We start from the raw sequence: 55,862 nt of genomic DNA on the forward strand, positions 1-55,862 counted from the left end.
TTTTTGCTCGTCAACATGTCCTTGGTGAGTTTCTGTAACCCCAGCGCTTTTTATTGCAGTTTCTACTTCAGATTCTGGTGCTTCAATTTTTTCAACTTCTGCCATTTTATTTAAAATAAGTTCTAAGGAAATTCCATCAACGACCTGTTTTTCATATTCCTCTCGAAGACTTTGTTCAGTTTTCCCGATACTTGCTAAATATTGTTCAAGTTTAAGTCCAAGCTTTTCTGTTCTTTCAAGTAATTGTGAGAGCCTAGCATTTACTTCTTCATCAATAATAATCTTAGGAACTTTCACTTTTATTGAATCAATTAAAGTTTTTATTACAACATCTTCTTTTTCTTGTTTGCTTAATTCTTTCTTTAAAGATGCAGCTCGAATCGCTCCTGCAACCATGTCGTTATAATCTGGCAAATCAACTATCGGTAATTCTGCAACTTTTGCCTGAATTTCCCAGATATCTCCTTGTTTCATAATTTCAAACTTTGGATAAATTATTGGTTTGATTTTGTTTTCATCAATTGCTTTTGTGTAAGCGGCAGGTAATATTTGCCCCAAAGTTTTTTCAAGAAGCATTCCAGGGTCAATTCTCTCTTTAGCTTTATCAACTGGAGCTTTGCCTTTTCTAAATCCTTTTACAGTTATGTCTTTTGATAATTCCTCGACTGCTTTTTCCTGTGCTTTATCAATATCAGCTTTAGGAATAGAAAAGTTTATTTGAATAGTCCCGTCATCAGTCCTTGCAATATTTGTGCTTGTCATGCGTGAATTATATCATAAAATATATATAATACTTAAGTTATGCCAATCAAAGACCAACTAGTGTACTGCTCCTACGGAAAACCAGATTCAGAAGCTATTGTTTTACAGGAAAGAGAATTAACTGCCGGAGAAAAGTTAGAAAATATTGTTTATATGGTTCTAGATTCAGGATATCAACCGCAGACCTTATTTGGAGATATAGAAGTCATAGATCCTGACACAATTAATTTACATTTAAACGAACAAAGATGGTTCAGAGAATCATACGACAAGCTTTCAAAAAATCAAATTAATGACATAGATCCGCTTTATGAAGTAATTGCAGGAGAACAGATCGCAAAAATAAAAATTCAAGAAAAAAGAAGTTTCTGGCAAAGAAATTTATTAAAATTAAAAAGAAAAGATATAAATTTTAATGACGGCGAAGTGTATAGAAGAGTTCACTGGACTCCTTCAAAAGAAAGATAATTTATCCCTTGTGTTGTGTCTTAAATCTTGCAGGGTCAAATCCTCCAACTTGTTTTGCGTTTTTATTATCTTCTTTTTTTGGCCCAGTAAAGAGAGAACCCCCTAAAGGTTTCCCGAATTTGGACGCGAATTTTGGTGCTTTTTGATTAGTCATAACATTTATTATACAATATTCATGCCAGATGTTCGAAAAGAGTCAGGTTTAGAAAGGAGCAAGGAAAAATGTCAACAAAATTATTTATTGGAAATTTGGATTACACAGTAACAAGTGATGATTTAAAATCAGCTTTTGCAGCTTACGGAAACGTTACAGATGCAGTTGTTATCACAGATCGTGAAACAAGAAGAAGCAGAGGTTTTGGATTTGTTGAGTTTGCGACTGCTGAAGAAGCTCAAAAAGCTATGGAGGCTATGAATCAACAGCCATTAAAAGGCCGCAATATCAACGTTAACGAAGCCAAACCACAAGAAAACAGAAATTAATTTTTCAAATTTTTTGTGAAGTACTCAAGGTCTTTCTGTATAACGGTATTCCAAAGCGGAGTCATCATATGATCAGCACCAGGATATTTGTTATAAACAACAGGAAGACCTTGTTTTTTGAGATTATCAGCTAGATTATCGCTCCAATCTACTGGTACGCTATCATCAGCTGTTCCTTGGTCAAGTTGTATTGGAGCTTTTATTTTGTCTAAATAATTATTTAAAGAATATAAATCAGTATTATATACATCTTCAAAAGTGGAAAGCTCCTTCCTTAAAGATTTTCCCTGATCATCAGCTTCGTCGCTATAATAAAGAATATCAAAAGGAAAACTGGAAGAAACAGGAGCCCACAAAACAGTTGGATAATTTACTCCTGTGATTTCAAGAGTAGTTAGAGCAATCTGACCGCCATTGCTATGTGCCCAAATGAAAATATTTTTCCCATCCCAGTTTGGAATTTGACCAACTGATTTTAGAACTGCCATAACAGTTGTATAAGTTTGAAATCGCGATTCAAAGACATTGCTTGATTCTTTATCAGAATCTCCATATCCTAAAAAGTCTGGTGCGACAGTTATAAATCCGTTCTTGGCAAAAAAATATGATCCGTTTATTGTCCCGTTGCCTGTAAAATATTGTTCTGTAGGAACATATCCTCGAATCATAATTACAAGCGGATATTTTCCCTCACCTTTTGGAATATTAATAAGCCCTGAAGTTTTTTTCGTTTGCACTACAGTCCCGAGCGAAGTCGAGGGGTTAAAGTTCATAATAAATTCACTGGAAGTAAATTCTGGAAAATCTTTAAGTTGACTTGTCACCCTGAGCGTAGTCGAAGGATCTGTTTTTGTATTCCAATAATTACTTAAATTATCTATCGTATATTTATCAAGCGATCTATCTACAACCTGGCTGACAATTTGTGTTGGTTTTTGGGTTTTGATAAGAATTAGTTGACCAACCATAAATCCAATTCCAAAACTAAGTAAAAACCCGGAAATAATTAAAAGTTTAACTTTCATAATTAAATTTTAGCACTTATGTTAAAATACTTTTCCCATGGAAATTGATTTAGCAGGAGCCAAAAATAAGTTGTTAATTGCATCTTGGGAAATAGAAAATGCTTCAGACAAAATGACTGCTAAAAACTTAGAAGATTTTATCTTTATTGGAAATTATTTACAAGAAAACAAATGGCATCCATCAAGACAAGAATTAATTAAAGAATTTGATGTTAGTTCAGGCAATGTTGTTGAAAGATTAAATAGTTTACAGAGTATAAAATTAATAGAAATCGATGAAAAGAATCAACGAATTAAATTAACTCCGTTTGGAGAACATGCGTTTTCTTTATTTACACAAACTTCCTCTTGACTTCGGTATTTCTTCGGAATATAAATAAGCATAGCTTGTCATTCTAATAATTATGAATCAAAAACTTGATGCTCCAGTTTCAGTGGTTTCTTATTTTGATAAAAACACTTTAAATTTTCTTCCCAAAACAGTTATTTGGAACAATAGATTTTATAAGATAAACCAAATTGGTCTTCATCATGAATATAAAAAAGGAGATATCCTCTATCACATTTTTTCAGTCACTACAGATAATTTATTTTTGCGCCTTAAATTTAACACTAAAAGTTTGAACTGGTTTTTAGAAGAAATCTCAAATGGATTTTAATTCCTCGCCATCTAGTGTCATGCATATAGATATCAATTCCTGCTTTGCAACAATTGAACAACAAGCAAATCCATTTTTGAGAGGCAAGTCAGTTGCTGTCGCAGCTTATGCAACTAAAAACGGCTGCATTCTTGCAGCTTCCTATCCTGCCAAAGCATTTGGAGTAAAGACTGGGATGAGAGTCAAAGACGGTCTGGCCTTATGCCCTAATATGATTATTCTTCCCCCAGATCCTCCCAAATATCGTTTCATCCATAAAAAAATGCACGCACTTCTTAATAAATATTCTTTATCAGTACATCCCAAATCAATCGACGAATTTGTTGTTGACTTTAAAAGTAAAAACTCACAAAGCTCAAATAGAAACTTATTAAATGTAGGTTTGGAAATCAAAGAAAGAATTAAAAAAGAAATCGGCAGTGCAATCACTGTCTCCATAGGAATTTCCACCAATGGATTTTTAGCCAAAACTGCAGCAAGTTACAAAAAACCAGATGGTTTATTTGAAATAAATAAAGGCAATTTTTATCAAGTTTATGAAAGTTTAAAGTTGACAAATCTCTGCGGCATTAAAAATGCCAACGCAGCCAGGTTATCATCTGCTGGAATTTATGACGTTCTAGGTTTTTATAATGCAGATTTGCAGAAATTAAAAATCGCCTTCCGTTCTATTAATAGCTACTATTGGCTTATGCGCCTTCACGGTTTTGAAATTGATGATTATCTTTTTGAAAGAAAATCATTTGGCAGTCAGTATGCACTAACTTATCCGTACGAAACTTTCGAAGAACTTCGTCCAATTTTAACAAAGCTCACGGAAAAAACTGCAAGACGTTTGCGAAATAAAAATTATTTTGCGGGAGGAATTCATTTAAGTATTCTTTTTCGCGATCATACATACTGGCATCACGGCATGAAGCTTGCCTATCCTGTTTTTTCTTCAAACGATTTTACAAAATTAGTTTATAAATTATTCTTTATGTGCCCGGTAAAAAAACCTGTAAGACTTTTATCTGTTACTGTTTTTAATCTACAAAAAAACAAAAATCTTCAGCTTGATCTAACAACTGACGTAATTAAAAAACAGAATTTAACTAAAGCACTGGATAAAATAAATAATTTGTTTGGAGATTACACAATAACGCCGGCAAGAATTATAAATAATGAAGGATATGTTTTAGATCGGATTGCCTTTGGCGTAATAAGCTAAGCTTGTAATTTCGTCATAGACCCGTAACATTATCGCCTACTTTTATAAGATTATTCATTGCAAAACCTGCGTTTACTTCCAAAACAAAATCTATATTTTCAGAAGGTTGATAAATCAAAAGTTGGTTGTCAGGAGTATTTGCGGCTGGAGCTGGAACATTTGGCGTAATTTCCACAACTTTATTATTAGTTATCCAGATAAAGTCCAGCGGAATAAGCATTCCTTTCATCCAGAATCTTGCATTAAGCGGCGTAATATTTTTTGTCCCAAAATCAAAGATCATTCCCTGGTCTGATGGTAAACTATTAATTCCGCTTAGCCCTTTTTCCCGAAGAGCTTCAGTATTTGCAATTTCAACCATAATATTTGTTTTGTTAATAGTTATTGGTTTTAAATTTGTAAGCCCTGTGGCAACAGGTGTGGAGCTTGCCAGTGGATTAGTATGTAAGAAATTACCAAGTAAATTAAATCGAAGCACAAGAAGAATAACAATTACTGCTCCAAGCATTAAAAATATTTCGCGTGCTTCCTTCATTTAAAATTTAATTGCTATCAATATTGCAAGTGTAACTGCAAAAACTATTGCAGGAATCAAAAGCAAAATTACCTTAAAACTCCCAGTTATTTTGGTTGGATAACTATGAATCATTTCCGACATAATCAATTATACATCACTCAATCTTTTTATATTGAAGGCCAGTTTCATTATCCCAGGTAAAATGTTTTCTTACTAACTCTGAAACTTCAAAATAATCTTCAGGATCATCCTTTAAAATCTTCTCAACTTTTTGGTTGATATATTCGTTGATTTGATTCACATCGTTAGGAGAAAAATTCCTCTGAAGTAACAATTTTTCTCGTCTTTCCCTCTCTTTTTCTTTTGTCTGAGTTGCTGAAAAAATATTTGGACTTAGAGATTCAACAAACCCCACTTTATTATCAAAGAAGATTTTTATTCCAAGTATTACTCCCCTTGTTCCAATAAACATGTTTACACTTTGCTGAAAATCGAACAAATTTTTAGGGTAATTTAATCTAGAATTGGCTTCTATAAAATTTGGTTCTGTCATATATCTACTTTCACAGGTGAATGTGCCGAAGACAGGACTTGAACCTGCACGCTCTTACCGAGCATACGGCCCTAAACCGTACGTGTCTGCCATTTCACCACTTCGGCTTGCAAACGTTTAAATTATACCATTCTGATGTTACAAGCTTTGCTTATATCATTTTAGCCACAAAAAAGGCCCTTCACGAGGAAGGGCCAAGAAATCCTAACGCTTTCTCGATATTATCGAGATTGCCTCAGAACGTGAGTGTAATATAACACAAAGTTATAGGCTTGTCAAGTTATCCACAATAGATCAGATATTCAAATCTACATGCCTGTTCTATAAGATAGAACAATATTAAAATACTCAACCCTTTTTTTTGGCTAACACAAAAATCGAAGGTCCAAAATAAAAATAAGAAAAAGGAATTTGTAATAATTTCTCTATTTCAAGCAAAAAAGTCCTTGGCAAATGTGTTTTTGCCCAGCTACTTCGAATATTTGAAACAGATCGTATTTCAATAATTTCAAAATTATTTTCCTTTAATTTTTCTTTGATCACATTGGGGTGGTAATTCAAAAAAGCAATCGTTTTGTTTCTTTTTGATTTCTTGCTTCTAACATCAATTGTTGTTGTATCACCCCAAAATGTAAAATCCTTTTTGATTACATGCTCTACAACATTTTTAAAATGAATTTTATTTGCAAATTCTAATATTAGATATCCATCACTGGAAATTAAATTTGAAATCTCTGCAAAAGTTTTATCAGGATTGCCCATGTGGTGCATAACACGAATCATTAATACTAAATCAAAACTGTTTTTCCTGACCCGTTTTCCCAAATTATCCAAAGTGGATTGCAAATACTTTACATTTTTAAAATTTTTATTATTTTTTTTAGCCAGCGCCAGTAACTTTGAAGATGGTTCTGTTAAAAAACTTGTTTTAGTTCTGTAAACATAAAACGGCAAAAGTCTTCCAAATCCTCCGCCGATTTCAATTGCGCGGTTAATGTGTTTAATTTTTTTTAAAAATTCGCTAATCGCAATTATTTCAGCTTGATGTTCATATTCTCGCCCTTGCCAATATGCAGAATAATCGTAGGAATCATAAAAAGCTGACATATTATGCTATTTTAACACAAGCTTTGTTTATTGCATTTCGCCCATAAATTCATTGACGCCGTGCGCCCACGAACCGTTTGAAGAAGGTGTATATTTTGTCATAATTTCATCTGGAGTTGTAAGTCCGTCGTCAATATAATTTTCTTTTAATCCTTTGCTTACAGTTTCTATTCCGTCTTGATATGAATCAAATCCTAAACTACTAACGCTTGTAATTCCCCAGCCCCAGCAATTAAAACTCCCAGGCGGAATTACATGGCATAAATTTGATTCTTGTTGTGCAATTGCAGGAATAAATCTAAAATCTATTCCATATTTATCAGCCATTTGTACAATTTCGTTGGCATATGGCAAAAGCGGCGATCCATATTCAGCTAAATATTCTTTCACTATTTCAGGTCTGGCATCCCCTGCCGTTATATGGCCAGTAACGCTTGGAATGCTTGAAGGAAGCGATGCATAAACAGAAACTCCAACGTCGCTTGTTAAACGGGCCTGCACATCAAGCGTATTTGCAGTAATCTTTTTTATTGTTTTAGGAGTTGGAATTGAGGAAGTTGAAATAGATATCAAAGAAACAAGACAGGCAACTAATACTAGTGGCGTCAAAACCAAAAAAGAAACAACTAATAAAACTCTTCCCATGGAAAGTCTTAAGGTAGTTTTGCAATTTTAGAGCTTAAAGTCAAGTTTGCTGTATAATATATCGGCTTGGGTTCGTAAGCAAAGCTTGCGGCACCCTTCGGGTTCGTAGCTCAGTCGGTAGAGCAGCTCCCTCTTAAGGAGACGGTCGAGGGTTCGATCCCCTCCGAACCCACCAAAAATAGGAAATAATGCCCATTTTCAAATTTTTGCCAGTTTTTCTGCGACTGACAGCTTCAAGTAATTTAAAATATCGCTCAAATTTGGTAATCCTGGAATCAAATTAACCTGCGTTGTGTAATCAGCAATTACATTCCCATTATCCAAAAAGTTAATTCCAATATTAAAATTCCCGCTTACATTTGCAAATTGTCCATTAATCAAAAACACTCCAATTTGCCCCGGTTCGAGTGTGTTGGGATAGACAGAAATAATATTTAATTTATTTGCTCTGCTGTCAATTGCTTCTAAATTATTTTCTTCCCAGATAGATTGTCCAGTGTTTTTAATAAAAAACACTCCTCTGTATTTTGTCCCGGCAACTGCAATTTTAGGAAGGATTCCTGTTATAATGTCGGCACTTTCAATTTGAATTGGTTTCCCCGCATTTTTTTTGAGGTTTAAAACGTTATTATAAAAATCATAAAATTGTCCAGCAGAATTTACCCAGGAAAAATTATCAAATGGAGAGCCAACATATTTATATATAAAAGGAGTAATTGCAACAATTCTTGGATCATTCCATACATTATTAAAAGCAGTTTCGTATTTTGTCCCGAGGTTTGTTGTCAAATTATTTGGATCGTGTGTCCATCCGGTTTCCGTGATAAAAACGGGAAGAGTTTTGGTAATTCCCAGGAATTTTAATTCGTTTAATTCCCAGTCAAAAGTTGCTACAGTTCCCTTTCCTGTTGCAGTTGCATCTCCCGAAAAATTTGGATTTGGATAAGAATGCGAAGCAAGACCGTCAATATTATCAAAAATATCAGGATCTTTATTTATCATTTGCATCAAAAATAAATCCTCAGACATACTTGTTTTTGTGTTTGTTGCAGAAGCATCCATTCCCGCAGCCATAATAAAAAAATCTGGATTACTTTCCTTTAATTTGCTTGCAAATTCTTTTAGATAATCAGCATACCCTGCCGGGTCAATTTGCCCACCCCACTCTTCTGCATGATTTGGCTCGTTACCAACAATTACATAACGGTTTTTAACTACCCAATTTAATGAATTAAGAAAAGTTACCCATCCACCAATCTCATCAACGCTAGGGCGTTCCCATGTGTTATTTCCAATACCAACTGGTTGTGTTGCAATTCTAACAATTGGAATAAGATGAAGCCTCCTCATTTGATCAAAAACATTTTGCCATCTTTGCGGATCACGCTCTCCTTTTTGAATTACAAAAGTTACGTATCCCCAATCTCCCCCGTTTGAATTAACGAGTTTTGCTACATCTTGCAAATCGCTTGTATCAGCTACATGGATGCCAAAATGGTTATTGGCAACCGCAGTTGGATTATAGATTGCAAAAGCTCTTGCAGGAACTATTAAACCATATACAATTAAGCTCAAGAGTAAGATTAATACTTTTTTCATTATCTAATTATTATATATGACAAAGAAGATAACTAACTATGAACTTTGGCCAGATATAGTCAGAGTTGTTGCTATTCTTGCGGTTGTTGCAATACATACTTTTAATTCTGTCTATCAGCGCCCTGATTTCTTTGGCGGAATTTCTTGGTGGTTTTCAATTCTAGTTGATTCATTTTCGCGAATCTGTATTCCTCTTTTTATAATGCTAAGTGGCTATTTCATGCTCAAACGTGATGAAAGGTTTAGCCGTTTATTAAAAAGGATTTTTAATCGTCTTTTTGTTCCGCTTGTTTTCTGGACAATTCTTGTTTATGCCCTAAGTACTCCAAACGCTATAAAAGATATTTTACAGCCATCTTTTTATTTAAGATTCTTCTCAGGAAATGTTTATTATTTTTATTTTCTAGTTATTTTAATTGGATTATATTTTATCGTCCCTCTTTTTAGAAATTTTATAAAAACAAATGAAACAAAAACCTTAACTCTTATGTCTGTAAGTTTTCTTACTGTTGGTGTTGTAGAAACAGCAGAAGAATATTTCATAAGAAACTGTGCTGTCGAAAATTCTTTTACAAAGTGGGTTCCATACGCAGGTTTATTTTTATTTGGATATCTGATTGGTACAAATAAAATTAAGTTTAAAAATTTTAAAGCAGCTAATATTGTTTACGTTATTGGTTTATTATTAACCTTGGTTTTAAATTTTTTTTATTTTAAAGCAAACGCTGCAAATCCTTCATCAAACGAATTTTATCAAGGATGTCTATCTCAATATTCAGATTATTATCTGAGTTTTAATGTTGTATTAATGTCAATCCCTGCTTTTTATCTACTTTCTAAATTTAATTATTCATTCATAAAAAACAATTTCGTTAAAAAAATTATTTATCAAATTGCAAGATGCTCGTTTGGAATTTATTTAACTCACCTTTTTATAGTGACAATTTGGGATTATGAGCTTGGATTGACAGTTGATAATATTCATATTCCTTTATGGAGTTATGTGATTGTAAAATGGCTTGTAGTCTTTATTGTTTCTTTTGCCTTTACTTATTTTATAGACAAAATCCCGTACGTTAAAAAATTAATTGGAAGTGAATAAGTTAGTGCCGAAGAGAGGATTTGAACCTCCACTCCCTTACGGGAACACGGCTCTGAACCGTGCGCGTCTGCCATTTCGCCACTTCGGCTTATGTGAGCTTAAGTATATCAAATTTGATATAATATCAATGTCTATTGTAAGCTCCCATAGCTCAATGGATAGAGCAACTCCCTTCTAAGGAGAAGATGACAGTCCGATTCCGTCTGGGAGCACAGGAAAATATATGCGGGAGTGCTGAAATTGGTATACAGGCACGCCTAAGGAGCGTGTGGAGCAATCCATGCAGGTTCAAGTCCTGTCTCCCGCACAAAGGGCGGTTAGCTCAGTTGGTAGAGCGCTCGGTTTACATCCTCGAAGTGTTGTGCTAGTATAGAGATGTAAAGGGGGCTCTTGAAGCTAAAAGCGGCCAAAATAAGCTCGTTTAGCTCAGTTGGTAGAGCATTCGCTTTACATGCGAAGGGTCCAAGGTTCGAGTCCTTGAACGAGCACACTTCGGAGATTAGCTGCTTCAAATATTAATATTAAAAAACACATGAGTATTAGGATTAACGTCTTGTACTCATATGCTAAAAAAAGAATTAGAAGAAAATATAAACAAATATTTTAAGTATAAAGATAGAAGTTGGAAACCAAAAACCCATAAAAATAATCAAGATTGGGCAAAAAACTTGCTAGATTTTATTGAAGATAAACCCTTTAATCGCGATACGGCAGAAGATTATTTCTTGAATTTAAGACAAAAAGGCAAAGCGGAATCATCGCGTCGTCAGGCCGAAACATTTGTCAAAAAGATTGTCAGATGGATGTTCAATGAAGGGATTTTAGAAAAAGACTGGGCAGCAGGAATGGCAAGAACTCCCGTAAATAGAAAACTTCGCATACTTCCCTCTCAAGCTGAGATGCTTAAATTAATAGATAAGGTTACAGAACCAGGACTTTACGACAATCGCCAGCACAGGTTTTCTAAGAAAGAACATCGTGCTTGTCTCAAATTCATTCTCGTTGCCTGCGGTGGCAGAAATTACGAAACACGAAATATCCTATTAAGCGATGTTTCCTTGAGCGGTAGACAAGTGCAAATTCGACAAGGTAAAACAGGCCCGAGAATGGTAAGTATTCCTGAAGTCCCCTGGTTAATTAAAGATCTAGAAGAAAGACTGCAAGGAAAAAATCCAGAAGAACTAGAAATATTAAATGATAAAGGTCATTACAAAGAAGATTATTCTCAACGACTGTTTGTAGTTGGTGAAAAGAGACTAGAAGCTATTATGCGTCAGGCGGGAAAGCTTTGGGGTCACCCATTGCAAGTCCACGATTTACGTAGAATTTTTGCAAGGGATTTAAAAAATAATGGAGCTGAAGATTCAGATATTAAAGATGCAATGGGCCACGCCAATCTTGAAACGACTCTGAAATATTTGGAGTTCAATACTGCAACTCAACAAAGAACCTTAAGACGATATAGCAGTGAGTCTAGAAAATATAGAGACAGGGGTCTAAAAATAAAAGAGATTTACGAGCGAATTAGCGATATTGGAAAAATAATCGCTAGCGAAGATGATGGTAAAAAATTAATAAAATTAACAATTGAAGTGTAAATGCACAACCAACTCAAGCCTATTTTTCTTCTCTTGTTAAATTCCACACAAAAAAAGAAACAAAAGAAACAATAAAACAAATGATACCAAAGGTATCTTCTCTGATCCATGGAGTAAGATGTGTCAATTGCCAACTTAGTGTTTGAGGGTGTACCCATGCATTAATAGCTATATAAATCCAGCCAGTAAAACCAAAGACGAATAAGGTAAAAGAAATTGCTTTTACAATCTTTGTTATTTTATTCATAAGTATCAATTTCTTATTTCAACTAGAAAAACTAAAGTTGTTAAAGATTAACTTAAATCTCCGGAAAGGTCTTTTGAAGACACCCTCTCTATTTACATGTTTGGAGCTGGTAATATACTCTTTATATTGTTTGTCTACAATTGCTATAGCATTTTTCGCTCGAGAGCGATATGTAGGAATTACCTTTATAAGTTTTTCCCTATATATAACGCGTTCTTCGACAAGTTTATCTACCATAGATGATAATTTTGCTAAATTAACATCTTCTATTTTTATCACCCATTTACTTAATCCTAAATCTTTCATAATTCCTCTTGTTTTATGCTCGTATTCAATAGCAATAGCTGGAACATAAGATGTAAGTGAAAAAATAACTGAATGGAATCTCGTTCCGATGACCAAGTCTAACTGCCCATATATGGTTTTTATATCGTAGTGGTTAAGCTTGTCGTTAATTACGTATACATCCTTTTTATTTCTGATATACGAAAAAATTCGATTATGGACAATTCGATCATCGTCTCCGTTATATTCAGCAGTTACTTGTGGAATAAGAATAACAGCCGCTCTATATTTAGTAAAAATATACTCAATAGTTCTGGCAAGAGCCAGTTCATATTTCTCTTGCAGTTCGGATTTAAAATATTTTTTAGCTGTTACACCAATGATAAATTGATATCTTTTTTGATTTAGTACTTTATCTAAATTATAAAAATTTCCTTTACCTTCAAAGGCAAATCCAGAATCTACCGAACGGTATAGTTTTTTAACTCTACCCCTCAATATATTATGAGAAATATTTTCACGAACAATGACTGCTTGAGAGAATGAATTCAATACTTTTGATACAAGATAACTTTCAAATCTATTAGAAAAAGGTCCAACTGACTGAGTATATAAGACATTAGGTTTTCTTAAAACATTTCCTATGATCAAAGGATGTAAAATTAAACAGATATACAGTAAGCTGCCGATCCCTTTATTTTGGCCACGTAAATATCCACCTCCCACTGGAATAATCAAATCTGCCTTTGAGTAATATAAACACAGACGCTGGATTCCTTTAGGTATTGGTATAGAAAATTTGGTGTATCTATAAACCACTGCCCATAAAAACGTGACCATCATAACATATACTGAATACAAAAAAGTTAAATGACGACTTTTAAAACGATTCATCGCGTAAAACATAAACGAACTATAAACATTAATACCATCAAACCTTTCATTTTGTTTCACAACATCAGAGGCAACTATGGAAATTGCAGGATTTCCAAATTTTCGCTTAAGATCATTTATTAATACACTTAGTAACGCAGCATCCCCATTATTATTTTTCGAATAGAAGTGTGTTATTAAGATATTTTTAGGAGAAGCAGCTGGTTGACGAACAATATTTATTCGTAACACCATAAATATAATACCGATAAAAATAGAAATTAACGTTCCCAAGAACCACGCAAAACCCACACCAATAAGCCCGTACACACTTATCAAGAAGTAACTTAACGATAAAATGGAAACAACATATGTAGCAGACATAAATAATAAGGCCTTTAGATTTTTAGTATGTTTAAAGATAAAACCAAGGAAAGAATAGATTGCCACAATAAAACCGGCTAAACACATAATTCGTAAAAGAGTACTAGCTTCTCTAGAATAATTTCCTCCAAAAAGTAATAATAATGCAGGACAAAACAAAACAACAAGAGCTATAACTGGAGTCATGATTCCAGTTATTATTTTTATTCCTCGTGTTGCAATTGACAGAAATAACTCTTCGCTACCGGAAGATTCCGCAAGAAGTACTTGATTTGTTGTATAAGCAATCGTATATAACAGATTTGCAATCGAAAAGGAGACATAATAGTATGCTGCTGAGGTTGCACCAAGAGTATTAACAACGATTAACGGCAACAGAGAAGCAGGTAATAAATTCAACAACTGTGATATATAAGCTACTAATCCGAATCGATAATTTTTCTTTAAGGATTGAATATCAAATTGTAGCGAAGGTTTGTAGTGCAATACACGTATAATCAAAAATACACTTAAAACAACGTTGAAAATTTGACTAAGACCAACAATTGAAAAGATAGTAATAGTTCCTGATGTGTTAAAAAACATCGCAAGTATCAGCTTAAATATCCCTGATAGTAATTCAATTAATAAGATTAACGAAGTATGATGGTGTGAAATGAGTATCGAATTAGTTAAGATATTCCATGACATAAAAATAGTAAAGAGTACGAATAACAAAGGATACCAGTTCCCCTGAAATATGATTTGGAGAGTAGGAGATAGAATCGGCAAAAAAATTAAAAAAATACTTGAAACAATAAATGAAACAATGCCTGTCACAATAACACCATTATTAATTTGTATATTTTTATCTTCAGTTTTTGATAAAAAACGTAAAAAAATTGTATCGAAACCTGCGAGTCCTATTAAAGATAAAATTGTTGCAACCGAAAGCAGCGTTGTTGCAAAACCTACAGATTGTGTAGAATAAGATCTAGCAATAATAGTCCAAAATATAAATCCGAATCCAGCCGTTACTCCTGATGCAACCATTAGACTCAAAGAATTAAACAAAAGTTTGTTTTTTACGATAGACAGACAAAAGGAGCTAACCCTTTGGATATATTTGATGTTAATTATTTTTTTCATAATCCTAAATAAATACGACTTTTACCATTGTTATAAATAAGATTGCGATTTAATGTTATTGAAGTATCTATATATTCAGTAAAATCACCAATCTGAAAGGTTCTAAATATACCCTTAGTTGTATTTGTATAGCCCAAATAAATATATGCTAGTGACATTTGTTGTCTTGTCTCGTTATCAGAATAGAGTAACCCAGTTTTGCGGGGATAATTTATAATTGATAAGTCAGAAATAACATCATGGAAAACTGGTAAACTTTTATCCATATTCTCTGCAAGCCAGTTAGTGCTTAACAGATCACTTTCGTGGGTATAAAAATAATCATAATAGACTCCAGCGTTGTTAAGTGCTAACAAAGGTTTATAGCCACCTGTTAGTTGTGGAACAAAGCCTGAAGAATGTAAAAATAAAACGACAAACAAAACCGCAACTACTATTTGCTTATATCGTCTAAACAGACCAAAAAGAAATTCTGTTGCAAAAATAATAGGCAAAGCAGTCAACACTAATGTTTGTTGGATCAGCCTTATAACGCTATAATCACTAGCCAACCGTGGAAATAATGTAAAAGTTACTAATAAGATAAGACCTGCAAAAATGATTGAAATATAATAACTACCCTCTTTATTTGCTGTTCTTCTCTGTTTAAAGAAATAAATAACAGTTCCAAGTATTATCAAAACTTGATATATCTTTGCTATAGCAGTATGTATACCGTAATTGAAAGATTTTACGTCAATTATTGAAGAAAGCTTTTGTCCTAAATATGTTAATGGCATATCAGATGGAGATGTATATTGGGCTGAAATACTTCGTGTTTTTACAAACTCTTCAAATTGACTCTTTAAATCGGTTACTGATCGTTCAATTAATCCATAACTAAGGAATCTGTCTTCTACAGACCTTTTGTATCTAAAATCATCTATGGTCTGAATAACCGCCGTTTCTAAATTTGATGCCGAAGCTGTGATTTGGGAGTTCCAAAGAAAAGTCAATATAATAGCGCCTACGATAATCCAAAGTCTTAATATTGGTATTTCAAAGGAGTTATTTTTTATAGTCTGTGTTCTTTTTAGCAAATTAAAAATAAACCAAGCACCAAGTAGAATACAAAGCGTAACATAGTTACTGGAATAATGAGAAAACATGATGCCAAGCAAGATGGCTACACTAAGTAACATCTTTGTACCCTTTTTAATCTTAGAGAAAGTAAGCATTACAAGAAGCCCAAAGAATATGAAACCTATCTCTTGCCTATTGAGAAATGGCATGTCATCGAGAAATGTCGGAAAAGTGATGAAAATAAACGCAGCAATTAGTCCATAAATTGAGTTCGTAAATTTTCTTACAAACAAATAAACCGGCATCAATCCGAATGCAAAAATAATCTGAAAGAAGAATTTATAAACATACACAGAAGGTATTGTGGTAATTTTAGCAATTATTGTAGGAAGTATAGTGATACTCAGGCATGCATTATATGGATCGCCCATCGCAACCCTCACATGCCAAAGGTTATCTTGGTAAGTATGTTGAAATACTGAAAATTCATGTTGAATATCATGTCCTGTTATATACCAGCCACGCAATGAAGTACTAAACAAAATCGCCAAAGCCATTGTAAAAATTGCATACGGATACAAAGATTGCAAGTTCTTACGTGCGACAAGGATTATAAAGACGATTGGTATTAATGCAAAAAGAATCATTGTAAGAGTGTTTGAACCACCATTATTTAAAGTCGTAGCTCCGCCTGCTGCCAAGAAAGGCAAAAACGTTAATAAGCCAGCGATTACCAATTGTTCCTTAGATGCTTTTATTTGTAGTTTTGGTATCTTGATTTTTTTCTTACGATTGACCCACAACAGCGATATTACAAATAAATTCAGCATAAGAAAAATATTAAGACTCGTAAGCGGTTGCGAAAGACCAAATATATTTAATGTATTAAGACACAATCCTCCGAGCATTATAGAAAGTAGACTTATGCCCATAGAGAAACTACCAATTTCCCATTTGGACTTTAGTTCATGCTTTAATAGATTCAAAAATAAATATCCAGGAGCAAACAGAAAAAAGGAAAGCGTAATAATTGATCCAACTATTCCTCCAATTAAATAAGAAATATTAGCTACAACCAATAAAGGCAATATAATTTGCCAAATCATCAGTTCTTTTGATCTCTTTAGCCACAGCTTTTTAATTTTAAATAGTGTTTTCATATAATTTTTCAAACTGGTTGGATATAACATTCCACGAATACTTATGAGCCGTTTGATAAGCAGACATACTCATGTTTGTATATAATCTTCTACTATTGCTTAAACTTTTAATTGCATTCTTAAGTGCAAGCGGATCTCCTAATGGAACGAGTTTCCCATTTTGTCCATCTATAATCACATCGTGGTTTCCAGATACATCTGTTACCACAGAAGGCAGACCCATTGCCATCGCTTCTAGTAGTGCAAGCGGCATCCCTTCACGCTCGGAAGGCAATATAAAAATGTCGGAAGATTTGTAATATCTAATTAAATTTGTCCCGTCCTTACGTCCGACAAAAGATATCCTCTTTAGTTTCAACTCTTTTGCCAATTTTTTAAGATCATGCTTTAACGCTCCATCCCCGACAATGATAGTCTCAAAATGATCAGAGATCCCATCAAGCCCGTATAAAAACTGAGGCAAATTTTTCTGTACGTCAAGCCTACCTACAAAAAGCAATCGAGGTTTTTTATGTTGTTTCCTAGGTTTATCAAAATAGAACTTATCTTCTACTCCATTAGGGATTACTTTAATTTTTGATTTATCGACACCATATTCTTTGAATACAGAGTTTTTTTGTTCTTGAGTAAACACAACTATATAACTTGCTCCCGTCAATACACGTTTTAATATATAAGGCTTATAAAGTTTCAAAAGCCACCCTGCGCGTGTCGTAGCCTCTATATTTAGATGTAAATGAACAATATATTTAAAGCCCTTTATTTTAGAAGCTAACCACACTATTTCTGGCATATAAGCAGAAATTATATGTAGGTGAACTATGTCATTTGGCTTAATTGCAAGTATCTTGGTTAGTAATCCTGGCATTATCTTAGTACTTGCAAATTTAAAACTCCTCAGTCGAGTAACCTGCACTACATCTTTTTCGAGTCTTTGTTTTCTATCTGGTTGCGAAGTTATCACAGATACATTCAAACCCTTATCTTTTTGAACTCGTGCTAGAAGCTGTACAACTTTTTCCAGCCCACCTAGATTAGGGGGATAAGATGGAGTAACATGCACGATTTTACCTACTTCGACACTTTTACTATTTTTCATATCTCTAACAATCTTTATGATCCTTTTGGCCTCTGTATCCCAGTTATATGTCTTTAAAACATGTGAGCTTATGTTTTTAAAATCCTTTATATCGCGCGAATCTTGTAGAGCTAGTCGTAGAGTATTTTCAAGAGATTTTCCGCCTTTTCTGTCAGAGAATAAAAAGATGTTAGGAAACCGTAGTGCCTTTACCTCATATAAATCAGTAGAAACAACTCTCTTCCCTAATGCAGAATATTCGAGAACTTTAATAGGATGTGCAGCATCTCTCCACTTGTTTTTATCAGAAATATTCAATCCGATACTGTGCGTATTTATTCTTCTGAATAGTTGTTCGCGATTACCAACAAAACCTAGGTAGTGGATATAACTTTCAGCTTTATTCTCTTTAATAAACTCCAACATATCATTAACCTGATTACCTTTTCCCACAAGAGTAAGACTGAGTTCAGGAAATTCTTGGTGTAGTTTTACGGTTGTTTTCAGTGTCTCTATCGCACGACTCCATGGGCCGAAGCCTGTTACGTAAATCATTGAAAAATTATTTTTGGAATATGTTGATTTATCTTTTAATACTTTTCTAATGATTTTATTATCAACACCATTTGGCGATTTATAGACATTCTTATTAAATCTTTTTGCATATTTACGAAGTGCTTCCGAAACAGCAGTAACAGCCAAAGCATTTTTGCTCTGTCTCTCCATAACACCACTAACGTTAAGAAGTTTGAAGGCAAATTTATAAACAAGCGATCCGTAAACATCAGCAGGGGCAGCATAGTCATCAGCCAAATCATATATAAAAGGAAGATCACAAGGGACTTCTGTTTCATTTGTGTAACCTTCAGTAAATATAAAATCCGCCTCTAATTTCTTGTAAAGATTTGTTATTTGATATTTAAAAAGAAAACCGTTTATTAAAGGCCAAAAATAAGGAAGCCGGATTGCTTTATGAACAGTAAACTCTTCATATCTAGACTTATTCGGTATTAAAGATGTAAAGCAATGTCTTAACAATCCTTTGGCATTCATTCCGTAGGGCAAAGCCCACATCATATAGTGGACCTCGTGCCCGTGCTCAACAAAGCTTTTCGCAATGCAATAATGCCTACCAGACATTGTAGGCATGTTGGGAATAACAATTATCTTCATGCCAAGACCTCCTCGTATTCAAATCTTTTTGCTGTCATATAAATTTTTTCCAGCTTATTTATAATGTTTTCCCACTGGTAAACACGTGCAAAAGATTCATATTTAACCTTCTCTTCCTTATTGGCCGATCTTCTAAATATGATACTTATTTTTTCAGCAAGAACGTTTGGATCAAGATCACACGTAATACCGTTTTGATTATTCATAATAAGAGATTTCGAAGCATTATCTTTATGATTTATTGTTATTACTGGTATCCCACAGGCATTTGCTTCGATAACTACTATCCCAAATCCTTCTCGCGTAGATGGAAGCACAAATACTCTTGATGATTTAATAAGTGAATACACCTTAGAGTGATTTTCGATAAAACCTGAAAACAGTACGTTCTGTTTAAGCTTAAGATCGCTAACTAATTTTTCTAATCTTTTTTTCTCTGGCCCATCACCAATTATTAGACATTTTATCCGAGGAAATTGCCTCTTTAAATTAAATACTGATTTAATTAAAACATCTACGTTTTTATGGCTAAGAAGTCTACCTGCAAAAACAACGTCAAATTTTTTAGAAGACATTCTGATTGCCTTTATATACTCAAAATCTATTCCAACGGGTATCGTATAAATCTTCTTATTCGATTTAAGTCTACCCTTTAGTTTTGTGGTTGTAAGATTTGAAACTGAAATTATTTCATCTGGAAGCAAAACACTAAATCTTTCAATAAATGCAGAAACCAAACCTTTAATACCCATGTACTTCATCCAATAGTTACTACCCCATACCTCGTGCCATGTAGCATACATCTTCTTACTCTTAAGAACGCATATGAATTTCACAGAGAATAATGGGAAAAACGGCATGTGGTCCACGTCCACAATATCCCAGTCTTCGTTTATTAGTTTTAAGCATGCCAAACCAAACATCACGCCCTGTTTAATAGATCTTCGATTACCAGAATAAAGAGAATAATAAGGTGAAATTGCATGCAGAGTGACTCCTTTTTCAGTTCTTACATTTTTTCCTCTCCACCACTTCATTGTATATATATGAACATCGTGACCCTTTTGTGAGAGTCGAGTCGAAATGTCAAAGAGTCTTTTTTCTTTTCCACCTTTGTTGTAAGGATAAATTGAGTCTGATACAAATGCGATTTTCTTCATATTGCTTGTTCAATATCTATTTCAATCTTTTGCTTTTCAGGTTGAGTTGGCTTCCAGGTAAAATTTCTAAGAAACATTTTTGAGATTCTAAAACCGTCCGCGAATGAACTGATCTTAGATTCCCCTTCACGGACATCGTAAGTAATAGGAACAGAATAAACAGAGTGGCCCATCTTAACCATTTTTGTAATCATCTCCATCTCGATAGCGAAACCGTCAGAATTTAAATGTATTTTTAAATCATCAAGCGCTTCCTTTCGCCAGGCAAAGAAACCGCTTAAAACATCTGTAACATTAGCACGATAAAAATGCCTAACCATAAAAGCATATCCCCAATTGACGATTCTATTGCTAAACTTAAAGGCACCTTTGTTTATTTTTCCTAATAGCCTTGAGCCGACCACAACATCGCAAAATCCACTGTCAAGCGGCTCAACGAGCCGGGGAATTTCATAACCCTTATATGTATCGTCCCCATCGAGCATGATGATGTAGTCTGTGTCAAGGTTTATATAAGAAAAACCAAGCTTCATCGCGTTACCTTTTCCTTTTTTGGGTTCAAATAAAACAGTCGCACCCAGCTTCTTTGCCACGCTAGATGTTTTATCCGTAGAATTGTTATCAATCACAACAACCTCAGTCTTGAAACCTAATCTGCGAAGTTTCTCGACAGGGATACCTCTAATTACCTTTTGAACACCTTTTTCTTCGTTGTAGCATGGTATCAATACGGTAATTTTTTTCATTGAGCACCTTTCATTTGGAAATAAATATATTGATTTTCTCCGGTTAATCGAACGTATACCTTGGCATTTCTGATTAAAGTTGCTAATTGATAGGAGACAGAAATTGTCGTGCTAGAATTTTGTTTTACATACGCTTCACCCTGCATAATCTGCGTATCTCTACCATTTTCTTCTATATAGACTGTATATGGATAAATATGATCTGAATATTTTAAATTTTGTACACCGAATGAAAAATTTATGGGTTGGCCTTGTAAAACTCTTAAAGGTAATTCGCTCGTAAAATACAGTCCTGTTGATTGAAGGTTCTCTTTCTGTTCTTGAGGAATGCTGGTTTTTGTGTTTGTGGGTGTTGTCCAAAACGATATTTTCTGGTCTTTATTAACAAGATTTACTATTACGTCTGCCTTCTGTCCAATAAAACTATAGCCAGGTACGAAAGATTCGCTAATAGTTTTATAGTCTCCTTGTTTTAAGATAAATTCTCCTTTATCAATCATTTGCTGTTGCTTAGCATCAGAGCTTTGTACATAAACTTCGTATGGGTATGTCATTTCCCTATCCTCCAAATTGTGGACAGTAAACTCAAAACTGTTAATGGAAAGTGATGTATGATTTTCGAAATAAAGTTCTGTAAACCTCTCTGGCTGATGAGTTGTAGCCATTACTAGGGCATTCTTTATTGCAGGAACGGAATTAATAACCCTTACAAACCCAACAAGAAGAATTATGAGGGCGATAAATGTATTTTCGATAATTAATGCTTTCCTATAATTTATATTCATAATTTTTTAATAGAATGACTAAACTGTTTTGTTAGCGTTTACAAACTTTTCCAAATCTACTCTTTTTATTCGGTAGTTTCGACCAAGTTTGATAGCAGTTATTTTTCTCTGTCTAATGTATTTGTAAATGGTTAGAAGATTAAGCTGTAACTCACGTGCAACGTCAGAGGGTGTCAAAAATGGCTTAATAATACTCATAGTAATTTATTATGAGGCAGAGTTTAGTATATTTATTTATATCTGTCAATATTCTGATCAATTCTTCTGTTTTTAATAGAATCTCGTTATATAGTAGTTACTTTAGGTTTAATTTTGTGGAGGCGATATAATACATTAATGAGTCAGACTACAGAACAAGTCAATTTCAATCGTAATCGTTTGGGTCGCGGGGGTTTCAAAGATCACCCGGAGCACAGAAATCCAGGCGGAAGACCCAAAAATTTAGAGTCATTCAAGTATTGGCTTGATTATTTTAAGACTCTAACAGTATCTGAATTTTTAAGCTGGCAAAAAAATACACCAACAAATAAAAGAACTGTTGCTGGTGATTTAGCATTTGCGATGATCCTTAAGGCCAGACACGATTTAGCAAGTTTCAGGGCTGTTGCAGACATTACAGAAGGTAAACCACGACAGCTAATCGAAAATGCAAAGGAAGCGATCTCAAAAGTACAAGTTGAAATAGTGGAAAATAGCAAAAATAAGGTACAGGCGTAGACTAAGTACAAATTAAAATTAAAATGGGTATAAACAAAACAAGTTTGTTGCCAGATATTTTGTTAGGTAATCTTCTATCAATATATCTAAAAATATCTGCTTTTGAAAAAGATGAATATCTTGCACAAGTAACTGGCAAGTCGTTATCAGGAAAATACTTTGAAGATATGGAAAAAAGTAATGTATTTAGTAATATGTTTTCACTTACTAAAAATACGGATTCTTATACGATTTCTGTCAACTCATTGCAATATAAAGATCTTGAAAAGTTTATTAAAAATTATCAACTGTTATATTCGCACAAAGAGCTATCGGGACAAGCGATATATTCTAAACCAGAAGTATATGCAAATAAGATAATAGACCAAATAAATAATCCAAACTTCATCACAGAAAATGGCAAAAACAATATAACAATTTTCAAAAACGAAACTCCCAACTATTGTCACAGTTTAATGTATTTGTGCTTCCAAAAGAAGATAAGAATAAGAAAAATCATCTTTTGGAATAACACCATTGAAGTCTGTTTGGATAACCGAACTGAACCAGCAAAAAATCTAACAAATAGAAAATTAACAAAGAAAATAGCAAAGCAACTCGTCAGAGAAATTATAAAAAAGCACAAAAAAGCTAAACTAATGAAATCTTTTTTAGAAGAATTAACAGATTTACAACCACATTTAAGGAAAAGTGTTCAAAACAGAATAGACAGCACTCTGAACAAGAAAAAACCAATTAATATTAAGAGCCTTAAACTAAAAACTAACAAACTTTTAGCCACAGCGGGTTTATATATCAAAACAATAAAAGGCAAAACTACAGAATCAACACAATTTCAATTGCAAAAACTTACCCTGGACGAATAAATAAACAAACTTGATACTATAAAAGTAACCCCTTTTTGTAAATACAATAAAAAGAGTAAATTTAAGCCTAAAAAAGTAGTTATACCGATTTTAAAAAGTTATTTTAAATACACGATGATATTCATATTAAAAGATATGAATAAAGATCCAGATGAGTATTTTTTCACAAGTGATTTGAGTCTTTGTAGCACATTATCTCTTTTTGCCCCAATTGAATTTATTGATAGAACTAATCCCCAAAAAATCGAATTTGCTTTCAAAAAAAATGAAGAATTGGACAAACTAATCAATCAATATTGGAGAAAAGAGCTTCGTATAGAACCAATCGCGCATTTTAATCAATTGAAAATGCTCAAATCAAGACTATATGAGGAGGGTACAAAATGAGCGCATTTGAACACTACAAAAAAGAGTTTATTAAACATGATAATTTATCTCAAGAATATCTCTCTAAAGCATATTTCTCCAAAAATACGTTTACTAGGGCAGCTTTATTAATCTGGACTGACAGAGAAACTGTTGAATCAATTAAAGCTTTAATAATGGCAAATGAAGCATCCGGCACAACTGAGAATAACAAATACTGGCAAGGAAAAATAAACAAGATATTTTCTAAATACCCAACACAAAAGGAGGTACTTTTTTATGAATCTTGAAGAAAATAATATTCCAACTAAATCAGACCCTATGACGGAAAACGATAACACGCTGTCAAATTTAGTTGGAAAAACATCGAATTATTCCGAATGGAAAGATGTGATCAAAATTAACTTCCCAGAACTAGTTTTGCCTGCAGAAGTATGTCTTAGTATGTTTGGTCAGCTTTTAATAGAAGACATTGTCAATCCATGTGCAATTGTTTTAGTCGATGTCCCAAGTGCTGGGAAAACAATTATTCTAAATATGTTCACAGGAACTGATTACACCTATGCGACAGATAATTTTACCCCATCCTCGTTCGTGTCTCAGGCAGCAAATGTCAAAAAAGAAAAACTCGCCGAAGTTGATTTACTTCCAAGAATTAAAGATAAAGTATTAATAATTCGTGATATGGCTCCCCTGTTCGGGCAAAGAGACGACGATCTACTTCGAAATATGGGTGTTTTAACGCGTGTAATGGACGGTGAAGGTTTACAAATTGACGCAGGAGTACATGGAAGTAGAGGTTATTCTGGTAGCTACAATTTCATGCTTCTAGCTGCCTCAACTCCTATTTCTCCAAGGATTTTCAAATTAATGGGTAACTTAGGGTCTAGGCTATTTTTCTTGAATGTTCTAAGTACAACGAAAACCGAAGTAGAGCTTGCTGAACAACTAATCAAGTCTTCGTGGAAAGAAAAACAAAAGATGTGTACTAGTGCTAGCCAAAGCTATATTGAAACACTTTTTAAAACATTCCCTAATGGAATAACTTGGAACAAACAAAATGATTCTATGGAAATAATTAAAATAATTTCTCGAGCTGCATCGATTTTGGCAAAGCTCAGAGGTAGTATTAATGTGTGGAAAGATAGTTCACTGGACGGGACAGACTATTCATACCAAGAACCTGTAATTGAGAAACCAGACAGAATAAATCAAATACTGTATAACCTAGCTCGTGGCCATGCTTTAGTTTGTGATAGAACCCAAATAAGCAGCGAAGATGTCAAAATCGTATTAAATGTGGCATTTGATTCAGCTCCCAGTTCACGAACAAAAATATTCAGATTTCTTATATTAAACAATGGGGCAGCAACGACTACAGAGATTGTTACACGCTTAAATTGTTCTTCTACCACAGCAGATAAAGAAATGGAAAAATTAAAAATTCTTGGAATCGTTGATATGACTACTGATTGCGATGATTTTCCTGGAAGACCGTCAAAAATGATTAGATTCAAAAAAGAATTTGAATGGTTTTACTCAAATGAATGCCTAAATCTAATCGAAATTAAAAACACAAACGACAAGCAAGTTGCGATAGAAAAGCAAGAAACTTTGGCAAGTCCCGAAGAAAAAATATTTAATGAGTTTTTATGAACACAGAAGGAGGTGATAACAATGAATCAAAAACAGGTTAAACAAACAAAAATAAAAACAGAGCAAAGGTACGAGATGATCGATTTACTAATAATGGATTGTATCGAAGAATGGGTATTTGCTAGATGTTACTATGACCTAAAAGAATTAATGTGCATGGGTTTTAAGGGGTATGATAACTATACAGATAAAGAGCTTGAGGAAGAAATCGAAGATAAATTCGATCCTGAAAGGATTCAGGAGTTAAGAGAAGCCCTAAAAGCTGAAGACAAACGAGACGAAGAAATACAGGAATCAATAGATGAGTTTTGGATGCAAGATAGTAAAAAGTAAAAAAACAAAAAAATAGATTATATCTTTTATAATTTAATTCTAATTTCTTCAAAATTTATCACATCGCTACCCTTCTCTCTAATGCGTTGGGCAAGCGGACCATCTGCTGTAATAACTAAACATCTCTTTTTCTCAGCAAGCATAGAAATTGACACGTCAGTAAAACCTAACGTAGGTAATAAATTATGTATAACCATGTCATTTTTCTCTTTATAAATTTCCTTTGTGTCTCTTATTTTCTCTATAAACAGTTGAATAAAGATTAAGAATTGTTCTTTACTAAGTTTTTTTGATAAGTCAAGAAAATTTGAAATTTCAGCAAGAATTTGTGGGGTGACCACAAGTTTTGGAAATAGTTTCACAAGCCATGCCAAAAGAAAATAGTCGTCCTTTGTAAACTTTCTTATTCGTTTAACTTGCTCAATATAATTAGGGTCGTAATAACCTACAAGCAATAACAAAAGAACATTAGTGTCTAATAAAACACCCACATTTCTATATCTACTAATTAAATATTTAGAATATTCAGATAAATCTGTAAGGGAGAAGTTCTTCAATTTGGCCTAATCTTCATTGAGATTACAATACCCGTCATAGCGTTGATTTCAAACGTTTTATAATCCAAACGAGCACCCCCATAAAGAGCAAAAGGATCAGAGGGGTTTGCGATAGAGAGGGTAATTTTCCAGACGCTTTCATCTTCTGAGAGCTCTGTTTCAGAAACTCGTAGGATACTAGTATTGTCGTTAGTAACTCCTCTATAGTGCTTTACTGCTAATTCGGCTGCTTCTTGTGCAGTAATTTTCTTTTGCTCAGTCTTTTTAGTATCACTAGAATCTGACATGGTGCATTATGATATATTGTGAGTTAGTTTTTGTCAAACTAACAAAACCACTCTCATTTACTTTAGATTGCCATAGATCTCAATGTCAAGATTGAATATCACTTACCAAAGAAGGAAATAATTGCATCTATTATTCTAGTAATATTTTGTTTAAACAATCGTTTTATACCAATATATGGTTGTGCTAAACTAAACCCAGTTGATGGGATTAAACCTAAAATTTGTGCGATGAAGCATTTCGCTTACATCCTCAAGGTCATAGGTTCGAGCCCTGTACCGCCCACTAATGCAGAATAATTATCAACCCAATTTAATGTATTATTTGAATTTAATTGCCCGAAAAATTCAAAATGCGTTATTTACTACTCCAGAACTAGGATTTGTCTTTTTAATTGTAGTTGGAATAATTATTTTATTTATCTTCGCAAAACTTTTCATTCATCTCCCTTAATGGTAAAATTGCTTCATGCCGAGATAAGCATAGCTTGTCTCGTCAAATCAGAATTTGCCGAGATAGCCAAGGTGGTCACGGCGGGCGCCTGAAGAGCGTCAGATGTAGGTCCGACTCCTACTCTCGGCACAATTTTACTTATTGCGAGTATTACGGGTATAAGCCATTTGGTTAGAAATGTCTTGTGACCCGCTCGAAGACTCGCGGGTATAGCATAATGGTAGTGCATCTGGTTGCCAATCAGAGTACGCGGGTTCGATTCCCGCTACCCGCTCCAAATGAAAAATTTCCAATCAAAATATTTTTTCATTTCACTGTTTTTCAGTATTTTATTTTTTTTATCTATTTTTACTTATAATTTTGAAGAAAACATTCATAATTTCAACTTTTCCCTTTATGGATTATTAAGTAGTATTTTTGTTGCATCCCCTATTGCAGGTTTTATTTTCCTTCTCATCGGCATTAAAAATAATCTAAAAAAGAATCTAAAGAGGAAAGAAATTATTATTGTTGTATTAACTTTTGTTTTATTAATTATTCCAATATTAGCACTTCTGCTTTTAATTTTATTAGCTGCAATGGGTTTTGGGCCACCTTCTTAAATAAATCTTATTTTCATTCCATCAACCACTTTTATAGTCAGACTTACTTCCTGTCCTTCAAATTTTGCAGCTTTTCCATAAATCTTTGCAGCAGTCTTTCCTTCTAAAAATTTATCCCCAATACTTTCCCCAAGCTCCTGTAAAGTTATTCCATTTTTTACTATTTTTATTTCGTCAAATTCTTCATTTGCTTTGTTAAATAAAAAAACATTTATAAAGTTTAATTTTTCCCAGACTTTTTGTCTCATTTCTTCAATTCCGGTATTTTTATCAGCAGAAATTCTAAGTATTCTTGTATCTATTTTTTCATTTTCTTTTTTATCCAAAGTATCACTTTTATTAACTACATAAATTGCTGGAATATAAACTCTATTTTTAGAAAATGCATCAATCAAGCGTTCCATTGTTAATTTTTCGTTAACTGTTATTTCTCCATTTTTGATTCCAAATTCCGTCGCAACTTCTTTAACAGTTTCTTTATCCAAATCCTGTTTTAGATTTGTATGTACATAAAGCCCGCCATTAGTTTTCTTTTCAATTTTTATTTGTGGTTTGATTTTGTTTATCCTTATTCCCGCTTGCTCTAATTCTTTCACAAGTTTTTTGAAAAAATCTAATCTATCTGGGTCAGTCATGAAAACAATTAAATCGCAGTTTCTCGCTACTGCCAAAACTTCTTTCCCTCTTCCTTTTCCTTCCTGTGCTCCTTCAATTAATCCTGGGACATCAAGAATTTGTATTTTTGCATTTTTATAATCCATCATTCCAGGGATGACAGTTAAAGTTGTAAAGGCATAAGCTGCAACTTTGCTTTCAGCATTTGTGAGTAAATTAAGAAGCGTGGATTTTCCAGCAGACGGCGGCCCAACAAGTACAACAGTTGCATCTCCTTGTTTTTTTACAGCATATCCTCCCCCGCCTCCGCCTTTTGCTCCGCTTGGAGATTCCAATTTTTCCTCCAAAATCGCAAGCTTTGCCCGAAGCCGGCCAATATGATGATCAGTTCCTTTGTGATGTGGCAAATCGCGAAGTTCTTTTTCAACTCGCTTGATCTGCATTTTGACTACATCTTCTTTAGCCATTCCCATACGTGAATTATACAGAATTTGATATAATTATGCCTAAGCACCTGTAGCTCAACGGATAGAGTACTTGTCTTCGGAACAAGTGATGAGGGTTCGATTCCCCCCAGGTGCACATGGTAGAGATAAAAATTGAACCAATTACTCAAAAGGCGCTACCTGATTATCTACTGTGGTTTAATGATGAAGAAGTTAGAAAATATCTTTACTCAACAACTCCAAGAACCGAAGCAGAAATTAGTCTGTGGCTTGATAGTTTACAAAATAATTCATTTTATTATTGTTCAATCTTCCACAAAGGAAGGAATATTGGTCATGTTGGTTTAAGAGATTTTGATAACGACCACCACTCTGTCGAAATTAGTTATGTGATAGGGGCTAAAGAATTATGGAATAAAGGAATTGCTACAGAAGCTGTTCATCAAATTATAAAAACAGCTAAAGACAAATTTAAAGTTACACAAATCACAGCTTCAGGGGTAACGAACCCTGCAAGCTGGCGTGTACTTGAGAAATGTGGATTTCAAAGATTTGAAAATAACTTTCTTCTAGATTAAAATATCAACAATGGAATTTGGAAAAGAAATAGACGAATTTGGTTTATTAACAGATAAATTTACAAAAAAAAGAGAGCGTGTTCTTTTAGAAATAGAACATCTATCTTATTTGATTGAAAATACAACTGTAAGGCATGCAAAACAACAAAGACGTGAACAAAAACTTAAAAGACTTTTATCTTGTACTGCTTATAAAGATTCAGTTCTTGTCCGTGTTTCTAGAGCCCTTACTCGCTGATTCCCCTTCTTGACATACCTCATCCTTTAGTAATATTTTAATTATGTAAGTGAAATATATCTTCGTCAGTGGTGGCGTGGTGTCAGGCCTTGGAAAAGGCATTGTCGCAGCCTCTTTAAGTTTTCTTCTGAAATCTCGCGGCTTCAAAGTAACACCTGTAAAAATAGATATGTATTTAAATGTGGACGCTGGGACAATTCGCCCACAAGAGCACGGCGAAGTTTTTGTAACCCATGATGGAATAGAAACAGATGAAGATTTGGGCCATTACGAAAGATTTCTTCATGAAAATTTAAATCGCAGCAATTACATCACAACTGGTCAAATTTACAAAGAAGTCATAGAACGCGAGCGTGCCTTTGGTTATGACGGTGAGGATGTCGAGGCAATCCCTCATGTAACCGATGAAATAATAAGGCGTATTAAATTAGCTGGCGAAAATCATAAAGCAGACATTACGTTAATTGAATTAGGCGGGACAGTCGGCGAATACCAAAACGGAATTTTCTATGAAGCTTCGCGTATTTTGAAATTAAAAAATCCACATGATGTTATCCATGTTCATGTTACCTACATTCCTTATTTAGCAAATATCGGTGAGCTAAAAAGTAAGCCAGCGCAAACGTCAGTCCACATTTTAAACGGTATGGGAATTCAGCCAGATATAATAATTGCAAGAAGCGAAAACAAAATTGACCAGCGCCGCCTCGACCGCCTGGCATTGTTTTGTAACATTGAGCCCACTCAGATTTTTTCTTCGCCAAATCTGAATACAATTTACCAAGTCCCTCTTCTTTTTCATCAACAAAATCACCATTTAGCATCGACTTGCATTACTTTACTGGGGCTTAAAAACAAAAAACATAAAGATTTAAAGAATTGGCAGACAATGACAAAAAGAGCACTTAAAGTCTGGCCCAAAAAAGTAAAAATTGCGGTTGTGGGTAAATATTTTGCTACAGGTGATTATAAATTAGTAGATTCATATGTTTCAGTAGTTGAATCAATTCGCCACGCTTCATGGTTTCTCGGAGTTACACCGGAACTAACCTGGATAGATAGTGAAGAAATAGAAAAGAAGGGTGACAAAATTTTAAAAGATTTTGAAGGAATCATCGTTCCCCAAGGCTGGGGAAGCCGTGGGACGCAAGGGAAAATTGATGCTGCAAAGTTTGCAAGGGAAAATAAAATTCCTTACTTAGGACTATGCTTTGGTATGCAAATGGCAACGATAGAATTTGCAAGAAACGTTCTTAAATATAACGATGCGAACACAACAGAGGCAAATCCAAAAACATTGCACCCGGTAATTCACGTAATGAAAGATCAACAGGCATATTTAGACAAACACCAATATGGTGGCACTATTCGCCTTGGGGCATGGCCATGTGTTTTAAAGGAAAAAACAATACTTTCAAAACTATATAAAAACTATGACGACAATCCAATTTCGCCATGGACGTTTGACCGGGAAGGTAAAAAAGCAAAAAGGGTTATTTATGAAAGACATCGCCACAGATATGAATTTAATAATGAATATAAAACTGATTTTGAAAAAGCTGGCTTTATAATTTCTGGCACTTCTCCAGACGGGAAATTGGTAGAGGCAATCGAATTAAAAGACCACCCCTTTTTTGTCGGTACCCAATATCATCCTGAATATATTAGCCGTCCTCTCACTCCCCACCCAGTCTTCATTGGATTTTTAAAAGCTATTACGAAGTAATGTAATCATTGTACGTCTTTGATCAAGATTTGACGATTCATATCTTATTAATGTTTGAACAACATATGGAGGTATTAAGTAAGTGCGATGAGAATCTTGAATTATTACTTTCAGAAATTTATCTTTCCAGTCAGGATACAATAAACCTAAGTGTTTATAGGTTGCTGGTTTTGACATACATATTTTCTCGGGCAAATCAACAGAAAGTACATAACCTCTTTCTATGTATAATGGCAAATCCTCATTATTTATAATCTTTAAATATCCCCTTACTCGGTATAAAAATTCTTCATATCTAATTTTACTTTCCTCATCCATTTCTGGTTTATCAGGCAATTCAAGATTGAGTTCACGACGAACCATACCAAAAGTTCTCTGTGTGACACGAAGATCATTTATCACTCGTTCAACTTGCACGATTCTTTCAGATACTACTGGCATTTTGCGTTATTTTATCAGAATGTTAAAATATAGCTATTCGCCGAGGTGGTGGAATGGCAGACACACGGGCCTTAAGAGCCCGCGAATGCATAATTCGTGAGGGTTCGAGTCCCTCTCTCGGCACTAGAGGAGACGCTAGGTTCCCTAAAGTCAATAATAGCTTGATATATCGAGCTAAATTTTATTTTGTTTAGCTCAAACCCCTCTTTATAACCTAGCCTTAAAATTTGTAACGAAAAGACAAGACTTGAACCACCTTGTTTACAAAAAATCGAGTGAAAGTTACTGGAGCTTACAGGATCCGCCACTTCTCATTTGCCTTTGAAAATGTCTGTCATACGTTAAACCTCGAAGTGCATAAGAGGCTTTTGCATATGGATCTAAACGGGCTTCGTTCTCCTCAAGCAGTTTTTCAAAATCACCTTCGGACAACTTTGCTAGTTGATCGACTATGTATTTATTAAAATCAATTTGTTCTTGAGATGGATGGTACGATAAAAAGGATTCGTATCGGGTTTGCGCAAGTAATAGAAATAATTCTGGATGATCCTTTTCGGCTTTATCAACTGCTTGGAGGCCATAAAACTTTGTTAGGTCTTCAACCCAATTTTCAACGTACTGAGGATATCTTCGAGAATAATCAGTGAAGGTCCTAAATAATTCTTCAGGTTTCCCCGCAGCAACTTGAACAAGATGGTATGAAGCTTGCTGTCTAGTGCCAAAACCTTCAATAGCATTATGCTTTCTTAGAAGGTCATGGATTTGAGCAGTAAGTTCACTCATTTCTGGATCATATGCCGGAGTTTGATAATCTGGCGTTTTAAGGGTTAGTAATAACCGTTGACAAACATCATCGATATCATCAGAGGGAAATACAGTAGTCCATGGAATGTCAGTCGCACCTGTATCAAGATTTTTATGCACAGCACATGCTACTTCTATTTTTGTTTTTGGATCTACGCCTGCAAATATAGCTTCTGCTTCTTGTCCAATAGGAGTTAACCAGTCATTATTGGCCCATCGAGGATCAGAACCTAATATCCTCCAAACACTTTCAGCTTGTTCTTTAGATCTATCTGACATATTAATGTGTCTAATTGTATCAATGGTGTACATAATAATCAATTGTCCATAGATTGATAGGTTTCCATTAGCCTGGTAAAATGCGAAAGAAGAGGAAGAAATGGTTCAAAATAAGAATCGTCTTCCGCACTACACAATTTCTTCAATTTTTAATCTTGCAAGCAAATAAGACAAAAGTGATTCTGCTCCCTGATTATGATTAACTCCTGAAGGAGTAATGGCATCAAACGAGCTGCCATCGGTGTAGTCATACATGCTATACCCGAGCATATTATTTCCCAAAAACCAACTGAAACATTGAAAGGCAAGATGTGAATATTTAGGGTCTTTTAAACATCTCCAAGCTGTTGTAAGGGCAAGCACCATGCTGGCGGGGTCTTCTGGCTGCTGGTCAAAATGGGCTCTAGCCTTTCTTTTTTTAAACCATCCGTTTTGCCCAATTGGAAAATACAGATCATTTATAAAAGTATGCTTAATCAAAAACCCAAGCGCTTTCTCGCCCACTTCCAGAAACTCTCGATTATCAAGCAAACATCCGGCAAGCAATAAACTTTCAGGAATTATTGCATTAGAATATGTCAATTCGTGCTCAAACCAATGCCAATGTTCGCTTGTTTTATCATAAAAAGCATTGACCATGTGTTCTGCATGTTTTTTAATAATTTCTGTAAACGGATGATTTTTATTTCCGTTTACAATATTACATAATGCTTTTATCGTAAACGCCCGGCTCCTTAAATGTGTCACATCAATTGCCTTTAAGCTTATTTTTTTCCAAATTTTATTTGCATCGCGCCTGATGTTTGCTGGAATTTTTTCGTTAGTAATTACTTCGCTAAGGGCCCACAAAGTCCTTGCATAAGTATCTTGCAAATCCTCCAGATTATTTTGTTCTGTCGCCATATGTTCTGGATAATCAATATAATTTAAAAGTTTATCGCCTTCTATACAGTGCTCAATAAATTTAATATATTTTGCTAATTCTTTGGTAACAATTCTTTTTTGTCCTTTTTTGATTAATAAACTGCAGGCAACAGCAGCTCTTGCATTATCATCAAGCGTATATCCAAACTCGCTGTCCGCTTCTTTTCCTTTTGCAAACTGAAACATTCCAAAATCATCTGTCATATCAATCAAATGTTTTAAATTAATTTCCGGAATAATACTGACATCTAAATTTTTTAAATATTCAAGGGCAACATTGCTCCAAACCATATTACGAGTGGCGTTATAAGCCCTTCGATGAATTGTGTAAAGTTTCTTTTTTTGGGAAAGAAGTTTAATTATTGCATCAGCATAAGCTTGTGGATTTTTCATTGGAACAATTTCTCCCAGATCTTTGTGTAAATATTCTTTAGCCTGAGCAAAATCAGTGCTAACAACTGCCCTTCCTGTCCCGAGTGCATATGAAAAAGTACCACTTACAGCTTGGTTTGGAGCTAATGAAGTCGAAATGTAAATATCAGTCGCTTTAAGAAAAGTTAACAAATCATCGACAGAAAAATATTTGTCATAAAACTTTACGTGTTTTTTTAAATGAAGTTTATCCACGAGTTCATAAAGTTCGTTTCTATAACTTTCTCCTTCCTGAAGTCTAACAACTGGATGTGTTTCACCTAAAATAAGATAAACTACATCAGGAAATTGTTTAACTACTTTCGGCATAGCTTTAATCACATATTCAATTCCTTTACTTCTGCTAAGTAATCCAAAGGTTGTAAGTAAAGTTTTGTTTGTATACATTAACTTATTTTTAAAATGCCCTGGAGCTGAAAAACTTACAGGATGAATTCCGTGAGGAATAATAACAACTTTTCCAATCGCATTTTGGTAAATCGATTCAATAATTTGCCTTGAAGTTTCAGTTAAAACTACAATTCTAGTTGCATGATCTATTAATTCGCTTGTTACGTTCTGCATTTTATAAGGAGGGTCAGGAATTACAGTATGAAATGTAATTGAAATTGGCTTTTTGCATTTAGAGGTAAAAGCTAGAAGATTATCTCCAAATTCTCCGCCGTAAATTCCATATTCGTGTTGAATAACTACTGCGCTAACCGAATCATCATTGTTTATTGTTTCTGCAAATTCACTAAAATCTTCCTTTTGAGTTTGAATAAGTTGCCAGTAAACTTCCTTTGGATATTCATATGCATCTGATTCTGAAAGATTTAAAGCAGCAATTTTGCATTCGACGGTAGGACCTGTAAGTTTTTCAATAGAATGCACAAGGTCCTGAGTAAATGTAGCTATCCCGCACTTCCTTGGTGGGTAGGTCGATAAAAACACTAAAGTTGGTTTTTTTGTCATAAAAACGTATTACTCTTGCAAAAGTTAAAATTTCTTGGTCGGGGTGACCGGGTTCGAACCGATGGCCTCCGCGTCCCAAACGCGGCGCTCTACCAACTGAGCCACACCCCGTGAGATCCTATTATACCCCATTTTACATTCAATCTGCTATAATTGTGTTATCTTTTGCGAATTGCTTGCAATTCGAGAAGGAGTAACCGATTAGCGACAAATCCCGATACAATCGGGATGAAATAGCGCTTCGTGTTACAACGTGCGGGTATGGTTTAATGGTAAGCACAGCTTGCACATTAAACTTTATTCGTAATATTAGCGGGTATGGTTTAATGGTAGAACGACAGATTTCCAATCTGTCTGTGGGAGTTCGATTCTCCCTACCCGCTCAAGAAGACAATTCACTATTAATACTTCCAGCAATCTGTGGTCCTTCATAAATCATTCCAGTAATTAATTGCACTAAATCAGCTCCTGCGTTTAATTTCATTTTGGCATCGTGCGCATCAAAAATCCCTCCAGTTCCAATAATAATTATTTTGTTGCCAAATTTTTTTCTTGTATGTTTTATTAATTTATTTGAATTTTCAAACGTTGGTTTGCCACTAAAATTCCCCTTTTTATTTTCAAAGCGTTTTATCTCTTTTTTATCAAAAGCTGGATTATTGCGGTCTTTTACCAAATTAGAAAATATGAATCCCTGTATTCCATATTTTTTGGCAATAAAAACTAATTTGTCCGATTTTTTAATATCAATTTCATTTGGCATTTTTAAAAATATTGGCTGATTAACTTTCAAACTTTTTATTTTCTTAACCAAATTTTCAAACCTTTCAGGGTTGCTGCTAAAAGCATCAGTTGCTGGAATATTTGGGCAGCTAATATTTAATTCAAAATATTTTGCATAATTTTTGTCTTTAAATATTTCAAAGACTTTAATTATATTTTTAATATTTCCCTGCCGGTCTCCAATACTAATTCCAATAACATGTCCCTCAAGTTTTTTCTTATTCAATCTTTTGGCAATAGCTTTTGCTCCTTCTGATTTAAAACCTTTATTAACTAAAAGCGACTTTGACTTTGGCAGCCTTGCTAGTCTTGGTTTTTTATTTCCCTGATAAGAGTCATAAGTTACAGTACCAACAGTATTAAACCCAAACCCAACATTTTTCATAATTTGTGCCAAATGTCCATCATAATCAAAACCGGCCGAAAGCCCAATTGGATTATCAAATTTTATTCCCAATATTTCTTTCTCTAAATTCTTGTTTTTGTAACTAAAAAAATATTCGACTAGTTTTGGATAATTTTCCAAAAATTCCCCTGTTCTTGTCATCTGGTCATGGACAGTTTCTGCATCCATCAAAAAAGCTGCTGGCTTAAAAAAAGTTTTATAAAGAGAATTGATGACCTTGTATTTATTCATTGCACAAATTATACTCTATTCATGGCACAAAATGATGATTATCAAAGCGACGATTTAACTCGAATTACCCATGACCCAAGCGAACTTGCAGACCCAAAAGAAAATTTAACACCAGATGAAGAAGCAGATAATGATATAGAAGGTGTAACAAACGAAGAAAAGTTGCATGAAGAGGCTTTTGGTGACGACGATGAACAAACTCCTATTGGAGATGAAATAACCAAAGACGATGTCGCTCACGAACAAGGAATTAAACCAGGTGAAGAAAACAAAAAGAAATCAGATACTTCACTTTAAAATTTTTTTCAATTTTTCAATACTTTCAAAGTCATGAATAGAAATAGGCATTACTTTTTTATTAAGAAGCTTCATTCTATTTATTAATTCTTTTAAGGTTTTTTTGTCTTCAACCATGTCTGATTTGGTTAATAAAATTATCTCTTTTTTATTTAACAATTCGCTGTTATATGCTTTTAATTCTCCTCTAACTGTTTCGTAATCCTTTTCAGGGTTGGGAGAATCTGAAGCAATACAATGCAAAAGCACATCAACCTTTTCAATGTGTTTTAAAAATTTTATCCCCAGCCCTTTTCCGTTCGATGCTCCTTCAATAAGACCTGGAATATCGGCTAAATATTTACCGTTATATACTCCAATATTCGGAGTCAAAGTAGTAAAGGCATAATTTGCAGTTTTTGCTTTTGAATTAGTTAATTCATTAAGTAAACTTGTTTTTCCAGCATTTGGAAGCCCAATAAAGCCATAATCTGCAATTAAACGTAGCGACAATATCAAATCTTTTTTATCTCCAGCAAATCCTGATTGCGCATACATTGGAGTAATATTTTTTGGCCCTCTAAATTCCCAGTTTCCTTTCCCGCCAAGTCCTCCCCTGCAAACAAGTTCCCTCTGGTCGATTTGTTTTAACTCCAAAATTGTTAATCCAGATTTTTTATCAATCAGGCTGGTACCAACAGGCAATAAAACTTCTAAATCTTTTCCATCTTTTCCACTTGTTTTATTTCGTCCGCCTGGTTGCCCATTTTCTGCCGCAGCAAAATTTTCAGAATTAAATTGGTTGAGTAATGTTATATCTGAAGTTGCCCGAACAAACAAATCTCCTCCCCGGCCTCCATTTCCCCCGTCAGGTCCGCTTCTTGCCATTTTTCCAAATGAAACAATCCCGCGCCCTCCATGTCCACCTTTAAAAACAACTTCAATAATATCTACTAACATATTGGGGTTCTTAACGATCTTCAGTTAGAACAAATTATAAGTGAAATGAGTAAATTGTTCAAAGTGTTCGGACAGAAGAGCTATGCTTTTGCTTGATTTCATAATAGGCTATAATACACGCAGATGAAAATATCTAGTCCCTCACTGGTGCAAGTTGCCACTTCAGATAATATTTATCTTCAAGGTTATTTTGTTTCGGGAAAAGGTAGTAAAGCCATACTACATATTCATGGTTTTGAGGGAAACTTTTATGAAAATAAATTCGTGCAACTTCTAGCAGAGAGATCAAAAGCCGAAAATCTATCTTTTCTTACAGTAAATACAAGAGGTAGTGAGAAAATAAAAGACTTTAATACTACTGATGAGAAGATAACGACAATCGGAGCAAGATATGAACTTATTGAAGATTGCCATATAGATATTGGTGCTTGGGTAAGATTTCTCTTAGAAAAAGGTTACAAAGACATAATTCTATCAGGTCATTCACTGGGAACCTATAAGGTTGTTAGATATTTGCTTACGGGAAGAAACAAAGATTCAATTAAAAAACTTATACTGCTAGCACCTTTTGACAAAAAAGCTGGATTAGAAATTTACACGAAGAAGCCTCTTGAAGAAACTCTTAAAAGCGCACAAAAAATGGTTGACAGTGGAAGAGGTGAAGAAATGGTTACCGATGAATTTGACAGTATAGTTCTTTCATATAAAACTTATGTCAGCTGGTACAGTCAAGATGAGTTTGGTAGAATGTTTGAGTTCTCAAACAAAAATTATGATTTCCCGGTATTAAAAAAGATAAATGTACCCACAAAAATTATTGTCGGATCCAAAGACGAATATTTTTACCCAACAAACCCCGAGCACCCAAAAGAAGCAATGGATATTCTTTTAAAAAATATCCCAAATTCAACTGGAAAGATAATCGACGGCGCTGTTCATTCTTTTGCACCACATCAAGACATTATGGTTGATGAGGCGATTGAGTTTATTAAAAAATGAAAATAAAAACGAGTGAGTTGAAGCAAAAAGTAAGTAAATATCTTGAACTTGTAGGTATGCCTTCGCATGATATTGAAACCTTCACTGGTTTAATTGTTGAACAAGAAATAATCGGTAATCAATTTAGCCCGATTGGAGAATTACCGGGCAAGCATGCAAGGCTTATAGATAACATCAGAGTGGACAAAGAAGAAATCGTTGTAGACAAACCTTCGTTGAAACTTATTAAGGGAAATGGTAGACTTGCGCCTCTAATCACAGCTGGTTATATAGATGAAATTGTAAAGTCAGCGAAAAAGCAAGGGATTTATGCTTTTGGAATTTACGACAGCACTTATAATGACTTCTTTGATGTCTTTTGCCGTAAAATTGCGGCACAAGATTGTATAGCAATAATTGCAGAAAATGGTGGGCCGCAGGGTGTTGTCCCGCATGGCGGTAAAAAAGACATATTTGGTACAAACCCTATTGCTTATGGAATTCCAACAAATAGTTTCCCAATAATCTTTGATGCAGCAACAGCTATGTATGCTTGGGGTAGAATTAGACAGGCAAAAGAAAATGGTGAAAAACTCCCTGATAATGCATATTTAACCAAAGAAGGTGTAATTACTACGGATCCAAATGATGCAGTTGCAATACTTCCCTTTGGTGGATACAAAGGTTATGCGATTAACCTTCTGTTAGAAGTTTTAAGCGGAGCACTTGTCAGAGGCAAAAGCGGATTAGATCAACCATCGGACTCACAAAAATATATTGGAACACTTATTATAGTTATTGATCCAGCTTCGTTTGGCGACATCAAAGATTTCAAAGCTTCAACAACAAAATTAGCAAATGATATTTTAGCTATTCCACCAATGAATCCAAATGAACCAGTTAGAGTTCCAGGGCAAAGAGGTTCAGTCTATCTTGAAGAGGCACAAAAAACTGGCGTGGTTGAAATAAAAGACAGAGATTGGGAAAAGTTTTCTTCAGCCTTAGAAAAACTACAAAACAATTAACATTAACTTAATTAAGATCAAAATAATCGTTTATCGCAGCTTTCATTGTGTTTTTTAGTGCTTGTATTTGCTAAGTCGACCATTTTTGTCTCTTTCAATCGTATCTTTACTTTCTTTAACGAATTTTTTTCTTTCACTAGAAATTTCTTGCTCTGTAAGTTTAATTCGTTCAGTAGGACCCAAGCGACCAAAAAAGTCTGGTTTATCGACAGCCATAAACTTTCTGACATAAGCGCCAATAGTATAAGATTCTTCCAGCAAATCTTCTAAATGACTCGTTATTTCTCGCGATCTTCTTGTAAGTTCTTTGCGATTTAAATCAATATCCGCCAGCGGAACTTTGCCGCTAAGAGCTACATTAAAAAGTCTTTCGTTTGATTTATTCCACGCAGACAGGTCGTGGTTAACTTTGTCGACAAGAGCTTCGTAATCTTGATATGTGTTTACCAATTCGAGATTGTGGAAATCAATCATATAGTCTGGGCTTTCCAACGGATCTAGTACATTTTCACTAAACGCGTCTTTTTCGAAAGTTTTAATCGCGCCTTCCAGCAAAAAAACATTTCCAGTAATTTCGTTCAAATGTCTATTTACAAGTCGTTCAGTTTTTACCAAAGCATTATGGTGTGTAATCCATTTTTCCCTTTTTTTAGTGTAGTTATAGGCAATCAATCCAAAAATAAAAGCCGTAAATGATCCGATTGCTGCCCCAACTGCTGCATTGTTCGATAAACCGACTGATGGCAAAACTTGGTGGCTGTGGGTTAAATACATACAACAGTATACAATTCTATGCTAACAAAAAATAGAATACAATTAGGCATGGAACAGACTTCGAAACAAGTCAAAATTATAAATTACAACCGTAACCCGAAGGGAATTGGTGGACTAGGCGAACACCCTGAAAATATAACCCACAACGGCAGACCAAAAAATTATCAGTCTTTCACATATTGGCTTAACTACTTCAAATCTCTGACTGTTAGTGAATTTATGGCTTGGAAAGAAAACGACCCGGATAAGCGTTGTGTTGCAGCTGACTTAGCATATCTGGCCATAATTAAAGCAAGAAATGATCTTGACGCCTTCAAATTTGTTGCTGACAAAACTGAAGGTAAAGCAAATTTTGCTAGTGTTGAGCCTGAAAAAATTATTACAGGGATAAAAGTGGAAATAGTTGATAATACAAACTGAAAGTTAATATATTACAACTCAAACAAACTGCTTAGTTTTACTTGTAATGCATTTGATATTTTCCAGATTGTTTTTAACATCGGGCTTCTGTTACCCATTTCAATTTCGTTAATTGTAGTTAGATCAAGGCCAGACTTTTGAGCGAGTTCAAGTTGTGACATATTCTTTTGTTCACGAAGTTTTCTAACTTTACTTCCAAATCTCTCTGTAATCGTAGCCATAAGCTATAAGTTGAATAAGTTTGGCATCTGTGCCATAATTTGTATGTGGCGAGAATGCCAAATATCAGGCACAAAACAAGCATGAAAAGAGGTGATGTAAATTGAAGAAGAAATTAGGGATCGGATGTCTGGGAGTTATTGTAATTTTAGTTGTACTTGGAGTTATTGGGGCTGCCGGAAGTAGCAAAAACAGTAAGGTAACTACAAGCAATAATAATGCTCTGATACAGCCTACAAGCACACCAGAAGCGATTACAGCAAGCCAAATAGCAGATGATTTTGATACTAACCAAGTTGCCGCAAAAGATAAATGGAATAATAAAGTAGTTCAATTCAGCGCTCAAATCTCAAATATAACAGATAGCGGAATTTCATTTTACAATGTAGCAACTAAACAGTATTCAATGACTCAAATAAACTGCAATATAACAGACAAAAGTGAGCTTATCCCTCTTAAAAACGGCCAGACAGTTACAGTAAAAGGTACAGTTGGAGGGCAAACCATTGGAGTTATTAAGATAGATAGTTGTGAAGTAGTTCAGTAAATGTTTATTTAACAGAAGGCGGATCAATATGATCCGCTTTTTGTGTTAATAAGTGTAAAATACAAGCAAATAAATATAAATATGGAAATTCCCTTATGGAAATCTAATGAATTATTTGGCTATATGCAAATTAAGCGTACCAATCTACGAAACTGGAAATTGGAAATTTCAGAAAATAACAAGGGGCTGCTTATTTACAAAAATAAAGTAGTACACACCTTCCCAAATACGTGGTCAGAAAAATTTGCTATTTTTCATTACCTCTTCGAAAATAGTTTAGCCCATTGGCCGTATAAAGAACTTTACGAGCATTCATTTGGTAGAAAATACCCCAGACAAGGTAAACGAAAGGTGATAAATCAGTCTATGCGAAGAAATGTTTATTATTTAAAAAAGAGTTTACAAAATCTTCCCATAACAATAAAAATAATAAACAGGGGCGCATCAATGACAATTCAAGACAAGTGGAAATGAAACTGTCCCCATTTATCCCTACTTTTCACTAGTTCACCTCACTAGAACAAGTAAAAAACTCAATTTAGTATTGAGTTATGAATGAGAATAAAAATTTCAAAAGTGCCAATTTTTATTTATCTTGTTTTTTGATTGCAAAAGACTTGGAGCTTTTGGACATTGAAAAAAACAATACACGAAATCGTCGTTCGCAATTTGTTTTTTCTGATACAGCAAAACTTCGTAAGTTGGTTCGAAATTTCAATTTTTCAAAAAATCAAAACTCTGAAGTACTCGTAGATGCTCGAGTTCTTATTTCGGCAATCAAGACACTAAAAGACAAATTATATCAAGAATCTTAGCTATAAAAATGAGTATATATTCTAAGCCAAAAAGCGATTTCACTCTAATACCAAATTGGGTAATAAGAAATAGAAAAATACCTGATTGCGTATTTCGAGTTTATGTTGACATAAAGTCTTATGCATATGGTCACCACAAAGCGTTCCCTTCGCAACAAAGGTTGGCCAACGATTTAGGTAAAAGAAGAGAAACTATAAATCACCATACCACATGGTTAGAAAAACATAAATTTATACTCAAGCGAAGAAGAGGCTATTCTCAAACAAATATTTACGACTTTTGTGATGAAACTATCACATTTAGCAAAGATAAAGGTGATAAAAATATCATAAGAACTGTTACAAATTCGTTATATCAGTTGTTAGAAACTTCTAATAGTAAGAATACAAATAAGAATACAAAGAATAATGAAGGTTTGGAACTTTTAAGAAAGAGAGTAAACGACCTTAATCTAAGAAGTTTGTCTACGAGTGGAGGTCGCATATGACAATAGCCAGCGCTAAAAAGTTTTTAGGTGAACTTGCAAAAAATATGCCTGATGAAGAAATTCAATCACTTATTAACACTTTTAATGGCATTATTGAGGTTGGATTGCGTCATTTTGAAAGAAAGTATAAGGTAAAGAAGTATAAACAATTATGAAAAAAGCTTACGCATATTTGCGAGTTAGTTCTGAAGAACAGGTTTCTAATTTTAGCCTTGATAATCAACAAGATTATTGTTTACGAGAAGCTGAAAGACAAGAATTTAAGATAGTGGAAAATGGAATTTATAGAGAAGAAGGGGTAAGTGCAAAGACTACAAATCGCCCACAACTTATAAGGCTGTTAGAAGATTGCAGAAAAAATCAAAAAGAAGTATCCGCTGTATTTATTTACAAGATAGATCGAATATCCCGCGATACTTATGATTTTCTGGCAATCAAAAGACAGCTCTCAAAATATGGAATCAGAATTATATCTGTTACAGAACCTGTCGAAAATAGTCCAACTGGTGAATTTCTTGAAACGCTTCTCGCAGCAAGTGCAAAACTGGATAATGCAACAAAAAGTTTAAGGTCAAAAGACGGAATGAGAAAACGATTAGAATCAGGCTGGGCCAACGGCAAAGCACCAGTCGGCTACATAAATATAACAAAAGACGAGAAACAAATTATCGAGCGTGACTCTGAACAATTTGAGGCAGTAAAAAAAGCATGGGAAGAAATGGCAACGGGAATTTACACACTTGATTCGATTATTCCAGTCATGCGAAAGCTAAATATTAGAGTCAAATACAAAAATAACAGACTTATCCCCATCACAAAAAAACAACAAACTCAAAGACTATTTAGAAATAAATTCTATGCCGGCTATGTGGCAAATAAAGATTGGGGTACCGATAAAATCGGCAATCATGAAGCTATGATAAGTGAAGATTTATTCTATAAAGTTCAGGGGATTATAGATAAACGCTCCCGAACTGTCGGCATGAAATATAACAGATTAAACGAAAGTTTCCCATTAAGGCGTCATGTCATTTGCGACAAGTGCGGGAAGTTAATGACAGCTGCCTTTTCAAAACGCAAATACCCTTATTATTATTGTTTAGAAAAATCTCATTTTAGCCCTTCTGTTCCCAAAGAAAACTTTGAGAAAGAATTTATTCAGTTTATGACCAAAGTAAAACCAAAGAAAAAGTTTGTTCAGTTATTTACTGCAATGGTAAAAGAAAAATGGCAAGATAGATATTCTCACTTAATAAATAAACAAAAAGGTGTAGACAGAGAACTAAGCGACTTATATGAAGTAAGAAAGAAACTCGGACAAAAGCACTTACAGGGAATTTATTCAGATGAAGCTTTCAAAGAACAACTTGAGTTAATTGAAGATCAAATCTTAGTAAAAAAGACTATTAAAAGCGAGGCAAAACTGCAAAAAATAGACATAGATATTTTAGTCAATTTTATGAATAACTTTTTATGGAATTTGGACAAAGCTTGGACACAAAGCAAAGACTTATTTGAGAAAAAGACGCTCGTTAGTTCGATATTCCCGCAGAATATAATTTATCAATATCCAGGTTTTAGAACAGAGTATTTGAGTCAATCTTTTGAGATAATTAAGAGGTTGGAAGGTACTAAAAAATCGTTATGGGTGGCTGAGCAGTCTCGAACTGCCGACCTCATGCTCCACAGGCACGCGCTCTAACCAACTGAGCTACAGCCACCATAAGGCTATTATACCAAAACTCATTCACTGACGCTCACGGTTAAATTATTATTTGTATAATCAAATTTGAAAGTTACAGGAACATTTTTGTTATTTGTAATATACAAATTTGTCATTTCCCCTCCATCTGGACCTTCATAAATAGCAACTCCGTATTCTTTAGGCACATCAGGAATGTTGGCAAAATTATGGTTTGTTGGCGCGGTCACCTGTAGATTGGCGTCTTTTGCAACCCAATCAATAATAGAAGCAAGATGGCAAACGCCGTCTCCAGTTAGATATCCATCAGACTTAAATCCGTCATCAAAATCAAAATGTGCGTTTGTTTCCTGAACAATTTGCCCATTATCATATTGCTTCGCAACTTTGTCATGGAAAGCAAATTCTTGGCCAGGCTGTAAAGTAAATGAATAATGATAATCAGATTCAACTTTATTCCAATCAATATCAGCTTTTGATTTAATTTCTCCGTCCATATAACGAAGAGTAAGCAAGATGTTATCTTTAAATACAGTATTTACGCTTTGGACTGCATATCTGTCAGTCATAGGCATAACATGGCTTGCAATGGTTGTTTGGGCACTAGAAGTGCTTCCGGCTTCAAAAGGTGTCGGATTAGCAAAAGCTAAGGCTAAAGTTAGCAAATAACTTGATAACATATTTTCCTTTAGGCACTAAAAAAGGCTCTCACACGAGAGCCTTTATAACCCATAATATATAGGTTTTTTAGCTTATTGTCAAGTTTAAACTATAGATTTTAAAGATTGCGCAAGTTTGACAGGATCATGGCGAACTATTAACTTATAAGCATCTTCGGGAAGATTAATCCTAATGATTTTTATTGCATCATGCTTAACAATTTCAATACCAGCACTATGCGCTTCATCAAGTTGGTCTTCGCTCCATCCTAAAAAATGAGAGGATTCACGTTTTTTATATCTGTCAGCCACTTCAGGGTGTTCTTCATTAAACTGTTCACGTGTCATTTGTGGGACAATTAGGCCTGAAATTTGAATTCCAGTATATTTTTCAGCAAGTCTTACCATTGAAATTGGAGTTGCTTCATCTGTTTCATTTTTTGTACTTGTTAAATTAGTAACCCAATAAACTTTTGCAGCAGTTTCTTCCATTGCTTCTTTCATTCCAGTTGGCAAAAAATTACACAAAACTGAGCCATGTACAGAGCCACAAGAAAGAATTATTAATTTCGCTTTTTTAATAGCCTCAATAGCTTTGGGAAATGCATCAATTTCCGGCTTAAGCTTCATATTTCGAACGGTATCTGGTGTTGTCGAGCGAATATCAAGCATATCCTCTCCTTCAAAATAATCATTGTCTTCTGTCGTAAACACAATTTGGCTCGATTTTGTACTGGAAAATAGCACTTCTCCTTTTAAATTTACACCAAGGCTGCAAAAATCTCTTTCAATTTGAGAAATTCCATTATCAGCTGTAAACGAATTGTGAACTATTCCTCTTGCTGGTACTCTATCTTTTTCATCTCTTTGAGTAAACCATCTTTTGAGAGTAGCAACCTTGTTTGGATCTAACTGTTCAGGGTCAATTAGAGAAAATAATACTCGAATTGCATCCGCATAACCAATTTGTGTTCCATATGAATCTAATCTGTCCATGCGAGTAGATCCGCCGTTGTCAAACGGAGTAACAATTGCAGTTATGAAGTCAACTTTTGCTGTTCTTAAAAGTGCTTCGTTGACAACAGGCAAACCACTTCCTCCTCCAACTGTTACAATATTTTGTTCATAATCAACCATATAAAATCCGAAATATATTATACTGTATTTATGCAAGTATTTAAAAATCTTTCAGTAATTATTTTAGGTTTAGTTTTTGGCTTGAGTCTTGGCTTTTTACTAACCAATATAATTCAAAAGCCATCTTCAAAAAATCCAGTTTCTACAACAGTCTCAACTTCAAAAAAAACAAATAAGGAAGTGTTGGGATTTTTGCCTTATTGGTTATTAAGTAGTGCAAGTGAAAATTATGCTGGCAAAATAACCAATTTAGATTATTTTAGTTTGACGCCAGACACAGATGGTTCAATTCTAAAATTCACAATGCCTGGAGAATCAGAGCCTGGATATTTAGCTCTAACTTCCGGCAAATTAGATCCATTTTTTGATAATGCAAGGCAAAATAATATCAAACTCTCTCTAACAATTTTTGACGGAGATCAGGATTCAATCAATGAATTAATTTCTGATCCTGTAAATCACGCAGATAATTTGGTAAATGACCTTACGCCAATTATTTCTCAATACGGTTTCTCGGATCTTAATATGGATATTGAAGGCACGGATACTGCCTCTCCCTCAGCGCAGTTAAATTACCAATTATTTATTAAAGAAATTCACGATCAAATTAAATCCAAAATTCCAAGTCTTACGTTAAGCGACGATATTATTCCTGTTGATTTAGTTCGCGATGATCATCTTTCTGTTCCCAAAAATATCATAAATTATCTTGATTATATTGTTGTCATGGCCTACGACTTTCATTCCCCAAGCTCGTTGGTGACAGGCCCTGTCGCTCCTTTATATGGAGCTGGAAGCGAAAGTGAATTTGATACCCAAAGTGCAATAAATGCTGCAAGTAAATTAATTGACCCTAAAAATATTTTATTAGGAATGCCATTTTATGGATATTCATGGGAAACTATAGATAATTTTCCTCGTTCTGCTGTAATTCCAACCACAGCATTTATAGAAGATAATAAAGATCTGGAAAATTTATTAAGTAATTGTGCAACTTGCAGTGCTCAGTTTGATAATGTTGCTCAGGAAAGTTATTTAATTTATAAAAATACCGATTCAAATACTTTTCAGCAATATTTTTACCCTGATATGAAGAGTGTTAGCTCCAAAATAAACTTTATCAAAGGCAATAATCTGGGGGGGTTAGCAATTTGGGCCTTAGGTTATGAAAATCAAAGTGGAAATATCTTCAATCCTATTGAGGAGTTGCTGAAGGAGTAGCGCTTGTTGTCGCAGTTGTATTCAAGTTAATGTCTATCGTTGCGCTATCCGTGCTTGTTGGTGTAGGTGTCAGTACTGGCGTTGAAGAAGATATTGGCGATGTAGTTGGTGCAGTAGTCATAGTTGCCTGTGGAGTTGAAGTAGGAATTGCAGTTGCTGGCTTTTTAAGAAGCAAAAAATAAACTGCTCCGCCGATTGCAAGCAAAGCAATAATTATCACAATAATTAAAACCATCATCATTGTTTTTTTCTTCGAATCATTTGGCATAGGCATAGGAGTTATCGGGCTTGGTTCAGGGCTAATTGGTGTTGTAGTTGGCTGAGGAGTGGCTGGCGGAATTGTTGGATTTGTACCATTTGTCGCAGGAGTTGTCTCAGTTCCAATATGAATATCTGGAGTTGCGTCAGGTGTAAAGTCGTTTTGCATTAGTTAACGATATCAAAAAACAAATTTCCTTGTCAAATCGTCAAATGTAAATCTTTGTGGAGAATTAAAATCTTCTTCATGACTAACAAGATTTTGATCATTATAAGCGCTGGTTATTGATCCGCTTATGATATTCAAATTTATATTCCCTGTTTCATCAATTCCAATTTTTGTTTGTCCGCTATTTATTTTTGTCAATAAATGCCCAGCTCTTATTTCCAGAGGGTCGTTTAATTTTGTAAATGTCGCCGATCCGCTTGCAATATTTACAACAAACTCTGTTGGCAGGGTTTGTATAAAATCAATTTCTGTTTTTGCATCCATTATTATTTCTGCTTCATTTGGAAATTCAACTTGCGCATTTCCGTTATCTCCTGTTTGCAAACTTTCTCCCTGTTGAAGTATCTGCGGATAACTTATTTGTGAAGATTCTGTTGCAGTTCTGCTTTCCCAAAAAATATTTCCGCTCATAGATAAAATTTTTCCTTGAATAGACTGGCTTGGAGCTTTGGAAATATCAAAGTCAGGCTTTGCAATATTTTGCACAATATTTCCGATTGGCTCTGCAGGGTGAGTTGTAATTATTTTATAAATAAAGACAACGCTTAATCCAAATAAGATTCCAGCTGCAAATAAAATATACCTCTTGACATCCATAAAGCTATATTACTAATATGATATTACAAATGGCAAAAGCAAAGAAACACCACAAAACTTTAGCTCATCACGAAAAAGAAGTGATGCAAAGTAAAATAATTACTTATGTAGTTTTATTTGGTCTTCTTTTTATGGCACTTTTTACTTTGATGGTTGTAGTTCAAAACCAAAACGGTGGCAATCAGACAACAGTTCAAGCTGTTTCCAGCCAAGTCTCTCAAAAATAATCTAGTTCTTAGCGGTTTCCTCATCGTCTTATCAAATAAAATATTAGAAATGATATTCTAATATAAGTTAATATGAAAAATATTTTTTATGCACTTTTATTTTTTGCCGTAATCAGCTTGTTTTTCATATTTAAGGAAAAACAAAAAACACAATCAGTTCCAGAACAAAATATGGTAAAAAACGAAAAACAAATTTATGTCGGTGCCTGGGTTGGAGGTTTTTGGGAAAATCAAAAATTAAATATTAGTCCTCTTTTTAATTTTCAAAATACCCTCGGTAAAAAAATGGCGATCGCTAATTTTTACGACGGTTGGGAATATTTAGCAAGCCCCGAATTTATAAATAATTTAAACCAGATCTCTTCACATGGTTGGGTACCAATGGTAAGTTCAAATCCCTATTTTTTTGCTGGCTGTCCAGGAAAAAAAGAAGATAATCTATATCAAAAAATTGCCAGTGGTTCTTGCGACCAATTTCTAAAAGAAATTGCAGACAACTTAAAAAGTTACAATAAGCCGATCCTCCTTCGTTTTGCTTGGGAAATGAATCTCCCCCAAATGTATTGGAGCATTCCTTTGCTAAATAGCACAAACAATGATTTCAAAAATGCATGGATTCATTTTCATAATGTTTTAAAAAATAACGGTGCAATTAACGTCCAATGGGTTTTATCTTTCAATACAACAGGACAAAACACAATTCCCTATAAGGAGCTTTATCCAGGAGATGGCTTTGTAGATTGGGTTGCGCTTGATGGCTACAATTGGGGAAAAACTCCCTTTAAAAATGTATTTGAGCAATCATATCAGGAATTAACTAGCATAACTGCAAAACCAATTATGTTATCAGAAACAAATTCTGTGCCAAATGATTACAAAGCGACTTGGCTTTCACAATTACTTACAGAACTTCCAGACACATTTCCACAAATCAAAGCAATTATCTTCTTTAACGAAGACAAATCTAATCTTGGTGAAGTTGACTGGAGGATTGAAAAATCAACTAATTATATTAACTCTGTAAAATCTGGCTTAAATAATACAATTTATTCTAGCGAATATTCTCTGCCACAGTAATTTCTTTATTAAGAAGTACTGGATCAAAATCAATTTCATCTCCAATTTTTAATATTCCTTTCTTAGTTATATTTGCGACAATTTTCGCCGCAGCAAAATTTTCTTGCTTAGCCGTTAAACTCATTTTGTTTGTTTTCTCATAATCTCTTATTGCGTTAACAGCCAATTTTGTAAGTGAATCTCCCTTTTGCGCTTTATATTTAAAAGTCGCAGGTGTCTGATTTGGAGCAACAACAATTTGGTTTGAAGTCGGAGAAGAAGTATTTAAAGCAATTCTAGTTGTATCTCTACCAGTCAGCTCGTTCAATGCAAGAACTGTTGGTGCATCTGGATTTTTAAAAGCAATAGTTGCATTAAAAATAAGTGCCCCAAAAAGAATAATTATTAACAAAATGGACAAATGGCTTTTTGTATAAAGATAAATCTTTTTGAAAGGGCTGTTTGCATCAGAAATAGTGTTTTGCAAAATAAATCTTGAAGCAAGAAACAAAAAAACTCCGTGCCAAAATGCCGAATAAACAGCCCATCCCAAAATCAAATATGCATTATAGTTTCCAAGTATTTGAGGTCTTTTAAATATTACAAATAAAAAAGAGATTATAAAAACGGAAGACAAAACTATTCCAATATCTATTGCATGCAAAAAATCTTTGTGCATTTTTGTAATTTTCACTCCAGTCGGATGCCATTTTGGAACACCAGAAACAATCATGTGAATGTATGTATAAATATATGTATACGCATTCGAAAGCGCTGCAAGTCTTGTCCCTAGTTTATTTTTATTAGTTTTAGAAAGCGGAACCAAAACTCGGCTGTAAAAAAGATAAGGCAAAAAATAGATGACATTACGAATGTTTAATGTATTTCCATTGAAATATAAAAGTGCTAAAAACTGAAAAGAGAAAAATATCCCCAAAGCTTCGGCCAAATAATAACTGGGGTTTGATAAATAAATAATTCTTGCAATAGGATTAAGTCTTGCCTGAGGCCAATATTTTGCAAAAACAATATTTCCGCTACACCATCTTTGATGTTGTTTAAAATATCCTTGAAAAGTTTCAGGGCTCGTACCCATGCTGCAAATAAGTGGCAAATATTTAACATAATATCCATGTTGTGTAACAAGAAGTCCAGTCGCAAGGTCTTCGCTTGCATGCACTTTTGGAGTTCCTTCAAGTTTCATAATTGCAGTTCGCCTGTAAATTGCTGAAGTACCAACACACATTGAAGCTCTAAATACATCTCGGCATGGCAAATTAATTTTATAAAACTCCTCAACAATATTTCCTCCCCCAAACTCTATTGCAGACCTTTTATGCACTTTTTTTGTTTGCTCAAAATACTGAGGAGTTTGTAAAATTCCCATTTGATTATCGCTTGCGATATAAGGAATTAGGTCATGTAAACTATCACGTGTTGGAATAAAATCTGCATCAAGTATAAATACAAACTCTCCAGAAGAATGATCGTACCCATATTGTAAATTTCCAGATTTTTTAAATTCACCCCTATTTGGTCGCTGTAAATGATTAAATTTATACTTATCAGCAAGACTTTTATGTTCTGGCAATCCTCCATCATCAAGCATGTATACTTTAAAATTTTTATAATTTAAATTATTAACAGCTTTTACAACTTCTTCGTGTATTTTTAAGTCTTCGCCTGCCCAAGGCAAAAAAATATCGACAGACGGTTCTTCATGAGTTGCCCAAAAGTTTGAGACGAATTCTTCATGACGCTCTATGTCAAACTTTGGATAAAACAACTGTATCGCATATCTTAAAACTTTATTTACAATAAAAATAAAAACAATTGGTCCAAAAAAAATTAAATAAAAAATACTTACATGAAAAAATTTCCAAAACCCGTAGGCCATAATTAATGTTGTCACAAGACCTACAAGACCAAGTGTTTTTATTAAAAGCGGGTTATCGCGAACATAAATATATTTATCTAATTTAAGATCACTTTCCCACATGAAGCTTAAGAATAAGCTGAAGTTTACAAATTTATTACAATAATTTGTAAGAATTGTGTATTAAAGGATTTTATAGTCAAGTCTCATGAAGAAAATTGAGAAATTTACTTTCCTTTTTTTTGAATTTTTTATTTTTGAGGTCTTGCTCATCCGCCTCGGATTTTTCTTAAAAATCCCCATTTCATCTTATACTCTTCCAATAAGTTTTTTCTTTTACATATTCATATTATCGATTTATTTTCTTACACAAAAGAATAAAACAAAAAACTTTACACCTCTATTAATATTTGTAATTACTTCGTTTATTTTTCTTGGATTATCTCTTTTAATTGGAAAAACATATGATTTAAGCTGGGATGGTCAAGGATATCATCAAACAGCAGTAATTGCTCTCTCCAAAGGTTGGAATCCGGTTTGGCAAAAAACTATAAATTTTCCAGTTAGACTTCCAAGTCAAGTTTTTGCCGAGGGATATCCAACAATGTCTTGGGAAATCGAAGCAAGTATTTACAACGTTGTCGGGTCAGTTAATTCCGCAAAAATAATTAATTTTATCTTTTTGCTAATCGCAATGCTCTTTACATTTATCTTACTTAAAAAAATTAAAATTAAAACTTTTCTATCGGTGTTTCTTTCATTTCTGGTTTGTTTTCAGCCATTATTTATAAATCAACAATTTAGTTTTATGCAGGATGGTCTTGCCTACGAGATTACAATAATTGCAATAAGTAGTCTTATTGTCTTTATTCTTAAAAAGAAAAACTATTGGAGTTTAATTTCCTTTATAAGCGCTGAAATATTTTTGGCAAGTTCAAAATATAGTTTGCTTCCAGTTGCAGGTCTTCTTGGCATAATCTTCATGGTTATAGTCATAAATCGATTTATGAACAAAGAATATTTCTTAAATAAAACTGCAAAACTTTTTATTTTTTTGGTAATACTTGTTTCATTTATATTTTCCTGGATACCTTATATTAAAAATATTTATTTTTACCAAACTCCTTTTTATCCAACAAACATTCCAGCTCTCAACGGCAGTGTCAAATATAATAATCTTCCGCAAAATCTAAAATACGCCAATCCAATCATTCTTTATGTTTATGGAATTTTCGGTAGATCGCAAGTCGCAAGTGCAGGCGATACAAGAAGCATCTCGAATCGAGCTTATTTAAAATTACCTTTTACCTTTAGTATTAAAGAGATTGACGATGCTTCAAAACTTTTCAATAATCGAGTTGGTGCAACAGGTCCTCTTTTCTCAGGAATAGTTCTTGCAAGTTTTATTTTTACTATATATATGTCATTTAATGCAGATACAATGCGTCAAAAATATTCTATATATGTATCTTTTTTTGCTTTTACGCTTATTACAATTGCAAGTTTAGTTGTTCCAACTCCAAACCTTCTTCGTTATGTATCTCAAATTGAATTAATACCTTTTGTTTTATTGATTCCAATACTTGTTGCTTTTGATAAAAATAAATTTACCAAATTCTTTTCAATTACAATCTTCACACTTATATTTATCAATAATTCTCTATATTTCATTGCCGCGTTAAACACTAATATTTTAGGAATGCAGGCAGAAAACACACAATTTGAAGAGATGAGAGACTCGGGAAATACCTTTAAAGTAAAATCCCAGGAATTTTACTCAAACTACACACTCCTAACAGAACAAAATATAAAATTTCAAAGAGTGGCCAACCTTCCCTGCAAAAAAATTAATAAGCTAGTATCCAGTTCTGCATCAACTCTTTATTGTTATTAGCTCTTGAAATTTCACAAGAACTACCCTATAATTGATGGTTATGTCTCAGAAAAAGCTTGTCCGCAAACATCAGTGGGGTGCAGAAAAAAATACTACCCCTCTTTCTTTTTTGCATGCCAAGCCATCCCCTTTTAAATTGACTTTAAGCCGTGTCGCGATCGTCTTAACAGTTGTTTTTTGGGTCCTTTATATTTTTTCAATTATCATTAGGCAGCTTATCGACGGGCCACAAAGCTATCACTTTACTATGGAAGCTTTTAGCTACGCCCTTGTTGTCACTTTCCTTACTTTCTCATCTTTAATCTATCTTATAGAACGCCACGGTGCACTTAAAAGATTTGCAAAGCACGAAAGAGTTGCAAGAAGCATTCTTGATAAATTTTTTAGTAAAAATAAACCAGGAATTACAGTTTTAGTCCCATCTTATAATGAAGAAAAATCTGTCATTCGTAAAACTCTTTTATCTGCAGTTTTGCAGGAATATCCAAAAACAAATGTAGTTTTATTAATCGACAATAATCCAAATCCCAAAAATCCAGAAGATGCAAAACGCTTAGATGACGCAAGAAACTTACCAATTGAAATTGAAAAACTCTTATCAGGACCGTACAAACGAGTTCAAAAGTCATTCAACGAGTTTAAAAGAAATAAAACTGTCAATAAAAAAGCTATTAGAAATTTAGCCAACGAATACAGGTTTGCAGCACGCTGGCTTAATAAAATGGCAGATGAAGAAAAAATTGAAGATCATGTCGATATTTTCTTTGCCAACGAAGTTTTAAGAAAATTAGCTGTTGACCTTACTAAAATAGAAGAAGCTTTAGAAATTTCCATGCAGGAAGATGGTAAGCTTTCATACGATCGCGTTTTCGAGCTTTACGAAAGATTGACCTGGATATTTGAAGGAAAATTAACTTCTTTTGAAAGAAAACTTCACCCAACTCTTTCACAGGAAGCAAATAAGGCCATGAATTTAAATTCTTATATTGGAATAATGGGAACAAAGTTTGAAGGAAAATTAATTCCCGATAGTGAATTTTTATTAACCCTTGATGCTGATTCTGTTCTTCTTCCGGAATATTGTTTACGTTTAGTTTACTTTTTAATGCAGCCGCAAAACAGCAAAGTTGCAGTCACTCAAACTCCTTATTCATCTTTTAGAGGCGCTTTTTCTCGTATTGAAAGATTAGCTGGTGCAACTACAGACATTCAGCATATTTTGCATCAGGGAATGACTCAGTATGGAGCCACTTTCTGGGTTGGAGCAAATGCAATTATTAGAAAAAATGCTCTTGATGACATTGTCGAATATGACAATGAAAACGGAAATGTAATCAAAAGATACATCCAAGACCGCACAGTTATAGAAGATACTGAATCAAGTATTGATATGACTTCAAAAGGTTGGGATCTTGTAAATTATCCGGAAAGATTAAGCTACAGCGCAACTCCTCCTGATTTCGGTTCATTAGTTGTTCAGCGCCGTAGATGGGCAAACGGTGGTTTAATTATCATGCCAAAATTACTTGCGCAGGCAAATAAAAAATCAAAATTGGAAGTAATGCTACGTATGAATTATCTTGCCTCAATTGCCTGGGCAACTTTTGGTTTAATTTTTCTTCTTGCCTATCCTTATGATGGAAGGTTGCTTAGCCCGTTAGTTTTGCTTGCAGCGCTTCCCTATTTTATTGCGCAGGCTTCTGATTTGAAGTATTGCGGCTATAAATATAGCGATATTTTTAGAATTTACGGATTTAATTTAATTATGCTTCCAGTTAATTTAGCTGGAGTTATCAAATCAGTTGAGCAGGCAGTAACAGGAAAGAAAATTCCTTTTGCTAGAACTCCTAAGGTTAAAAATAGAACAGCTTCAGGAATGATTTATGTTATTGTCCCGGTTTTAATTGTAGCTTTCTCAGTTTTTACAATTTACAGAAATGTTCTTATTAGTAATTGGGGCAATGCAGCCTTTGCAGCTTTTAATGCACTAGCCGCAACTTGGG

62 protein-coding genes and 13 tRNA genes (2 of these 75 running past the window's edge) are annotated in these 55,862 nt (G+C 34.1%); 40 read left to right on the top strand and 35 right to left on the bottom strand.

What is annotated here, in order from left to right:
• Positions 1-762, bottom strand: the 5' portion of a protein-coding gene (locus VG895_01955; GenBank protein HWA51801.1) for a trigger factor. It extends 63 nt beyond the left edge of the window; 762 of the gene's 825 nt are visible here — the first part of the coding sequence; the start codon lies at positions 760-762; its stop codon lies beyond the left edge, outside the window.
• A 39-nt stretch (positions 763-801) separates the two neighbouring features.
• Here VG895_01955 and VG895_01960 point away from each other — a divergent pair, with 39 nt between their 5' ends.
• Positions 802-1,230: a hypothetical protein gene (locus VG895_01960; protein ID HWA51802.1), complete on the top strand. Its 429-nt coding sequence runs from the start codon at positions 802-804 to the stop codon at positions 1,228-1,230.
• A 1-nt stretch (position 1,231) separates the two neighbouring features.
• On the opposite strand, the gene VG895_01965 is transcribed toward VG895_01960, so the two are convergent.
• Positions 1,232-1,384 carry a hypothetical protein gene (locus VG895_01965; GenBank protein ID HWA51803.1) on the bottom strand — a complete coding sequence of 51 codons (153 nt, stop codon included), beginning with the start codon at positions 1,382-1,384 and terminating at the stop codon, positions 1,232-1,234.
• Between the two features lie 68 nt (positions 1,385-1,452).
• On the opposite strand from VG895_01965, the gene VG895_01970 reads away from it, so the two are divergent.
• The gene (locus VG895_01970) at positions 1,453-1,713 is read left to right on the top strand and encodes an RNA-binding protein (GenBank protein HWA51804.1); all 261 of its coding nucleotides are present in this window, start codon (positions 1,453-1,455) and stop codon (positions 1,711-1,713) included.
• Here the strand turns inward: VG895_01970 and VG895_01975 are convergent.
• Complete coding sequence (locus VG895_01975; protein HWA51805.1) at positions 1,710-2,738, bottom strand: prolyl oligopeptidase family serine peptidase; 1,029 nt, start codon at positions 2,736-2,738, stop codon at positions 1,710-1,712. The genes VG895_01970 and VG895_01975 overlap by 4 nt on opposite strands.
• 37 nt (positions 2,739-2,775) lie before the next feature.
• Here VG895_01975 and VG895_01980 point away from each other — a divergent pair, with 37 nt between their 5' ends.
• Genes VG895_01980 through VG895_01990 form a run of 3 tightly spaced genes read left to right on the top strand, consistent with a single transcriptional unit; the run spans position 2,776 to position 4,607 of the window.
• Positions 2,776-3,090, top strand: coding sequence for a hypothetical protein (locus VG895_01980; GenBank protein HWA51806.1), 315 nt, complete (start codon positions 2,776-2,778; stop codon positions 3,088-3,090).
• A gap of 52 nt (positions 3,091-3,142) precedes the next feature.
• The gene (locus tag VG895_01985) at positions 3,143-3,397 is read left to right on the top strand and encodes a hypothetical protein (protein HWA51807.1); all 255 of its coding nucleotides are present in this window, start codon (positions 3,143-3,145) and stop codon (positions 3,395-3,397) included.
• On the top strand, positions 3,387-4,607 hold the full coding sequence (locus VG895_01990; protein ID HWA51808.1) for a DNA polymerase IV: 1,221 nt from the start codon (positions 3,387-3,389) through the stop codon (positions 4,605-4,607). The genes VG895_01985 and VG895_01990 overlap by 11 nt, the downstream gene beginning before the upstream one ends.
• Before the next feature lie 13 nt (positions 4,608-4,620).
• Here VG895_01990 and VG895_01995 read toward each other — a convergent pair whose 3' ends face one another.
• The 6 genes from VG895_01995 to VG895_02020 all read right to left on the bottom strand — a co-directional run bounded on the left by VG895_01995 (position 4,621) and on the right by VG895_02020 (position 7,429).
• Entirely contained in the window at positions 4,621-5,142 is a 522-nt protein-coding gene (locus VG895_01995) for a DUF192 domain-containing protein (GenBank protein ID HWA51809.1), read from the bottom strand.
• Entirely contained in the window at positions 5,143-5,265 is a 123-nt protein-coding gene (locus tag VG895_02000) for a hypothetical protein (protein HWA51810.1), read from the bottom strand.
• A 13-nt stretch (positions 5,266-5,278) separates the two neighbouring features.
• Positions 5,279-5,677 (bottom strand): hypothetical protein, encoded by a 399-nt coding sequence (locus VG895_02005; protein HWA51811.1) that lies wholly within the window; start codon positions 5,675-5,677, stop codon positions 5,279-5,281.
• A 23-nt stretch (positions 5,678-5,700) separates the two neighbouring features.
• Positions 5,701-5,784 (bottom strand) — tRNA-Leu (locus VG895_02010).
• A gap of 241 nt (positions 5,785-6,025) precedes the next feature.
• Entirely contained in the window at positions 6,026-6,784 is a 759-nt protein-coding gene (locus VG895_02015) for a methyltransferase domain-containing protein (protein ID HWA51812.1), read from the bottom strand.
• 27 nt (positions 6,785-6,811) lie between these two features.
• Positions 6,812-7,429: a hypothetical protein gene (locus VG895_02020; GenBank protein ID HWA51813.1), complete on the bottom strand. Its 618-nt coding sequence runs from the start codon at positions 7,427-7,429 to the stop codon at positions 6,812-6,814.
• A gap of 99 nt (positions 7,430-7,528) precedes the next feature.
• Here VG895_02020 and VG895_02025 point away from each other — a divergent pair.
• Positions 7,529-7,604 (top strand) — tRNA-Lys (locus VG895_02025).
• A gap of 23 nt (positions 7,605-7,627) precedes the next feature.
• Here VG895_02025 and VG895_02030 read toward each other — a convergent pair.
• The gene (locus VG895_02030) at positions 7,628-9,028 is read right to left on the bottom strand and encodes a hypothetical protein (GenBank protein HWA51814.1); all 1,401 of its coding nucleotides are present in this window, start codon (positions 9,026-9,028) and stop codon (positions 7,628-7,630) included.
• 16 nt (positions 9,029-9,044) lie between these two features.
• On the opposite strand from VG895_02030, the gene VG895_02035 reads away from it, so the two are divergent.
• A complete protein-coding gene (locus tag VG895_02035; protein ID HWA51815.1) occupies positions 9,045-10,130 on the top strand; it encodes an acyltransferase family protein in 1,086 nt (361 codons plus the stop codon).
• 5 nt (positions 10,131-10,135) lie between these two features.
• On the opposite strand, the gene VG895_02040 is transcribed toward VG895_02035, so the two are convergent.
• Positions 10,136-10,218: transfer RNA gene (locus VG895_02040), tRNA-Leu, on the bottom strand.
• A gap of 52 nt (positions 10,219-10,270) precedes the next feature.
• Here VG895_02040 and VG895_02045 point away from each other — a divergent pair.
• The 4 genes from VG895_02045 to VG895_02060 all read left to right on the top strand — a co-directional run bounded on the left by VG895_02045 (position 10,271) and on the right by VG895_02060 (position 11,728).
• Positions 10,271-10,342: transfer RNA gene (locus VG895_02045), tRNA-Arg, on the top strand.
• A 13-nt stretch (positions 10,343-10,355) separates the two neighbouring features.
• Positions 10,356-10,437, top strand: a tRNA-Leu gene (locus VG895_02050).
• A 108-nt stretch (positions 10,438-10,545) separates the two neighbouring features.
• A tRNA-Val gene (locus VG895_02055) sits at positions 10,546-10,618 on the top strand.
• Between the two features lie 75 nt (positions 10,619-10,693).
• Positions 10,694-11,728, top strand: coding sequence for a site-specific integrase (locus VG895_02060; GenBank protein HWA51816.1), 1,035 nt, complete (start codon positions 10,694-10,696; stop codon positions 11,726-11,728).
• Between the two features lie 19 nt (positions 11,729-11,747).
• Here the strand turns inward: VG895_02060 and VG895_02065 are convergent, their stop codons facing one another.
• From VG895_02065 to VG895_02095, 7 genes are all read right to left on the bottom strand, one after another.
• Complete coding sequence (locus tag VG895_02065; protein HWA51817.1) at positions 11,748-11,975, bottom strand: hypothetical protein; 228 nt, start codon at positions 11,973-11,975, stop codon at positions 11,748-11,750.
• Between the two features lie 18 nt (positions 11,976-11,993).
• Positions 11,994-14,645 (bottom strand): polysaccharide pyruvyl transferase family protein, encoded by a 2,652-nt coding sequence (locus VG895_02070; protein ID HWA51818.1) that lies wholly within the window; start codon positions 14,643-14,645, stop codon positions 11,994-11,996.
• Positions 14,642-16,867 carry a DUF2206 domain-containing protein gene (locus VG895_02075; protein HWA51819.1) on the bottom strand — a complete coding sequence of 742 codons (2,226 nt, stop codon included), beginning with the start codon at positions 16,865-16,867 and terminating at the stop codon, positions 14,642-14,644. The genes VG895_02070 and VG895_02075 overlap by 4 nt, the downstream gene beginning before the upstream one ends.
• Positions 16,851-19,019: a glycosyltransferase gene (locus VG895_02080; protein ID HWA51820.1), complete on the bottom strand. Its 2,169-nt coding sequence runs from the start codon at positions 19,017-19,019 to the stop codon at positions 16,851-16,853. The genes VG895_02075 and VG895_02080 overlap by 17 nt, the downstream gene beginning before the upstream one ends.
• Positions 19,020-19,114: 95 nt before the next feature.
• On the bottom strand, positions 19,115-20,278 hold the full coding sequence (locus tag VG895_02085) for a glycosyltransferase family 4 protein (protein HWA51821.1): 1,164 nt from the start codon (positions 20,276-20,278) through the stop codon (positions 19,115-19,117).
• Positions 20,275-21,024 carry a glycosyltransferase family 2 protein gene (locus VG895_02090; GenBank protein HWA51822.1) on the bottom strand — a complete coding sequence of 250 codons (750 nt, stop codon included), beginning with the start codon at positions 21,022-21,024 and terminating at the stop codon, positions 20,275-20,277. The genes VG895_02085 and VG895_02090 overlap by 4 nt, the downstream gene beginning before the upstream one ends.
• The gene (locus VG895_02095) at positions 21,021-21,809 is read right to left on the bottom strand and encodes a hypothetical protein (protein HWA51823.1); all 789 of its coding nucleotides are present in this window, start codon (positions 21,807-21,809) and stop codon (positions 21,021-21,023) included. Before VG895_02095 ends, VG895_02090 begins: the two co-directional genes overlap by 4 nt.
• Before the next feature lie 336 nt (positions 21,810-22,145).
• On the opposite strand from VG895_02095, the gene VG895_02100 reads away from it, so the two are divergent.
• The 6 genes from VG895_02100 (at position 22,146) to VG895_02125 (ending at position 25,747) form a co-directional block, all read left to right on the top strand.
• Complete coding sequence (locus tag VG895_02100) at positions 22,146-22,526, top strand: hypothetical protein (protein HWA51824.1); 381 nt, start codon at positions 22,146-22,148, stop codon at positions 22,524-22,526.
• 23 nt (positions 22,527-22,549) lie between these two features.
• Positions 22,550-23,392, top strand: coding sequence for a hypothetical protein (locus VG895_02105; protein ID HWA51825.1), 843 nt, complete (start codon positions 22,550-22,552; stop codon positions 23,390-23,392).
• A gap of 135 nt (positions 23,393-23,527) precedes the next feature.
• The gene (locus VG895_02110) at positions 23,528-23,779 is read left to right on the top strand and encodes a DUF5659 domain-containing protein (GenBank protein ID HWA51826.1); all 252 of its coding nucleotides are present in this window, start codon (positions 23,528-23,530) and stop codon (positions 23,777-23,779) included.
• Positions 23,776-24,048, top strand: a complete 273-nt coding sequence (locus tag VG895_02115) for a hypothetical protein (protein ID HWA51827.1) — start codon at positions 23,776-23,778, stop codon at positions 24,046-24,048. Before VG895_02110 ends, VG895_02115 begins: the two co-directional genes overlap by 4 nt.
• A complete protein-coding gene (locus VG895_02120) occupies positions 24,038-25,414 on the top strand; it encodes a hypothetical protein (GenBank protein HWA51828.1) in 1,377 nt (458 codons plus the stop codon). The genes VG895_02115 and VG895_02120 overlap by 11 nt, the downstream gene beginning before the upstream one ends.
• A gap of 21 nt (positions 25,415-25,435) precedes the next feature.
• The gene (locus tag VG895_02125) at positions 25,436-25,747 is read left to right on the top strand and encodes a hypothetical protein (protein HWA51829.1); all 312 of its coding nucleotides are present in this window, start codon (positions 25,436-25,438) and stop codon (positions 25,745-25,747) included.
• A gap of 26 nt (positions 25,748-25,773) precedes the next feature.
• On the opposite strand, the gene VG895_02130 is transcribed toward VG895_02125, so the two are convergent.
• A complete protein-coding gene (locus tag VG895_02130; protein HWA51830.1) occupies positions 25,774-26,304 on the bottom strand; it encodes a hypothetical protein in 531 nt (176 codons plus the stop codon).
• Positions 26,301-26,591 (bottom strand): hypothetical protein, encoded by a 291-nt coding sequence (locus VG895_02135; GenBank protein ID HWA51831.1) that lies wholly within the window; start codon positions 26,589-26,591, stop codon positions 26,301-26,303. Before VG895_02135 ends, VG895_02130 begins: the two co-directional genes overlap by 4 nt.
• 507 nt (positions 26,592-27,098) lie before the next feature.
• Between VG895_02135 and VG895_02140 the strand changes: the two genes are divergently transcribed.
• From VG895_02140 to VG895_02150, 3 genes are all read left to right on the top strand, one after another.
• Positions 27,099-27,171 (top strand) — tRNA-Phe (locus tag VG895_02140).
• 74 nt (positions 27,172-27,245) lie between these two features.
• Positions 27,246-27,319, top strand: a tRNA-Gly gene (locus VG895_02145).
• Position 27,320: 1 nt separating this feature from the next.
• Positions 27,321-27,644, top strand: a complete 324-nt coding sequence (locus VG895_02150) for a hypothetical protein (GenBank protein HWA51832.1) — start codon at positions 27,321-27,323, stop codon at positions 27,642-27,644.
• On the opposite strand, the gene VG895_02155 is transcribed toward VG895_02150, so the two are convergent.
• Positions 27,641-28,726, bottom strand: a complete 1,086-nt coding sequence (locus tag VG895_02155) for a GTPase (protein HWA51833.1) — start codon at positions 28,724-28,726, stop codon at positions 27,641-27,643. The two genes, VG895_02150 and VG895_02155, sit on opposite strands and share 4 nt — an antisense overlap.
• Before the next feature lie 43 nt (positions 28,727-28,769).
• On the opposite strand from VG895_02155, the gene VG895_02160 reads away from it, so the two are divergent.
• The 4 genes from VG895_02160 to VG895_02175 all read left to right on the top strand — a co-directional run bounded on the left by VG895_02160 (position 28,770) and on the right by VG895_02175 (position 31,247).
• A tRNA-Arg gene (locus VG895_02160) sits at positions 28,770-28,841 on the top strand.
• Position 28,842: 1 nt separating this feature from the next.
• On the top strand, positions 28,843-29,283 hold the full coding sequence (locus tag VG895_02165) for a GNAT family N-acetyltransferase (protein HWA51834.1): 441 nt from the start codon (positions 28,843-28,845) through the stop codon (positions 29,281-29,283).
• A 10-nt stretch (positions 29,284-29,293) separates the two neighbouring features.
• On the top strand, positions 29,294-29,521 hold the full coding sequence (locus VG895_02170; protein HWA51835.1) for a hypothetical protein: 228 nt from the start codon (positions 29,294-29,296) through the stop codon (positions 29,519-29,521).
• Positions 29,522-29,570: 49 nt separating this feature from the next.
• Complete coding sequence (locus VG895_02175; GenBank protein ID HWA51836.1) at positions 29,571-31,247, top strand: CTP synthase; 1,677 nt, start codon at positions 29,571-29,573, stop codon at positions 31,245-31,247.
• Here VG895_02175 and VG895_02180 read toward each other — a convergent pair.
• Positions 31,227-31,688 (bottom strand): hypothetical protein, encoded by a 462-nt coding sequence (locus VG895_02180; protein HWA51837.1) that lies wholly within the window; start codon positions 31,686-31,688, stop codon positions 31,227-31,229. The two genes, VG895_02175 and VG895_02180, sit on opposite strands and share 21 nt — an antisense overlap.
• A gap of 39 nt (positions 31,689-31,727) precedes the next feature.
• On the opposite strand from VG895_02180, the gene VG895_02185 reads away from it, so the two are divergent.
• Positions 31,728-31,811: transfer RNA gene (locus tag VG895_02185), tRNA-Leu, on the top strand.
• Positions 31,812-31,970: 159 nt separating this feature from the next.
• Here the strand turns inward: VG895_02185 and VG895_02190 are convergent.
• The 3 genes from VG895_02190 to VG895_02200 form a co-directional block, all read right to left on the bottom strand.
• A complete protein-coding gene (locus tag VG895_02190) occupies positions 31,971-32,771 on the bottom strand; it encodes a hypothetical protein (GenBank protein ID HWA51838.1) in 801 nt (266 codons plus the stop codon).
• 129 nt (positions 32,772-32,900) lie between these two features.
• Positions 32,901-35,081: a glycosyltransferase gene (locus VG895_02195; GenBank protein HWA51839.1), complete on the bottom strand. Its 2,181-nt coding sequence runs from the start codon at positions 35,079-35,081 to the stop codon at positions 32,901-32,903.
• A gap of 35 nt (positions 35,082-35,116) precedes the next feature.
• Positions 35,117-35,192, bottom strand: a tRNA-Pro gene (locus VG895_02200).
• 201 nt (positions 35,193-35,393) lie between these two features.
• Between VG895_02200 and VG895_02205 the strand changes: the two genes are divergently transcribed.
• Positions 35,394-35,464: transfer RNA gene (locus tag VG895_02205), tRNA-Gly, on the top strand.
• Here the strand turns inward: VG895_02205 and VG895_02210 are convergent.
• Positions 35,464-36,501 carry a quinone-dependent dihydroorotate dehydrogenase gene (locus VG895_02210; protein HWA51840.1) on the bottom strand — a complete coding sequence of 346 codons (1,038 nt, stop codon included), beginning with the start codon at positions 36,499-36,501 and terminating at the stop codon, positions 35,464-35,466. The genes VG895_02205 and VG895_02210 overlap by 1 nt on opposite strands.
• Before the next feature lie 21 nt (positions 36,502-36,522).
• Here VG895_02210 and VG895_02215 point away from each other — a divergent pair, with 21 nt between their 5' ends.
• The gene (locus VG895_02215) at positions 36,523-36,798 is read left to right on the top strand and encodes a hypothetical protein (protein HWA51841.1); all 276 of its coding nucleotides are present in this window, start codon (positions 36,523-36,525) and stop codon (positions 36,796-36,798) included.
• Here VG895_02215 and obgE read toward each other — a convergent pair.
• Complete coding sequence (gene obgE, locus VG895_02220; protein ID HWA51842.1) at positions 36,790-37,737, bottom strand: GTPase ObgE; 948 nt, start codon at positions 37,735-37,737, stop codon at positions 36,790-36,792. The genes VG895_02215 and obgE overlap by 9 nt on opposite strands.
• Before the next feature lie 123 nt (positions 37,738-37,860).
• Between obgE and VG895_02225 the strand changes: the two genes are divergently transcribed.
• Both VG895_02225 and VG895_02230 read left to right on the top strand, forming a co-directional pair.
• Positions 37,861-38,736 carry a DUF1749 domain-containing protein gene (locus VG895_02225; protein ID HWA51843.1) on the top strand — a complete coding sequence of 292 codons (876 nt, stop codon included), beginning with the start codon at positions 37,861-37,863 and terminating at the stop codon, positions 38,734-38,736.
• On the top strand, positions 38,733-39,740 hold the full coding sequence (locus VG895_02230) for an Ldh family oxidoreductase (GenBank protein ID HWA51844.1): 1,008 nt from the start codon (positions 38,733-38,735) through the stop codon (positions 39,738-39,740). The genes VG895_02225 and VG895_02230 overlap by 4 nt, the downstream gene beginning before the upstream one ends.
• A 54-nt stretch (positions 39,741-39,794) precedes the next feature.
• Here the strand turns inward: VG895_02230 and VG895_02235 are convergent, their stop codons facing one another.
• Entirely contained in the window at positions 39,795-40,514 is a 720-nt protein-coding gene (locus VG895_02235) for a hypothetical protein (GenBank protein ID HWA51845.1), read from the bottom strand.
• A gap of 48 nt (positions 40,515-40,562) precedes the next feature.
• Between VG895_02235 and VG895_02240 the strand changes: the two genes are divergently transcribed.
• Entirely contained in the window at positions 40,563-40,934 is a 372-nt protein-coding gene (locus tag VG895_02240; GenBank protein ID HWA51846.1) for a hypothetical protein, read from the top strand.
• An 11-nt stretch (positions 40,935-40,945) separates the two neighbouring features.
• On the opposite strand, the gene VG895_02245 is transcribed toward VG895_02240, so the two are convergent.
• Positions 40,946-41,155, bottom strand: a complete 210-nt coding sequence (locus VG895_02245) for a helix-turn-helix transcriptional regulator (GenBank protein ID HWA51847.1) — start codon at positions 41,153-41,155, stop codon at positions 40,946-40,948.
• A 101-nt stretch (positions 41,156-41,256) separates the two neighbouring features.
• Between VG895_02245 and VG895_02250 the strand changes: the two genes are divergently transcribed.
• The 5 genes from VG895_02250 (at position 41,257) to VG895_02270 (ending at position 43,158) form a co-directional block, all read left to right on the top strand.
• A complete protein-coding gene (locus VG895_02250) occupies positions 41,257-41,700 on the top strand; it encodes a hypothetical protein (GenBank protein HWA51848.1) in 444 nt (147 codons plus the stop codon).
• A 42-nt stretch (positions 41,701-41,742) separates the two neighbouring features.
• The gene (locus VG895_02255; protein HWA51849.1) at positions 41,743-42,174 is read left to right on the top strand and encodes a hypothetical protein; all 432 of its coding nucleotides are present in this window, start codon (positions 41,743-41,745) and stop codon (positions 42,172-42,174) included.
• A 77-nt stretch (positions 42,175-42,251) separates the two neighbouring features.
• A complete protein-coding gene (locus VG895_02260; protein ID HWA51850.1) occupies positions 42,252-42,515 on the top strand; it encodes a DUF5659 domain-containing protein in 264 nt (87 codons plus the stop codon).
• 8 nt (positions 42,516-42,523) lie between these two features.
• Positions 42,524-43,003 (top strand): helix-turn-helix domain-containing protein, encoded by a 480-nt coding sequence (locus tag VG895_02265; GenBank protein ID HWA51851.1) that lies wholly within the window; start codon positions 42,524-42,526, stop codon positions 43,001-43,003.
• Positions 43,000-43,158: a hypothetical protein gene (locus VG895_02270; GenBank protein HWA51852.1), complete on the top strand. Its 159-nt coding sequence runs from the start codon at positions 43,000-43,002 to the stop codon at positions 43,156-43,158. The genes VG895_02265 and VG895_02270 overlap by 4 nt, the downstream gene beginning before the upstream one ends.
• Before the next feature lie 1,492 nt (positions 43,159-44,650).
• Here the strand turns inward: VG895_02270 and VG895_02275 are convergent.
• The 3 genes from VG895_02275 to VG895_02285 form a co-directional block, all read right to left on the bottom strand.
• A tRNA-His gene (locus VG895_02275) sits at positions 44,651-44,724 on the bottom strand.
• Positions 44,725-44,746: 22 nt separating this feature from the next.
• Positions 44,747-45,385: a VanW family protein gene (locus tag VG895_02280; GenBank protein ID HWA51853.1), complete on the bottom strand. Its 639-nt coding sequence runs from the start codon at positions 45,383-45,385 to the stop codon at positions 44,747-44,749.
• A gap of 84 nt (positions 45,386-45,469) precedes the next feature.
• Positions 45,470-46,501, bottom strand: coding sequence for a 2-phospho-L-lactate transferase CofD family protein (locus VG895_02285; GenBank protein HWA51854.1), 1,032 nt, complete (start codon positions 46,499-46,501; stop codon positions 45,470-45,472).
• 30 nt (positions 46,502-46,531) lie between these two features.
• On the opposite strand from VG895_02285, the gene VG895_02290 reads away from it, so the two are divergent.
• On the top strand, positions 46,532-47,722 hold the full coding sequence (locus tag VG895_02290) for a glycoside hydrolase family 18 protein (protein ID HWA51855.1): 1,191 nt from the start codon (positions 46,532-46,534) through the stop codon (positions 47,720-47,722).
• Here VG895_02290 and VG895_02295 read toward each other — a convergent pair.
• Together VG895_02295 and VG895_02300 are read right to left on the bottom strand one after the other, a co-directional pair.
• Positions 47,697-48,149, bottom strand: a complete 453-nt coding sequence (locus VG895_02295; protein HWA51856.1) for a hypothetical protein — start codon at positions 48,147-48,149, stop codon at positions 47,697-47,699. The two genes, VG895_02290 and VG895_02295, sit on opposite strands and share 26 nt — an antisense overlap.
• Positions 48,150-48,161: 12 nt before the next feature.
• Positions 48,162-48,806 (bottom strand): hypothetical protein, encoded by a 645-nt coding sequence (locus VG895_02300; protein ID HWA51857.1) that lies wholly within the window; start codon positions 48,804-48,806, stop codon positions 48,162-48,164.
• 29 nt (positions 48,807-48,835) lie between these two features.
• Between VG895_02300 and VG895_02305 the strand changes: the two genes are divergently transcribed.
• The gene (locus VG895_02305; GenBank protein ID HWA51858.1) at positions 48,836-49,033 is read left to right on the top strand and encodes a hypothetical protein; all 198 of its coding nucleotides are present in this window, start codon (positions 48,836-48,838) and stop codon (positions 49,031-49,033) included.
• A 72-nt stretch (positions 49,034-49,105) separates the two neighbouring features.
• Complete coding sequence (locus VG895_02310) at positions 49,106-50,110, top strand: glycosyl hydrolase (protein HWA51859.1); 1,005 nt, start codon at positions 49,106-49,108, stop codon at positions 50,108-50,110.
• Here VG895_02310 and VG895_02315 read toward each other — a convergent pair.
• On the bottom strand, positions 50,085-52,088 hold the full coding sequence (locus tag VG895_02315; GenBank protein HWA51860.1) for a glycosyltransferase family 2 protein: 2,004 nt from the start codon (positions 52,086-52,088) through the stop codon (positions 50,085-50,087). The two genes, VG895_02310 and VG895_02315, sit on opposite strands and share 26 nt — an antisense overlap.
• An 85-nt stretch (positions 52,089-52,173) precedes the next feature.
• Between VG895_02315 and VG895_02320 the strand changes: the two genes are divergently transcribed.
• Both VG895_02320 and VG895_02325 read left to right on the top strand, forming a co-directional pair.
• Positions 52,174-53,859, top strand: a complete 1,686-nt coding sequence (locus tag VG895_02320) for a hypothetical protein (GenBank protein HWA51861.1) — start codon at positions 52,174-52,176, stop codon at positions 53,857-53,859.
• 40 nt (positions 53,860-53,899) lie between these two features.
• Positions 53,900-55,862: the 5' portion of a glycosyltransferase family 2 protein gene (locus VG895_02325; GenBank protein HWA51862.1), read on the top strand. It continues 155 nt past the right edge of the window; 1,963 of the gene's 2,118 nt are visible here — the first part of the coding sequence; the start codon lies at positions 53,900-53,902; its stop codon lies off the right edge, out of view.

The organism is Patescibacteria group bacterium, assembly GCA_035549555.1.
In the GTDB taxonomy this organism is placed as follows: domain Bacteria; phylum Patescibacteriota; class Microgenomatia; order UBA8517; family UBA8517; genus Co84-156.

What these genes read in the sequence shown, in the direction of transcription:
- VG895_02155 (HWA51833.1), bottom strand. Translation starts at nt 28,726, where the DNA reads ATGGCTAAAGAAGATGTAGTCAAAATGCAGATCAAGCGAGTTGAAAAA.
- VG895_02120 (HWA51828.1), top strand. Translation starts at nt 24,038, where the DNA reads ATGAATCTTGAAGAAAATAATATTCCAACTAAATCAGACCCTATGACG.
- VG895_02030 (HWA51814.1), bottom strand. Translation starts at nt 9,028, where the DNA reads ATGAAAAAAGTATTAATCTTACTCTTGAGCTTAATTGTATATGGTTTA.
- VG895_02105 (HWA51825.1), top strand. Translation starts at nt 22,550, where the DNA reads ATGGGTATAAACAAAACAAGTTTGTTGCCAGATATTTTGTTAGGTAAT.
- VG895_02315 (HWA51860.1), bottom strand. Translation starts at nt 52,088, where the DNA reads ATGTGGGAAAGTGATCTTAAATTAGATAAATATATTTATGTTCGCGAT.
- VG895_02195 (HWA51839.1), bottom strand. Translation starts at nt 35,081, where the DNA reads ATGACAAAAAAACCAACTTTAGTGTTTTTATCGACCTACCCACCAAGG.
- VG895_01970 (HWA51804.1), top strand. Translation starts at nt 1,453, where the DNA reads ATGTCAACAAAATTATTTATTGGAAATTTGGATTACACAGTAACAAGT.
- VG895_02215 (HWA51841.1), top strand. Translation starts at nt 36,523, where the DNA reads ATGGCACAAAATGATGATTATCAAAGCGACGATTTAACTCGAATTACC.
- VG895_02240 (HWA51846.1), top strand. Translation starts at nt 40,563, where the DNA reads ATGGAACAGACTTCGAAACAAGTCAAAATTATAAATTACAACCGTAAC.
- VG895_02230 (HWA51844.1), top strand. Translation starts at nt 38,733, where the DNA reads ATGAAAATAAAAACGAGTGAGTTGAAGCAAAAAGTAAGTAAATATCTT.
- VG895_02015 (HWA51812.1), bottom strand. Translation starts at nt 6,784, where the DNA reads ATGTCAGCTTTTTATGATTCCTACGATTATTCTGCATATTGGCAAGGG.
- VG895_02070 (HWA51818.1), bottom strand. Translation starts at nt 14,645, where the DNA reads ATGAAAAAAATAATTAACATCAAATATATCCAAAGGGTTAGCTCCTTT.
- VG895_02300 (HWA51857.1), bottom strand. Translation starts at nt 48,806, where the DNA reads ATGGATGTCAAGAGGTATATTTTATTTGCAGCTGGAATCTTATTTGGA.
- VG895_02290 (HWA51855.1), top strand. Translation starts at nt 46,532, where the DNA reads ATGCAAGTATTTAAAAATCTTTCAGTAATTATTTTAGGTTTAGTTTTT.
- VG895_01960 (HWA51802.1), top strand. Translation starts at nt 802, where the DNA reads ATGCCAATCAAAGACCAACTAGTGTACTGCTCCTACGGAAAACCAGAT.
- VG895_02265 (HWA51851.1), top strand. Translation starts at nt 42,524, where the DNA reads ATGAGTATATATTCTAAGCCAAAAAGCGATTTCACTCTAATACCAAAT.
- VG895_02095 (HWA51823.1), bottom strand. Translation starts at nt 21,809, where the DNA reads ATGAATATAAATTATAGGAAAGCATTAATTATCGAAAATACATTTATC.
- VG895_01975 (HWA51805.1), bottom strand. Translation starts at nt 2,738, where the DNA reads ATGAAAGTTAAACTTTTAATTATTTCCGGGTTTTTACTTAGTTTTGGA.
- VG895_01985 (HWA51807.1), top strand. Translation starts at nt 3,143, where the DNA reads ATGAATCAAAAACTTGATGCTCCAGTTTCAGTGGTTTCTTATTTTGAT.
- VG895_02060 (HWA51816.1), top strand. Translation starts at nt 10,694, where the DNA reads ATGCTAAAAAAAGAATTAGAAGAAAATATAAACAAATATTTTAAGTAT.
- VG895_02000 (HWA51810.1), bottom strand. Translation starts at nt 5,265, where the DNA reads ATGTCGGAAATGATTCATAGTTATCCAACCAAAATAACTGGGAGTTTT.
- VG895_02190 (HWA51838.1), bottom strand. Translation starts at nt 32,771, where the DNA reads ATGTCAGATAGATCTAAAGAACAAGCTGAAAGTGTTTGGAGGATATTA.
- VG895_02035 (HWA51815.1), top strand. Translation starts at nt 9,045, where the DNA reads ATGACAAAGAAGATAACTAACTATGAACTTTGGCCAGATATAGTCAGA.
- VG895_02235 (HWA51845.1), bottom strand. Translation starts at nt 40,514, where the DNA reads ATGTATTTAACCCACAGCCACCAAGTTTTGCCATCAGTCGGTTTATCG.
- VG895_02295 (HWA51856.1), bottom strand. Translation starts at nt 48,149, where the DNA reads ATGCAAAACGACTTTACACCTGACGCAACTCCAGATATTCATATTGGA.
- obgE (HWA51842.1), bottom strand. Translation starts at nt 37,737, where the DNA reads ATGTTAGTAGATATTATTGAAGTTGTTTTTAAAGGTGGACATGGAGGG.
- VG895_01980 (HWA51806.1), top strand. Translation starts at nt 2,776, where the DNA reads ATGGAAATTGATTTAGCAGGAGCCAAAAATAAGTTGTTAATTGCATCT.
- VG895_02125 (HWA51829.1), top strand. Translation starts at nt 25,436, where the DNA reads ATGAATCAAAAACAGGTTAAACAAACAAAAATAAAAACAGAGCAAAGG.
- VG895_02285 (HWA51854.1), bottom strand. Translation starts at nt 46,501, where the DNA reads ATGGTTGATTATGAACAAAATATTGTAACAGTTGGAGGAGGAAGTGGT.
- VG895_02090 (HWA51822.1), bottom strand. Translation starts at nt 21,024, where the DNA reads ATGAAAAAAATTACCGTATTGATACCATGCTACAACGAAGAAAAAGGT.
- VG895_02135 (HWA51831.1), bottom strand. Translation starts at nt 26,591, where the DNA reads ATGTCAGATTCTAGTGATACTAAAAAGACTGAGCAAAAGAAAATTACT.
- VG895_02005 (HWA51811.1), bottom strand. Translation starts at nt 5,677, where the DNA reads ATGACAGAACCAAATTTTATAGAAGCCAATTCTAGATTAAATTACCCT.
- VG895_02180 (HWA51837.1), bottom strand. Translation starts at nt 31,688, where the DNA reads ATGCCAGTAGTATCTGAAAGAATCGTGCAAGTTGAACGAGTGATAAAT.
- VG895_01990 (HWA51808.1), top strand. Translation starts at nt 3,387, where the DNA reads ATGGATTTTAATTCCTCGCCATCTAGTGTCATGCATATAGATATCAAT.
- VG895_02320 (HWA51861.1), top strand. Translation starts at nt 52,174, where the DNA reads ATGAAGAAAATTGAGAAATTTACTTTCCTTTTTTTTGAATTTTTTATT.
- VG895_02085 (HWA51821.1), bottom strand. Translation starts at nt 20,278, where the DNA reads ATGAAGAAAATCGCATTTGTATCAGACTCAATTTATCCTTACAACAAA.
- VG895_02310 (HWA51859.1), top strand. Translation starts at nt 49,106, where the DNA reads ATGAAAAATATTTTTTATGCACTTTTATTTTTTGCCGTAATCAGCTTG.
- VG895_02115 (HWA51827.1), top strand. Translation starts at nt 23,776, where the DNA reads ATGAGCGCATTTGAACACTACAAAAAAGAGTTTATTAAACATGATAAT.
- VG895_02225 (HWA51843.1), top strand. Translation starts at nt 37,861, where the DNA reads ATGAAAATATCTAGTCCCTCACTGGTGCAAGTTGCCACTTCAGATAAT.
- VG895_02150 (HWA51832.1), top strand. Translation starts at nt 27,321, where the DNA reads ATGAAAAATTTCCAATCAAAATATTTTTTCATTTCACTGTTTTTCAGT.
- VG895_01965 (HWA51803.1), bottom strand. Translation starts at nt 1,384, where the DNA reads ATGACTAATCAAAAAGCACCAAAATTCGCGTCCAAATTCGGGAAACCT.
- VG895_02075 (HWA51819.1), bottom strand. Translation starts at nt 16,867, where the DNA reads ATGAAAACACTATTTAAAATTAAAAAGCTGTGGCTAAAGAGATCAAAA.
- VG895_02280 (HWA51853.1), bottom strand. Translation starts at nt 45,385, where the DNA reads ATGTTATCAAGTTATTTGCTAACTTTAGCCTTAGCTTTTGCTAATCCG.
- VG895_02080 (HWA51820.1), bottom strand. Translation starts at nt 19,019, where the DNA reads ATGTGGGCTTTGCCCTACGGAATGAATGCCAAAGGATTGTTAAGACAT.
- VG895_02065 (HWA51817.1), bottom strand. Translation starts at nt 11,975, where the DNA reads ATGAATAAAATAACAAAGATTGTAAAAGCAATTTCTTTTACCTTATTC.
- VG895_01995 (HWA51809.1), bottom strand. Translation starts at nt 5,142, where the DNA reads ATGAAGGAAGCACGCGAAATATTTTTAATGCTTGGAGCAGTAATTGTT.
- VG895_02245 (HWA51847.1), bottom strand. Translation starts at nt 41,155, where the DNA reads ATGGCTACGATTACAGAGAGATTTGGAAGTAAAGTTAGAAAACTTCGT.
- VG895_02170 (HWA51835.1), top strand. Translation starts at nt 29,294, where the DNA reads ATGGAATTTGGAAAAGAAATAGACGAATTTGGTTTATTAACAGATAAA.
- VG895_02210 (HWA51840.1), bottom strand. Translation starts at nt 36,501, where the DNA reads ATGAATAAATACAAGGTCATCAATTCTCTTTATAAAACTTTTTTTAAG.
- VG895_02270 (HWA51852.1), top strand. Translation starts at nt 43,000, where the DNA reads ATGACAATAGCCAGCGCTAAAAAGTTTTTAGGTGAACTTGCAAAAAAT.
- VG895_02165 (HWA51834.1), top strand. Translation starts at nt 28,843, where the DNA reads ATGGTAGAGATAAAAATTGAACCAATTACTCAAAAGGCGCTACCTGAT.
- VG895_02305 (HWA51858.1), top strand. Translation starts at nt 48,836, where the DNA reads ATGGCAAAAGCAAAGAAACACCACAAAACTTTAGCTCATCACGAAAAA.
- VG895_02260 (HWA51850.1), top strand. Translation starts at nt 42,252, where the DNA reads ATGAATGAGAATAAAAATTTCAAAAGTGCCAATTTTTATTTATCTTGT.
- VG895_02110 (HWA51826.1), top strand. Translation starts at nt 23,528, where the DNA reads ATGAATAAAGATCCAGATGAGTATTTTTTCACAAGTGATTTGAGTCTT.
- VG895_02020 (HWA51813.1), bottom strand. Translation starts at nt 7,429, where the DNA reads ATGGGAAGAGTTTTATTAGTTGTTTCTTTTTTGGTTTTGACGCCACTA.
- VG895_02100 (HWA51824.1), top strand. Translation starts at nt 22,146, where the DNA reads ATGAGTCAGACTACAGAACAAGTCAATTTCAATCGTAATCGTTTGGGT.